Consider the following 42017-nt stretch of genomic DNA (forward strand, 5'->3'; position numbering starts at 1 on the left):
TGCTGGTGCCGGCGTGGACGAGGTCGTAGGTCTTGCCGCCTGCGGTGATGCCGGAGAGCTGGCTGTAGTCGGTCCAGGTCTCGCCGGTGCGGGGGGTGTTGTCGGCTGCGGCGGTTTCGTTGCCGAGGGCACTGTCAACTTTGACAGGGTGTCAGATAATTAACAGGAAATTTTCCCGCAGCACCCTCCCCCAGTCACCATTAATGTCCGCTTTGCGTCACTTGGAAGTGTCAGTTCGGGATGGGAGACCGCAAACTTTCCGGCCGTTTTCCTGACGCTCTGTCAAAGTTGACAATGCCTCATGCCCTTGCGCAGAGTGAGGGTGAGGGTGCGCCGGTCCGCGGAGTACTCGTAGCGCTGCGCCGCGTTCGGCTGGAGCCGGCCGTCGTTGTCGATGTGGAGCAGCGTGTCGTAGAGCGCCCTCCAGATGTACGACGACTGGCCCGCGTCTATGCGGGTCGGCTCGAACGACGTGGGGGCGCCCTGGATGGAGAGCGAGAGCCTGGTGGCCTTCTGCGACGAGTCGGGCGAGTCCGAGTCATCGCCGGAGCAGGCGGCCGTCATGAGTAGTGCCGCCACGGTGACGGACCCGAAGAGCCGCCGCGGTCTCGGTGGTCTGATCGTCATGGGCATGGGAGATTCCTGGGGACGGGGCCCGGAAAGGGGCGTGTGGTGTGAGGCGTCTGCGACCCGCCGGGTGAGCGGATCGGCGGGTCGCAGCGCTGCTTCCAGGTGACCGGTCAGACGGCCGGTTCGACGATCGCGTCGATGCTGGAGGCTCCCGAGTCGGGAACCCTGGGCTGGCGCCACGCCTCGACGGAGAAGGCGACGGTCACCAGCGAGCAGAACAGCCACAGCAGGCGCTTGTCGGGCTCGGAGATGTCCTCCATGGAAATCTTCTCCAGGCGCGCCGTGCCGGACTTCAGCAGCGGGAAGGCGACGTCGTAGAACGCGTCGAGCTCGTCCATCGTGCTGCTGATCCGCTTGGCGTAGCGGGCCTTCTCCGTGGGGACCGCCCAGTCGACGAACGGCTCCAGGGCCTCGAAGCCCTCGGGAAAGACACTGGCCATGATTCGGTTCTCCTCGGGTCAGGACGCGGCCGGGGCGCCGGCGGTGCGGCGCTGGTACTCGCGGACGTACTCCTGGGCGGAGTGGTGCAGGTGGCGCAGGAGCACCTCCTGGTCGTTCAGGGGGAAGCGGTCCACGGTGCCCGACTCGAGCATCGTCTGGGTCGCCTCCAGGGTGTTGCCGTCCTGCAGGCCGTACTCCTTGAACGAGACGGCGGCCAACTCCTGCTGGAGCCGTTCGAAGGCGTTCTTCGGCGGGACGAAGTAGCACGTCCCCTCGAAGATGTGCGTGTTGTACGAGGTCGGCCAGTAGTGGTAGGTGAGGACCCAGTTCGGCCGCCAGATCAGCAGCATGAAGTTGGGGAAGAAGACGAAGGAGTCCATGCCCCAGCGCGGGTCCCGGGTGGGGTTGACGGCAGGCGGCAGGTCCTCGGTGGCCATGCCGATGTCCGGCGCGTCCCACGGGCCGAACAGGCCGCTGCGCAGCGCCGCCTCGATGGGCTTGACCATCTCGCGGTCGTGCGGCGGGGCGATGCCTCCCCAGGACGAGACCATGCTGTGCGGGCCGTCGATGTCGTAGTGGAGCGCCTCGTAACCGTACTTCTGGATCTTCCGGGCCTGTTCGGGCATGTACTGGCCGGAGTGCAGGATCGGCGCGTGGTAGAACTCGGCGAACGCGTCGATGAAGAGCTTCCAGTTGCTGCCGATCTCGGCGCGGTACTTGTGGACCTGGGTCAGTTTGTGGAACGGGTAGCCCTCGATGCCCTTGGCGAGCTCGCCGAGGTACTCCCGCAGCGGTGCGGCGTTCTCGTCGAAGTTGACGAAGACGAACCCCTCCCACACCTCGGCCCTGACCTGCTTGAGCCCGTACTCGGACTTGTCCAGGTCGAAGAACTCGCCCTCCTGCTGGACGAAGGCGAGCTTGCCGTCCAGGTCGTAGCGCCAGGCATGGTACTTGCACGTGAACTGGCGGCAGACGCCGCTGGTCTCCTCGCGCGGGAAGTCGTTCCACACCAGCTTGTTGCCGCGGTGCCGGCACACGTTGTGGAAGGCGCGCACCTCGCCGTCGGTGCCGCGCACGACGACGACGGAGGTGCGGGCGGCGTCCAGCTCCTTGGTGAAGTAGCTGCCCTTCCTGGGGAGCTGCTCGACGCGGCCGACGTTGAGCCACGTCCGCTTGAAGATGGCCTCGCGCTCGAGCTCGTAGTGCTCGGGCGACGTCGAGTCCTCGTAGGAGACCGGCTCCGTGTCGACCTTGAGGTGCTCGGTCCAGCTTCCCTCTTCGGGCTTCTTGAAGTGCGCCATTGGGTCGGATCCTCCAGTTGACGACACCGGGTTGAGGTAACTCGGATCTCTGATTGCGAGAACGGTATTCTCAAAAATGAGCAACCGTCAAGGAGAGGGTGGAGAGCCGACACAAACGGGCACCTGACCGGAGAGCCTTGAAGTGCATTGGCGATAACATGCTTCTCCTCAGTCAAGAGTCGAGCTATCGTCCTCCTGTCCACGGCCACGACCGGCGGCAGGCACCCGGTGCACTCGGCACGGCACGACGAAGGGACGTTCCCATCCCATGCCGGACTACGACGCGATCGACTTCTTCCGGGACGAGGCGCTCGTCGCGGACCCCTACCCCTACTTCGAGCATCTGCGCGCGCAGTGTCCCGTCCAGCGCGAACCCCACCACGGCGTGGTGATGGTGACGGGATACGAGGAAGCGGTGCGGATCTACAACGACCACGACACGTTCTCGTCGTGCACCTCGGTCACCGGCCCCTTTCCCGGGTTCCCCGTCCCCCTCGAGGGGGACGACGTCAGCGAGCTGATCGCACGGCACCGCGACGAACTTCCGATGAGCGACCAACTCCCCACGCTCGACCCGCCCGTGCACACCGCCCACCGGGCCCTGCTGATGCGCCTGATCACCCCCAAGCGCCTGAAGGAGAACGAGGCTGCCATGTGGCACCTCGCCGACGGGCTCCTGGACGCGTACCTGGCGGCGGACGGGGGCGAGTTCATCAGCGGCTTCGCCGGTCCGTTCACCCTGCTCGTCATCGCCGACCTGCTCGGCGTACCCGACGAGGACCGTGCGGAGTTCCGGGCCAGGCTCCACCACCCGGAGGCCGCCGAGCCCGGGATCGGCAGCACCGGCGAGCAGACGATGGAGCACACGCCGCTGGAGTTCCTGTACGGACAGTTCACCCGGTACATCGAGGACCGCCGCCGCCACCCCCGGGGGGACGTGCTGACGGGCCTGGCCACCGCCACCTTCCCCGACGGCTCGACGCCCGAGGTCACCGACGTCGTGCGCGTCGCCGCCAACCTCTTCGCGGCGGGCCAGGAGACGACCGTCCGCCTGCTCGGTTCCGCGCTCCGCACGCTCGCCGAACGTCCGGACCTGCAAAGGCTGTTGCGCGCGGAACGTCAGCGCATCCCCGCGTTCATCGAGGAGTCCCTGCGCACGGAGAGTCCGGTCAAGGGCGACTTCCGACTGTCGAGGACAGCCACGACGGTGGGCGGCGTCGACCTGCCCGCCGGCACCACGGTGATGCTCGTCAACGGCGCCGCGAACCGCGATCCGCGCCAGTTCGCCGATCCGGCCGTCTTCGACCTCGAGCGCCCGAACACGCGGCGCCACGTCGCCTTCGGCCGCGGCGTCCACAGCTGTCCGGGCGCCCCGCTGGCCCGGGCCGAGGCGCGGGTGGCGATCGAGCGGCTGCTGGACCGCACGACGGACATCAGGATCTCCGAGCGGGCGCACGGATCGGCAAACAACCGACGCTACAGCTACGTACCGACGTTCATCCTGCGCGGACTGACCGAGCTGCACCTGGAGTTCGACACTGCAGAGAGCGAGGGCCGATGAAGGTCACCGTCGACGACGACCGCTGCCGCGGACACGGCGTCTGCTGTGGCATCTGTCCGGAGGTGTTCGACCTGAACGACGACGGATATTCCACGGTGCTCCTGCCCGAGATCCCCGCCGAGCACGAGCAGGCGGTGCGCAGGGCCGCCGCCCTGTGCCCCGAACACGCCATCACGACGGCGGGCTGACGCCCGGCCGGACGAAGGAGACGCGATGCCCAAGGGCTACGTCATCATGACCGAGGCCATCAGGGACGAGGCGGGCATGGCCGCCTACGGCAAGGCATCCGCCGCGTCGATGGCCGAGGCGGGCGCCCGCGTCCGGGTCGTCGATCCGAGCCCCCACGTCCTCGAGGGCGAGTGGCACGGCGACCGGACCGTCGTCGTCGAGTTCGCCTCGGTGGAGGCGGCACGTGCCTGGTACGAGTCGGCCGGCTACCAGGAGGCCAAACCGCTGCGGCAGGCCGCGGCGGTCACCAACGCCGTCATCGTCGCCGGCTTCGAGCCGCCGGCGCGGACCACGGGGCAGGAGGGCTCGCGGTGAGGCGCGGACCGGACGGACGAGCGGTGGACGGGCACCGGCATGGCTGACCTCACGCTGTCCTGCGGCCTTCCTCCGGGACCCGATTTCGCCGAACTGGCCGCTCTGGCCGAGCGGCTGGGTTACCACCGGGTGTGGATCTACGACTCGGCACCGTTGTGGGAGGACTGTTTCGTCCATCTCGCCCTGGCCGCGGAACGCACCACGCGGATCGGGCTGGCCACCGCCGTCCTCATTCCCGACCAGCGGTCGGTGATGGCCATGGCGTCCGGGATCGTCACCGTGGCGCGCATCTCGGGCGGCCGGTTCCGGGCCTGCTTCGGAACCGGTTTCACGTCCCGTCTGGCCATGGGGCAACGCCCGATGACATTGGCCGGTCTGGGCCGGTACGTCACCGCCGTACGACGGCTGCTGGCCGGGGACACGGTGGTGGTGGACGGCGCCCCGGCACGGATGTTGCACGCGGACGGCCTGGCGGCACCACGCCCGGTGGAGGTTCCCCTCTGGATCAGCGCGTTCGGCCCGCGGGGCGCCGCCCTGGCGGCCGAGGCGGCCGACGGAATCATCGGCCCGCCCCACCCCACCCTGCCCACAGCGACGATCCTGTCCGGCACCGTGCTCGACGCCGGCGAGGATCCGGCGTCGGACCGCGTCCGCGAGGCGATCGGGCCGTGGCGAGTCGTGGACTGGCACAACGCCTACGCGACGAAGGGCGCGGAAGGCGTCGACGCACTGCCCGGCGGCCGGGTCTGGCGCGAGGAGCTGGAGTCCCTCGCCCCGGAGGGCGAACGGCACTTGCTGGCCTTCGAGGGCCACGTCACTCACCTGCTCCCGCGTGACCGACGGCTCCTCGACCACATTGATGTCAAGCGCATGGTGGGCGGCGCCGACCGGATCGGTGTCCAGCTGGCGCGGCTCTCCTCGTACGGCTTCGGCGAGGCCGTCTACACACCCACGGGTCCCGACGTCCCCCGTGAGCTGCGCGCCTTCGCGAGTGCCGGACGACAGCACCTCGTGACGAGCTGACGACGGCACCCGGGTGCCGCGCCCGGCCTCCCGGATCCCCGGGCTTGCGGCACCCGGGCAGCGACACGGTCACATCCGATCAGGAGAACGGGTACACGGTGAACCTCCTCACGAAGACCGGTACGACGACGACGGCGGCCGCCCTGCTCCTGGCCTCCCTCACCACTTCGGCCCCGGCCCTCGGATCCGGCTCCGGCGGCGTGCCGGGGGGCCGGGCCTGGCACACCGTGTGGGCGCAGTCCCAGCAGGGCCTCGCCACGGCGTCCCTCACCGATCAGACGGTCCGCTCGATCACCCGTCTGAGTCAGGGCGGTGACGCTGTGCGCGTGCGCGTCCAGAACCAGTTCTCCGACACCCCCCTCACCATCGGCCGCGGGGCGGTAGCCGTCAGCGACGACGGCGGACCGGCCATCCGCCCCGGCACCACCCGCGTCCTGACCTTCGGCGGCCACCGCGGCGTGACCGTGCCCGCCCACGGCGAGGTGTGGAGCGACCCGATCCCTCCGGCCACCGCGCCGCAGACGGATCTCGCCGTCAGTCTCCACGTCCCCGGCACCGTGCGGCCCGGAGAGCACAGCGTCTCCTGGCGCCACAACTACCTCACCGCGCCCGGCAGCGGCGACCACGTCGGGGACACCGGCGGGGCGGCCTACACCCAGCGGACCCACGCCACCTACATGGTCAGTGCGGTCGACGTCCGCAACCCCCGCGTCAAGGGCACGATCGTCGCCTACGGTTCCTCCGTCGTGGACGGTGCCGGGAGCGTCGACTGCGGCCCCGGCTGCACACCCTCGAGCCCCGAGAACCGATGGACCGACGTGCTCGCCCGCCGCATCACCCGCGAGCTGCCCGCCGACCGGCAACTGGCCGTCGCCAACGCGGGAGTCAACGGCACGACCGCTTCCGCCGACTGTCCGGACCATCCACCGGAGTTCGCGGGCCTCGACGCCGGCGCCCGGCTCGAGCGCGACGTCCTGGCCCTGCACGGCGTCACGGGCGTGATCCTCTTCTACGGCACGAACGACCTCCAGAGCGGCTGCACGGGTGAACAGGTCGTCACCGCCTACCGGGACGTCCTCGCGCGACTGCGCCGGGTTGGTGTCGAGGTCTACGTCGTTCCCGTCACACCCCGGCCGATCTACACCGATCAGATGAACCGGTACCGCTGGGACGTCGGCACGTACGTGCGCGACCAGGGCGCCTGCGACGGCGAGTGCGACGGCGTCATCGACTTCGACCATGTGATCAAGGACCCGGTCGCGCCCAACAGCATCAACGAGAAGTACGCCGTCGGCGACGGGATCCACGTGAACATCGCCGGCCACCGGGCCGAGGCGGAAACCGTCTCGCTGCCGCTGCTGGCCTCCTCGGCCCGCCGCTGAGGCGGACGGTCGGCGGGGCGGGTGCGGGCGGCCGGTCCGTCCGCACCCGCTACCACCGCCGTCCCTCCCGTCAGGTGTCGAGGCCTCCGCGTTCGACGAGCTGGCGCACGATCACGTTCCGCTGGATCTCGTTGGTGCCCTCTCCGACGATCATCAAGGGGGCGTCGCGGAAGTAGCGTTCCACGTCGAACTCGGTCGAGTAGCCGTATCCGCCGTGGACGCGGACGGCGTTCAGGGCGATCTGCATGGCCGTCTCGGAGGCGAAGAGCTTGGCCATGCCCGCCTCCATGTCGACCCGGCGCCCCGCGTCCGCCTCGCGTGCGGCGTACAGGGTCAACTGGCGCGCCGCGGTCAGTGACGTCGCCATGTCCGCGAGATGGTTGCCGACGGACTGATGCCGCCAGATCGGCTTGCCGAACGAGTGGCGTTCACGGGCGTACCTCAGGGAGTCCTCGAGCGCCGCGCGACCGACGCCGAGCGCGCGGGCGGCGACCTGGAGCCGCCCCGTCTCCAGACCCTTCATCATCTGCGCGAAGCCCTTGCCCTCCTCGCCGCCGAGAACGGCGTCGGCGGGCGCCCGGTGGCCCTCGAAGGACAGCTCACAGCTCTCGACACCCTTGTACCCGAGTTTCGGCAGGTCACGGGAGACGTTGAGGCCGGGACCGTGCTCGACGAGGAGGATGGAGATGCCGCGGTGCGCGGGAGCGGCCTCGGGGTCGGTCTTGCACAGGAGCGCGATCAGCCGTGAGCGACGGGAGTTGGTGATCCACGTCTTGACGCCGTCGATCACGTAGCCCCCGCCGGGCTCCCTGCGGGCCACGGTGCGCAGGGCCTGGAGGTCGGAGCCGCCGCCGGGTTCGGTCAGGGCCATGGTCGCCCTGATCTCCCCCGTGGCCATCTTCGGCAGGTAGCGCCGTTTCTGCTCGGGAGTGCCGAAGTGCAGCAGCAGTTTCGCGACGACCGTGTGGCCGCCCATCGCCCCGGCCAGGCTCATCCAGCCGCGGGCCAGTTCCTCGGTGACCAGGACGTAGCAGGGCGTGGACACGGGGGCGCCGCCGTATTCCTCCGGAACGGCGAGTCCGAAGATGCCGAGGCGTTTCATCCGCTCGATCTGTGCCTCGGGGTAGGTGTCGGTGTGTTCCAGTGCGCGGACGACAGGTCTGACGTCCTTGTCGACGAAGTCGCGCACCGTGCGCACGACGAGTCGCTCGTCCTCGGGCAGAATGTCGAGCGTGCTCATGCGGTGCCCCTCCTTCTCCTGTGGAACGACGCGTCCGGCCCGGCCGGAGACAGTGACGGGACCGGTCAGACGACACCGTCGTCCCGCAGGGCCGCAATCTCGGCGTCGCCGTACCCCAGTTCGCCCAGGATCGGGCCGGTGTGCTCGCCCAGGGCGGGCACGGCGCCCATGCGCGGGCCGACGCCGGAGAGGTCGGCCGGGGGCCTCAGCGCGCGCACCGACTCGCCGCCGGGCAGCGGCAGATGTCTCCAGCGGTCCCTCGCGGCGAGCACCGGGTGGTCCAGGAACTGCCGTACGTCATTGACCGGGGCGTTGGCGATGCCCGCGTCGTCGAGCAGTGCCGCGGCCCGGGCACTGTCCAGGATGCGGAACCGCTCGGCCACGATCGCATCCAGGGCGTCCCGGTGCGCCACGCGGGCGGATCCCGTGGCGAACCGGGGGTCCCCCGCCAGCCCGGGACGCTCGAGGAACGTCTCGCACAGGGCGGCCCATTCGCGCTCGTTCTGCACCGAGAGGAGGACGTCCCTGCCGTCCCGGGCGGTGTAGGCGCCGTACGGGGCGATGGTGGCATGCCGCGTGCCCACCCTCGGCGGCTGGCTCCCGCCGTAGGCGGTGTAATACGCGGGCTGGTGCATCCACTCCGCCAACGCCTCGAACAGCGAGACCTCGACGGCTCGGGCGACGCCGGTGGTGGCGCGGGTGAACAGAGCGGTGAGGATGCCGGAGTAGGCGTACATGCCGGCGGCGATGTCGGCGACGGAGATGCCGACCCGGGCGGGTTCGCCGGCGCTGCCGGTCAGGGAGACCAGACCCGTCTGGCATTGCACGAGCAGGTCGTACGCCTTGCGGTCCGCCCAGGGACCGGTGGAGCCGTAGCCGGAGACGGAGCACGCGATCAGGGAGGGGAACCTTTGTGCGAGGAGATCGGCGCCCAGGCCCAGACGTCCGGCGGCGCCCGGGGCCAGGTTCTGCACGAAGACGTCGGCGCGGGCGAGGAGCCGGTCGACGACCTCCCGGCCACGGCCGGACTTCAGGTCGAGCGCGATCGACTCCTTCGACCGGTTGAGCCACACGAAGTAGCTGGACTCGCCGTACACCGTGGTGTCGTACCGCCGGGCGAAGTCGCCGCCCGGGCGCTCGACCTTGATGACGCGGGCGCCGAGGTCGGCCAGCTGACGCGTGGCGAACGGTGCCGCTACGGCCTGTTCGAGGCTGACGACGGTGATGCCGGACAAGGGCGGTGCGGGGTCGGACGCACCATCCTCGGCGTCCGGTGCTACGGGGTCGGTCGCAGGCATGCGACGGCCTCCTTCACAGGGCTGGCTGCCCGTGGGTCCGGCTGTCATCATCGACGCTCATGACCGCTCACGGGAAATAGCGAATCCTGATGGGGGCATACCCGAAGCGGATGGCGAAGGGGCGGGATGGACATCAAACAGCTCAGGGCCCTCGTCACCGTGGCCGAGGTCGGCAGCGTCACGCGGGCCGCCGCGCTCCTGCACCTGGTGCAGCCCGCGGTCACCCGGCAGATCCGCGCCCTGGAGCACGAGCTCGGGGTCCCGCTGTTCGAGCGGACCCGGCAGGGCATGCGCCCCACCGAGGCCGGCACGATCATGGTGGACAGGGCGCGCCGGGCCCTGGGCGAACTGGAACGGGCACGCGCCGAGGTGCAGCCGGTGCCCGGTGCGGTGACGGGCATCGTCACCGTCGGGCTCCTGGACAGCACGAGCGACCTGCTGGCGGAGCCGCTCGCGTCGGGCGTCGCCCGCGATCACCCCGGGGTGGAACTCCGCCTCGTCACCGCGTACTCGGGCCATCTGCAGCAGTGGCTCGACGACGGCGAACTCGATCTGTCACTGCTCTACGACCTCGACAGCACGCCGTCCCTGAACGCCCGTCCCCTGCTGCGGGAGCGCCTGTGGGCGGTGGCCCCGCCCACGGAACAGCTGTCCGCGGGCACTCCCGTGCCCCTCACCGAGGTCGCCCGGCATCCACTGGTCCTGCCGACTCCCGGGCACGGGCTGCGGTCGCTCATCGACGGGGCGGCGGCGCGGGCCGGGGTCTCCCTGACGGTCGCCGTCCAGAGCAACGCGATGCGGGTGCAGAAGCGGCTCGTCCTGGCCGGGCACGGCTGGACCGTCCTGCCCGGTGTCGGGATCTCCGAGGACGTCGCCGCGGGCGTCGTGAGCGCGGCGCCGCTGTGCGAGCCCGCCGTGTGGCGCCGCATCGTCCTCGCGGCGCCCAGGTCCAGGCGCGAGACACCCGCCGTGAAGGCCGTCGCCCGGGCGTTGGCGGACGTGGTCGACTCGGCCGTGCGGCAGGGACGCTGGCCCTCGGCGCGGGTTCGGCAGGACGGCGTCCCGCAGCCCGGCCACGAGTAGGCGGCGGAGTGCGGCATGCGGTCCCGGCATGCGCCCATCACCGATTCCTATTGGTCACCCCGTTCCCGGGCCTCTCATGATGGGGTGTGCTCCGGCCGGCCGACGCCTCACCTCACCGGCGGCGTGCGCGTACACAGGGAGAGACCGGTCATGCGATCAGCCCCCGTTCCCCTCGTCTCCTATGTGGAGTCGTGGCGTCCCTCGCCCGTCACGGACGTCGATCCGCTGCCGCCGGGGCCCGCCGTGGCCCTGTCCGCGATGCTCGACCTGCCGGAGTCGGCAGCCGGCGCAGGAGACCCGCTGCCGCCCCTGTGGCACTGGCTGTACTTCCTCCACTGGCCGGCACAGCACGAGCTCGGGCCCGACGGGCACGTACGCGACGGCGGGTTCCTGCCTCCGATTCCCGACCGTCGGAGGATGTTCGCCGGAGGACGCCTCCGGGTGACCGCGCCCCTGCGTCTGGGCGTCCCGGCCGAACGCGTCAGCAGCCTGAGCGCGGTCGTGCCGCGGCAGGGCCGCACGGGCCCGCTCCTGTTCGTCACGACGCGGCACGAGTTCCGCCAGTCGGGCACGGTGTGCCTCGTCGAGGAGCAGGACATCGTCTACCGCTCCGGACTGCCCTCCGGCCACACATCCGCACCGCCCAGGGGCACGTCGGCCCTCCCGGAGGCAGGGGCCCCCTGGAGTTTGCGTGTGCAGCCGGACGAACAGCTGCTGTTCCGGTTCAGCGCACTCACGGCCAATACTCACCGCATCCATTACGACGCCCCGTACTGCCGCGACGTGGAAGGCTATCCGGGCCTCGTCGTACACGGTCCGCTCCTCGTCCTGCTGATGCTGGAACTGGTCCGCAGGAACGCGCCCGGGCGTCGGCTGCACTCCCTCTCCTACCGGTTCCGGCAGCCGGTCTTCGCGGGCGAAGAGATCATGGCCTTCGGCGCGGTCGCCGACGGTGCGGCCGGGTTGCGGATCGCGACCCGCGCGGAAGCACAGCACGCGACGGCGGACGCCGCCCTCGGCTGACACCACACGTGCGCCGGAGCGTTTCCTTCGTCCGGCTTCCCACTCATGTGGTGTCACCGGCGACAACCTGGAGCATCTGTCCGCCCCCGGTCCGTCGGCGCGGCATCCGGCGTCCCAGTGCGGCGGCGAGTTCCACCATGACATCGTTCACGAACGTCCCCATGTCGACCGCGATCGTGGTGAGGCGCGGGGTCCACAGCTGACCCACATCCGTCGCGTCGACTCCGACGACCGTCAGGTCATCGGGAACCGTCCGCCGCAGCCTCGCCGCCGCGGCGAGGACGGCCAGCGCCACCTGGTCGTTGTAGGCGGCCACTCCCAGCGGGACGCCGGAGGGCAGCTCGCGCAGGACCTTCACGGCGGGCTCCAGATCCACGGGGACCGGCACGGACAGCGGCGTCGCCAGGCCCCGGCGCTCGCACGCGGCCGCCACCCCGGCGTACCTGGCGGGGCCGTAGGGGTCCGGGCGCCGGTCGGAGACCGACGCGTAGACGATCTGACGGTCGCCCCGCTTCGTCAGCTCCGCGACCTGGAGCTCGGCGATCTCCTTCTGCGGTTCGTGCAGCCGGCCGCGCCGTGCGCCCGTGAGGTCCGGGACGGTGGGCACGCCCTGCGCGGCCAGACGACTGCGGGCGGCCCGGTCGAGGGAGCCGAAGTCGACCACGGCGAGGGGGCGCAGTCCCAGCAGCGCCGTGACGGTCCTCTCCGCGTCCGTGCCGGCGAACCGGAGCACGACGTTGGACCCCATGCCGGCGGCGTCGTCACCGAGGCGCTCGAGCGCGTTCTGCAGGTTCTGGCCGATGGTGGTCTCCGGCATCACGACGACGATCGTGTCGCTCCGCCCGGTGACGAGACCACGGCCGGCCGGGGACGGGCGGTAGTCCAGCGCCTCGGCGGCGGCACGCACCCGCGTCCGCGTCTCCTCGGGGAACCGCTCCTCCCGGCCGTTGAGGATGTGACTAACCGTGGCGCGCGACACCCCGGCGCGCGTCGCCACGTCGGCGGCCGTCGCGGGGCGGGCGGGTCTCGTCATCCGTGTCGATGCCTTTCCGGGCTTGCGGACGGTCGTCCGCCGCGTCGAGTCAAGTGCTCCTGACCCTATCCCGCCTTCAGGTATCGCGTGATACCTCTATCCCATTCCAAGTATCACGTGATACCAATGCGGCGCGCGTCCACTCGCCATCCTCGGCGACGGGCCACGATCAAGGAGCCGCCATGTCCGCAGTGCCTCCCGACCCATTTCCTCCGCCCGCGCCGACGGCGACGGAACCGGTAGCGACCCTGACCACCGTGTCCCCTGCCTCCAAGGCCGCCGAGGGTGACGACCGGCCCAAGGTCGGCGGCCGGTACATCCTGCTGCTGGTCCTCGCCCAGTTCGGTCTGTACGCGGCCATCGTCGCGCCCATGGGATATTCGCTGAGCGTCCGCGTCGACCAGCTGGCGCCCGACAACGAGGGAATCCTGGGCTTCGTCGTGGGCAGCGGGTCACTGGCCCTCGTCCTGTCGGGACCGGTTCTCGGAGTGCTGAGCGACCGGACGCGCTCCCGTCTCGGCCGACGTCGGCCGTGGCTGCCCGTCACCGTGGCCGTCGGCCTCCTGGGATTCGTCTGCGTCGCGCTCGCGCCGTCGGTTCCCGTCCTGGTCCTCGGCTGGGTGGTGGTGCAGCTCGGGTTCGGCAGCGCGCTCGCCCTGCTGAGCAGTTCGATGGCGGACTGCCTGCCCGAGTCCCAGCGCGGCAAGGTGGCGGGCCTCGCCGGTGTCGCGCAGATGGCAGCGTCGATCATCGGCGTGGCGATCGCGAGCATGCTGACGTCGTCGAACCTGCTGCTGTTCCTCGTGCCCGCCGGCCTCGGCGCCGTGGCGGTGCTCCTGTTCTTCCTGCTGATCACCGAGCGGGACAGCCGGGACCTGGCCTTCGACGACAGCGTGACGGCGAAGCTGATGCTTTCGAAGTACGTCTTCCCGGTACGCCGTTACCCCGACTTCGCCTGGAACTGGCTGGGCAGGTTCCTCTTCATGTTCGGGCTCACGCTGGCGACGACGTTCACGACGTTCTTCTTCGCCGACAAGCTCGACAAGTCCGTCACCGATATCGGCGGGCTCGTCGCGACGGTCGGCGCCGTCGGACTCGTCGCGACCATGGGAGGGGCCGGGGTCAGCGGTTTCCTGTCGGACAAGCTGCGCAACCGCCGCGGTTTCGTGTTCGGCGCCGGAATCCTGTTCAGCCTCGGCGCGCTGACGATGGCGGTCGCGCCCGATCTCCCCGTGCTGCTGGTCGGCTCGTTCCTGACCAATCTCGGTCTGGGCGTCTTCTCCGCGGTCGACCAGGCACTGGTCCTGGACGTGCTGCCCGAGCGCGACACGGAGGCGGGGCGTTACAACGCGATCAACCAGTTCTCGACGACGGTCCCGCAAGCGGCGGCACCCTTCGCGGCCCCCCTGGTCCTGGCGCTCGGCGGAGGCGGCAACTACCCCCTGCTCTACATCGTCTCCGGCGCCTTCGCGCTCGTCGGCGGACTCATCATCCTGGCCCGGGTCAAGAGCGTCCGGTGAAAGGGAAAGCGACCATGACACACCACGACTTCAACACCGGCTGGAGTTACCGCCGCAAGGTGACCCCGTTCCAGGAACTCGGCGGCACGGCCGGCTCGTCCTGGACGCCGGTGACGCTGCCGCACGACGCCCTGATCACCGCCGAACGGCGGGCGGACGTCCCCAACGGGCACACCAACGGGTACTTCCCGGGGGGCGCGTTCGAGTACCGCAAGACGTTCGCCGTCTCCGAAGAGGACCGCGGCAAGCTCCTGTACCTGGAGTTCGACGGCGTCTACCGCGACGCCGTCGTGACGGTCAACGGCGCGCTCGCAGGCCGTCACGCGTTCGGTTACTCCCGTTTCCTGGTGCGCATCGACCCGCACCTGCGCTTCGGAGCCGACAACGAGGTACGGGTGGCGTGCCGCACGCACCTGGACAGCCGCTGGTACGCGGGGTGCGGCATCCACCGGGACGTACGCCTCATCGTGAAGAACCCGGCACACCTCGCCGTCGACGGCGTCCGTGTCACGACCCCCGACGTCGACGACGAGGTCGCGATCACCGAGATCGCGGCCCGCGTGGAGAACGCGGGCCCTGACACCCGCACCCTGCGTCTGACGGCCGTCGTGACCGACGAGGAAGGCGTGGAGGTCGCACGAGGGCGCGCGCCGGTCACTCTGCTGCCGGCCGACGCCGAGACCGTGCGACTGCGGCTGCTCATCGACCAGCCGCGTCTGTGGAGCGCCGAGACGCCGACCCGGTACTTCGCCCGCGTGGAGCTCGGCGACGACGACCAGGTGGTGGACGAGGTGTCGGTCCCGTTCGGCATCCGCACCGTCCGGGTCGACGCACGGCGCGGCCTGCGCGTGAACGGCACCGAGGTCAAGCTCCGCGGGGCCTGCCTGCACGGGGACAACGGCCCGCTCGGCGCCGCCGCCATCGGGCGCGCGGAGGAACGCAGGATCGAGCTGCTGAAGGCGGCCGGGTTCAACGCGATCCGCAGCTCCCACCACCCCGCGAGCAGTGCTCTGCTCGACGCGTGCGACCGGCTCGGCATGTACGTCATGGACGAGGCCTTCGACATGTGGACGCAGGGCAAGAGCGACTTCGACCACTCCGCCGACTTCCCCGAGTGGTGGGAGCGCGACCTCGAGTCAATGGTCGCCAAAGACTTCAACCATCCGAGCGTGATCTTCTACAGCATCGGCAACGAGATACCCGAGACGGGCTCTCCGGACGGCGGCCGGTGGAGCAGGAGACTCGCCGAGAAGCTGCGCTCCCTCGACGGCACCCGGCTGGTGACCAACGGCATCAACGGCTTCGTTTCGGTGCTCGACCTCGTCCTGGACGGCATGGCGAAACGACGGGCTGCGGCACAGGCCGCCGACACCTCCGGTGACGAGCAGAGCGCCGGCGGCGTCAACGGCATGATGAACGCGTTCGGCGAGATGATGGGGCAGATCATCGCCTCGCCCATGGTCACCGAGCGCACGGAGGAGTCGTTCGCGGCACTCGACGTCGCCGGCATGAACTACGGCGAGTCCCGCTACGCCCTGGACCAGGATCTTTTCCCCGACCGCGTCATCGTCGGCACCGAGACCTGGCCGGCCGTCATCGACCGCAACTGGGCGCTGGTGCAGCGGCATCCGCACGTCATCGGCGACTTCACCTGGACCGGATTCGACTACCTCGGTGAGACCGGCATAGGCCTCGTCAAGTACGCCGGTCAGCCGGATGAGGGGGCGGGCTTCTCCAGTCCTTACCCGGGGCTGACGGCGTACTGCGGCGACCTGGACATCGTCGGTCACCGCCGGCCGGTGTCGTACTACCGCGAGATCGTGTTCGGGCTGCGTACCGAGCCCTACATCGCCGTACGGCGCCCGGAGCGGCACGGCGTGCCCGTCGCCGTGTCGACCCCGTGGGCGTGGACCGACTCCGTCTCCAGCTGGTCCTGGCCCGGCTTCGAGGGCGCCCCCGTCCACGTCGAGGTGTACGCCGACGCGGACGAGGTGGAGCTGCTTCTCGACGGCGAGCCGATCGGCCGTTCCCCGGTCGGCGCCGAGCGGGCCTTCCGGGCCGACTTCGAGGTGCTCCACCGCCCCGGTGAGCTGACGGCGGTCGCCTACCGGGCCGGCGACGAGACCGGCCGTACGTCTCTCACGTCCGCGACCGGAGCTCTGCGGCTCACGCTCACCGCCGACCGAGACGAGTTGCGTGCCGACACCCGCGACCTCGCGTTCGTCTCACTCGCGCTCACCGACGACTCGGGCGTCGTGCGGAACACCGCCGACCGCGAGGTGCGCGTGACCGTCTCCGGCAGCGGTCTGCTGCAAGCGCTCGGCAGCGGTGCGCCAGTCACCGAGGAGACGTTCCATGGGGGCACCCGGCGGACGTTCGACGGGCGCGCCCTCGCGGTCGTGCGGCCGACCTCGGTCGGCACGATCACCGTCACCGCAGAGGCCGAGGGCTGCGAACCGGTGAGTCTCACGCTCGCCGTCGTCCCGGCGCAGCCCTCGTCCGCCCCTCTTCCCGCCGGACCCGCCAACGACACAGCCTTGGAGATGACCGCATGACCACCTTCGACGCACTCGTCCGCAAGATGGACCTGGACGAGAAGATCGCCCAGTTGCACGGGATGATCCTGCCAGCGCTCTTCTCGGTGCGGCAGGACCCGGGACTCGACCTCACCACGGAGGAGGGCCGCAAGGCGGCGTTCTTCGTCGACACCGACAAGATCGCGGACCTGCGGCCGCACGGTCTCGGGCACCTCTCCCTGGCCTGGATGCTGCCCCTGCCCGCCGACGGACTACGGCGCGTGTTCGCCGACGTCCAGGCAAAAGCGCGCGAGGTGAGCCGCTTCGGCATCGGCGTCCTCATCCACGCGGAGGGGCTCAACGGACTCGTGCACGGCACGGGCATCCAGTTCCCCACGGCTTGGGCGCAGGCGGCCACGTGGATGCCCGACCTCATCAAGCGCAGTACGGCGCTGACCAGCGCGCAGTTCCGCGACTACGGGATCCACCTGTGCTTCTCCCCCGTGCTGGACCTGGCACGCGACCCGCGCTGGGGCCGGGTCCACGAGACGTTCGGCGAGGACCAGGAACTGGCCGCGCAGATGGGCGTCGCCTTCATCCGCGGCATCAACGGGCCCGAGGGCGACACGGGCGTGCTGGCCACGGGCAAGCACTTCCTCGGCTACGGAAGCTCCGACGGCGCCCTCAACCAGGCGCGGACGAGTCTGGGCCGACGGCAGCTCACCGACGAGTTCGCCGTACCGTTCCGGCGAGCGGTCGACGAAGCCGGACTCTCGATCGTCATGAACTCCTACAACGAGATCGACGGCGTGCCGGCCGCGGCGAACCGGTGGCTGCTCACCGACCTGCTGCGTGGACAACTCGGCTTCACCGGCCTGGTGGTGAGCGACTACGACGCCGTCACGATGCTGCACTCGGTGTACCACACCGCCCGCGACCAGCGGGAGGCCGCGGCCCAGGCCCTCAGGGCCGGCCTCGATGTCGAGCTCCCGGCCGACGAGAGCTTCCGCCGGCTCCGTGAGGCCGTGGAGGCCGGCCTGGTGAGCGAGGAGGCGGTCGACACCGCGGTGCGGCGCGTACTGGAGGTCAAGCGCGACCTGGGACTCGTCCCGGACTTCACGCCGCACCGGCCCCTTCGCGCGCCCGAGCCGCTCGACCGGCCGACGGCGGCGGCCGTCGGCCGGGAGATCGCCGAGCACGCGGTGACGCTGCTGCAGAACGACGGCACGCTGCCACTGCGGGCAGGCACCAAGGTGGCCGTCGTCGGCAGCCTCGCCGAGGAACTGCGCATCCACTTCGGTGCCTACACCGACGTCGCCAACGCCGAGGTCCCGCTGGCGATGCAGTTGATTCGGTCGGGGCAGGTACCCGGCATCGACCCGGAGAAGTACATCTTCACCGAGCTGTTCAACACCCGTATCCCAGGGATCGGCCCGCGCTTCGAGACGCTCACCCGCGAGCAGTACCCGGACACCCCGACACTGCTCGGCGCACTCGCCGCGACGCCGGACCTGGAGGTCACGTTCCTCGACGCCGGTTCGCCCGACACGACCGACCCGATCGACGCCGGCGCGGTGCTCGGCGCGGTGCGGGACGCCGACGCCGTCGTCGCGGTCGTCGGCGAACGCACCGGATGGGCGGGCGAGCACACCGCGGGAGAGGGCCAGACCTCGGCAAAGCTGCGGCTGCCCGGCAACCAGCACGAACTCGTTTCGGTCCTCGCGCGGGCCGAGGCGCCGTTGGTGACGGTGCTCATCACGGGACGCCCCCTCGTCGTGCCGGACGTCGCCGAGGCGTCCGCCGCGGTGCTCCTGGCTCCGCTCCTCGGGGCACACGGCCCGTCGACGGTGGCGGACGCGCTCACCGGCGCCGTCGAGCCGGGCGGACGCCTGCCGATGACGTTCCCTCGGCACATCGGACAGATCCCCCTTTTCCACGGCCACCCGTACGGCAGCGGCTACGCGCACCCGACCGGCCGGCGCACCGGCTACAACGACCTGGACGGCGGTCCGCTCTACCCGTTCGGACACGGTCTGGGCTACACCGAACTGGCGGTCGAGCTGCTGGACGCCCGGCTCTCGGACGACGGCACGGCCCTCACCGTGCGCACGCGCACGGCCAACCGCGGCGACCGGGACGGCTCCACGGTTGTCCAGGTCTACGCTCGCGACGAGCACGGGGCGGTCGTACGGCCGGTGCGTCAGCTGATCGCGTTCGCCCGCGTCACCGTACCGGCGGGCGGTACCTCCGAAACCGTGCTCGAAGCCCCCCTCGACCGACTGTTCCACACCATGGTCGACGGCACCCGCGGCATCGAGGCGGGTGACGTGACGGTCCTCGTCGGCACCAGCAGCGAGCAGATCACGGGCAGCCGCACCCTCGACGTCCCGGCCCGACAGGCGGACGCGCGCTGACCGGGACCGCTGCCATGACCTCATCCGCACCCGCGCATCCCCCGCTAGGAGGACCACCCATGCCGCACCCGTGGCAAGCCTCGTTCATCAGCGCCGCCGCCCCTTCCGCCGAGGGCGACCCGGCACCGTACTTCCGGCGGGAGTTCGAGGTGGCCGAGGGGCTTCGGCGCGCCGTACTCCGCGTCACCGCCCTGGGCATCGTCGAGCCGTACGTCAACGGTGTCCGGGTCGGCGACGAGATGCTCGCACCCGGCTGGACGAGCTACCACCACCGTCTGATGGTCTCGGACCACGACGTGACCGGCCTGCTGGCGCCCGGAGCGAACGCGTTCGGCGCCATCGTCGGCGAGGGCTGGGCCGTAGGGTCACTCACCTGGGAGAACCGGCGGCACAACTACGCCGACCGACCGGCTCTGTGCGCCCAGCTGGAACTCCACTTCGACGACCGCGTCGAGGTCGTCGGCACCGACGAGTCCTTCCGTGTCGGCACGGGAGCCGTGCGCGCGAACGGCATCTACGCCGGCGAGACGTACGACGCCCGTCTTGAGCCGGACGGCTGGAACCGGTCCGGCTTCGACGACTCCGGCTGGGCCCGTGCCGTGCCCTTCGACTGGAACCCCGAGACGCTGCAGACGCCGACCGCACCGCCGATCCGGCGCATCGAGGAACTCGCGCCGAAGGCCGTTCTCGAGAGCCCGGACGGACGCACGATCGTCGACTTCGGGCAGAACATCTCCGGATGGGTCCGCATCACCGTCGAAGGGGAGCCGGGACGCACCGTCATCCTGCGCCACGCCGAGGTGCTGACCCCCGCCGGAGAGCTGGAGACCGAGACGAACCGCACGGCCGCGGCGACCGACCGGTACACCCTGCGCGGCGGGGGCGAGGAGACCTGGGAGCCGCGTTTCACCTTCCACGGGTTCCGCTACGCCGAGATCGACGGGTGGCCCGGTGAGGTCTCCCCCGAGTCGGTGCACGCCGTCGTCGTCCACAGCGACATGGTCCGCACCGGCTGGTTCGAGTCCTCCCACCCGTTGGTGAACAAGCTGCACGAGAACACCGTCTGGTCCATGCGGGACAACTTCGTCGGTGTCCCCACCGACTGCCCGCAGCGGGACGAGCGCCTCGGCTGGACCGGGGACCTCAACGCCTTCGCCCCCACCGCCGCCTTCCTCTACGACGTGCGGGACCTCCTCGGCTCCTGGCTGCGGGACCTGGCCGCGGAGCAGGAGGAGACGGGTGACGTCCCCATGGTCGTGCCCGACGTCCTGCGGACCGGATCCACGCCGACCGCCCTGTGGGGCGACGTCGCGATCAGCCTGCCCTGGCTGCTGTACCAGGAGTACGGCGACCCCGGCATCCTGCGCGCCGCCTACGCCTCCATGACCGCGTTCATGCGCAAGGTCGAGCTGATGCTCGACGAGCACGGGCTGTGGAGCAGGGGCTTTCAGTTCGGGGACTGGCTCGATCCGGACGCGCCCGCCGACAACCCCGCCGGTGGCAAGACGGACCCCCATCTCGTCGCCTCCGCCTACCTGTGCAGGACCACCCGCGAACTCGCGCGGGCTGCCGAGGTCCTCGGTGAGACCGAGGACGCCGAGCACTACACCCGGCTCGCCGAGCGCGTGCGCACGGCCTTCCGCCGGGAGTACGTGTCGCAGGCAGGCCGCGTCGTGAACGAGTCCGCGACCGCGTACGCCCTGGCGATCATGTTCGGCATCCTCGACGACGACCAGTTGGCGACCGCGGGCGAGCGCCTCGCCACGCTGGTGCGCAAGTCGGGCTTCACCATCGCGACCGGGTTCGCGGGCACCCCGCTGATCACCGACGCGCTGACCGCCACCGGCCATCTCTCCGAGGCATACGACCTGCTGCTCCAGGAGAAGGCACCGTCGTTCCTCTACCCGGTGACCATGGGAGCGACCACCATCTGGGAGCGCTGGGACTCCGTCCTCCCGGACGGCACGCTCAACTCCACCGGCATGACCTCGCTCAACCACTACGCGCTCGGCGCCGTGGCGGACTGGCTGCACCGGGTCGTGGGCGGGCTGGAACGCGCCGAGCCCGGCTGGCGCCGCATCCGCATCTCCCCGAAGCCGGGCGGCGGTCTCGACTCCGCGTGGGCGGCGCACGACACCGTCCTGGGCCGTGCGGAGGTCGCCTGGCGTCTCGACGCGGGTGAGATGCACGTCGACGTCACCGTGCCGGAGGGCGCCACCGCGACCGTGGAACTGCCCCTGCACCCGGACCGTCTCGTGGAACACGTGGAGGGCGGGGAGTACTCCTGGCACTACCCCGCCTCCGGCGGGAGCGGCCCCGACGACATCACCATGGACACGCCCCTGCGGGAGATCCAGCGCGACGCCGCGGTCTGGGCCGCCGTGCTGGACGTCATGCGCAAGCACTTCCCCGGCGTCCCCATCGAAGCCGCCGGGGACCATCTGGCGGACATGTCGCTCGCGACGGTTGCGGCTCGTCTACCCGAAGGAGCCGACGCGCTCAAGCGCGATCTGAAGGCCGCGCTCGGGCAGTTGTCGGCCACCGACGCGGGGCGGCAGGCGTGAGGGGCAAGGCCGTACGGGCGGTGCGCGCTCTCAGCGAGGGCATCGTTTTCCACGACGACCACGTGCCGGGCCGTCACGGCTCCATCCCGGTCAGGCGTTACGTCGCCGACGGCCCGTCGGCGGGAACGCTGGTATGGCTGCACGGCGGAGGGTTCTCGGCCGGTGGCCTCGACCAGCACGAGTCCCATGCCGTGGGCGCCGCCCTCGCCCGCAACGGGATCGAGGTCGTCGCGGTCGACTACCGCCGGGTGCCCCGATGGAACCCGTTCCGTGATCCGCCCCCGGGCCGGCTGCCGGGCATCCGGTTTCCCGTGCCGCTCGACGACGTCGTCGACGCCTTCGACGCCGTGTCGTCCGGGCGGGGCCCTGTCCTGCTCGGCGGCGCGAGCGCCGGCGCCTGCCTCACGGCGGCCGCCGCGCTCCGCATGCACGCCGAGGAGCACGCGATGCCCGCCGGTCTCGTCCTCGTGTACGGCACCTTCCACGCGGCGCTCCCGCCGCTCCCCGAGGAACTACGGAGCCGGGTGCGAGGCCGACACGGACTCGTCCAGTTCCGTCCGCACGTGGTGCGGCGGATGAACCACAACTACGCGGGGTCCGACGAGGCCATGGCGCTCCCGTTCGCCTTCCCCGGCGGTCACGATCTCCCGCCGCTGCCGCCGACCTTCATGGTCGACGCCGACCGCGACACCCTGCGGGCTTCCGGCGGAGCCTTCGCCCGAGAGCTCTCGGCCGCCGGCACCCGCGTCGACCACCACGTCGTACCGGAGGCCACCCACGGGTTCCTGGACCGTCCGCACCGGCCGTATTTCGGCATGGGCATCACCGTCATCAGCAGGTGGATCACCTCGGCAGCACGAGGGGGTGACGAACCAGGCGAACCCCTGAGCGCGTGACCGGTGAGTCGATGATCAGCCGGAGGGACGGATCGGGCCGGGCGGGACCGCCTGCCGTTCCACCCCTCCGGCAGGGCGTGGAACGTATCATCGACGCACCCGTCGCGAACTGCGGCGGAGGGGCTGCCGCGGCCGGCACCGCGTCATGCCGACCGCTGAAACGGGCTGGAGACGATGACGCACCCTCGGAAGCGGAGCACCAGCGCCGATGTGGCCCGGGTGGCGGGTGTCTCGCGCACCACCGTCAGCTACGTGCTCAACAACCGGCCCGGGGAAGTGATCCCCGAGGAGACGCGTCGGCGTGTCCTGGAAGCCGCCGAGCGCCTCCAGTACCGTGCGAACTCCTCGGCCCGTACGCTGGCGGCGGGCCGAAGCGACATCGTCCTGCTGTCCATCCCCGATCTGCCCATCGGTCCCAGCATCAGCCGCTTCGTGGAAGAGCTGACCTCCTCTCTCGCCGAGCACGGTCTGACGCTGGTCACCCACCTGATGGCGGGGCAGAGCCGAAGCCTGCCCGACGTGTGCGCCGCTGTGGGCGCTTCCGCCGTCCTCGGTTTCGAGGCGTTCGACGACGACATCGTCCAGGCGATGCAACGGCTCGGAGTCACCGTCGTGTCGCCCACTGCCGAGAGCGTCTTCCCCTCGATGGCTCCGCTGGGGCGTCTCCAGGCCGAGCACGTGATCACCCGCGGGCATCGTCGGATCGGTTACCTCCTGCCGGCACAGGTCAGGTTCCGGAGCATGGCCGAGGACCGGCTGCAGGGTGTGATCTCCGCCTGTGCGGACGCAGGCGTGGCACAGCCCGTCGCCCTGGCCGCCGATCTGGAGATCGACGATCTCGTCCGGCCGCTGAGGCGCTGGCGCGACGCATCGGTCACGGCGGTCTGCGCCTTCAACGACGAACACGCCATAGCGCTCCTTGCGGCCATGCGCCACATCGGGCTGAGCGCTCCCGAGGACCTCGCCGTCATCGGGGCCGACGACATTCCGATGGCGCGCTTCGCGGCACCCGCCCTGTCCACGGTGTACTTCGACCTGCAGGAAGCGGGGCGGTACCGGGCCGAAGCGGTGCTGGCCGGCCTTCGCGGAGGACGTCAGGATTCCCCCTCCCCCGCCGCCGGCCTGCGGCTGGTGCATCGATCCTCTACATAGCCACCCGGCATCCCTCATCCCGTTATCCAGCCGTTACCAGTAGACGTCTTGCTGGCACCACGCCACTGCTGTTTGCTACTGACGCGCGCCACTGACGCGCGTCAGCACCCAACGCAGCAGATGCCGCACCGCTTCTCGCGGACCAGCACCGCATTCCCCGCGACCGCCTGCAACCACCCCGAGGCCTACCCCCGCCCAACTCCTTCAGCGCATGCATTGAATCGTTTCAACACGACATCCCGTGCACCCTCCCCGTACGGAAAGGCGAACCATGTCCTCCACCGAAATCGTCTCGGATACGAGACCCGAGGAGAGCGGCTTCTCCACCCGTCACGCACTCGCTCTCGTTGCGTTGCTGTGGACCGTGGCGCTCAACCCGATCACGGGTCTGCTCGCCGGCAACGCGCAGGCGGAGGTGGCGATCCACTTCCGCACCACGCAGATCGCGTGGTTCACCCTGGGCGCCGCTCTGATCGGCACCTTCCTGACGCCTTTCGCCATGAAGGCCGCGGCCATGTACGGCAAGAAGCGGGTGCTGGTCACCATCACCGTCCTCGGACTCGTAGGTGACGTCATCGCGGCACTGGCGACCAACTACGAGACGCTGCTGGTCGGACGCGTCTTCGCCGGCGTCTACGGTCCCTCGGCGTTCATCGCCTACGCCATGGCGCGTGATGTGTTCCCCAAGCGCCTGGTCGGTACGGCCAGTGGCGTGCTCGCGGCCAGTGTGGGTCTGGTCGGGCTGGGCGGCCCCTTCCTGTCGGCCTGGCTGCTCGACAGCAATGGATTCCGCGCCGCCTTGTGGTTCATCGCCTGCTCGGCCGCCGCGTGCTTGCTGCTGCAGCTCTTCTGCATCCCCGAGAGTCCGGTACGGGAGTCGGACCACCGTATGGACTGGATCGGCGGCCTGCTACTGGGGGGCGGCCTGACCGCTGTCGTCTACGCCATCGGCGAGGGTTCACACTGGGGCTGGACCAATGGCAAGACTCTCACCTGGATCGGGCTGGGTGTGCTGGCGGTGCTCGTCTTCATCCCCTACGAGGCGAAGGTGGCCCATCCGCTCGTCCCGCTCTCGCTGGTCAGGAGGCGTCGTGTGTGGACCGTCTTCCTGGCCACCTCGGTCGCGGCGGGTGCGACCTACGCGGTGGGCACGGTCACCATGATCCTCACCCTCATGCCCGAAATCCCCGGTGTGTCCGACGGGTTGGGCTGGTCGGTCACCAAGAGCGCCGTGGTCAGCGCTCCGATCAGTGTCCTGGTCATCGTGATCGCCGTTCTGGCGGGCAAGCTCGCCCGCCGGTTCGACACCAGGATCCTGCTGGCGATCGGCGGCGCGCTCGTCACGGCCGGTTACGCTGTCGGATCCCAACTGCACCACAACGAGTGGCAGTTCATTGTGATGGGCCTGATCAGCGGCCCCGGTATGGGTCTGGTCGTTTCCATCATGCCGATCATGGTGATCCAGTCGGTGGCTCCCGAGGAGCAGGCCCTCGCCAACGGCTCGCAGTGGCTCGTGCAGGGCGTGATGCAGGTGGTCATCACCCAGCTCGTCTTCACGACGATGGCCCGGGACGGTGCCGTCGCGCACGGCACGCAGTTCTATCTCGACGCCGGCTTCACCAACGCGTTCCTGCTGGTGGCCGGCGCCTGTGCGGTCGGAACGCTTCTGGTGGCGGCCATTCCCAAGGCTCGCCCGGTCGACGCCGTCGAGGCGGGGCAGGCGGCCTGACACCCGTTCCCGGACCGGCTTCCGGGAAGCCAATCCGGTTCCCCGGTGGTGTGTACAGAGCCGGTCGGTCGGTACACACCACCGGGAGCCCACGGCCCGGGTCCGGTGGCCCCGGTGCCGCGGCGTCTCACCCCAGCTGAGTCGAGTAGGACACTTCCTCGACCACGACCTGGCCGTGGACCGGTTCGACGCCGAGCATCCGGCCGGTGAATCCTCCGGCCACCTCCGTGGAGAGGTAGCGCCCGTCGAGGGTGGCCAGGACGTCACAGGTACCGTCGTCACCCACCACCGCGAGTTCCACGAGGTCGGGCTCGTCGGGTGCGCCGAACTGCGCGGGGCGGTCGGAGTCCCGGACCGTGATGCGCAGGGTGACGTTCCTCCCGGCGCAGCGGGACCTCCGTGCGACCGGGCTGACGGCGGGTCCGATGGCGGCCGTCGCCTCGACGCCGTCCGCGTCGGCGGTCAGCCCGTACCAGTGGTCGCCGTCGATCCGGAGCAGGAAACGGCCGGTTCCGCCGGACGTGTCCAGTCGTGCCTGTGCGGTCCACCGGGTGTCCCTGGCACGCGTCAGAAGCAGCGCCGGCGACTCCTGCTGCGACGGCCGTTCGAGCACCAGGCGGCCTCGGTCCTCCCAGCGGGCGAAGGTGGCGGGAGCGGTGCCGGGCGCGACCCAGCGCGGATCCAGTTCGGACGTCTCGAACCGGTCGGTGAAGGCGTGGTCCCGTGGTCGCGCGGCGAACCGCTGCTCGTCCACGACCGGCCAGCCGTCCACCCAGTCCACGCCGGCAAGGAAGGTTTCGCGCCCGTTGACATGGAATTTGGGGGTCCTTCCGCGCGGTCGCACGCCCAGGTACACCATGGCCCAGGATCCGTCGGCCAGTTCCACGAGGTCGCCGTGCCCGGTGTTCTGCACCGGGTGGTCCGTGCTGCGGTGGGTGAGGATCGGGTTGTGGGGAGCCGCCTCGAAGGGGCCGTCAAGGGTACGGGCGCGGGCGACGGTGACGGCGTGGCCTCGCTCGGTGCCGCCTTCGGCGAGCAGGAGGTACCACCACTCCCCCACGCGGTAGAGATGCGGTCCTTCCGGGGCGGCGAGACCGGTGCCGTTCCACAGCAGGCGCGGCTCCGCAAGCATCGCGCCGGCCGTGGGATCGATCGGCACGCTCGCGATGCCGTGCAGGCAGGGCTGGAAGGAAGCCCAGGTGAGGTGGCATACGCCTGTCTCGTCCCAGGTCAGATCGGGGTCGATGCCGATCGTGCCCGCCACGTGCACCGGATCCGTCCACGGCCCTTCCGGCCGCTCGGCCGACACGATCAGGTGTCCCCGGCGTATCTCGGAGATGTTCGTCGTCACCAGCCAGAACCTGCCGTCGTGGTGACGGAGTGTCGGCGCGTAGATGCCCGAACTGGCGGTTCCTGCGTGCGGCGTGAGCTGACTCGGACGGGTCAGCGCGTTGCCGATGTGCGTCCAGGTGAGCAGATCGGTGCTGTGGTGGATCGGAACGCCCGGTACGTACTCGAAGCTGGAGTTGGCGAGGTAGTACGCGTCGCCGACGCGGCAGACCGAGGGGTCGGGGTGGAATCCCGCGATGACGGGTGTCGTCATGATGTCTGTCTCCTCAAGGTGCGGGCCGTCGGGCGTCGGCCCGGTCGAGCGGGGCATGAGGGGCGCCGGGGTCGAAACCGCCGGAACGCCGCGAGGACCGGCGGGTCGATCCTCGCGCGCGGGGAGGTGCTGTCGATGGCGGCATCGGTCACGCAAGGCGGATCGCCGTGTGGACGCAAGATGTCGGTCCAGCCACAGGGACGGGCAGTGGCGCGGTTCAGGCGGCAGACCGGCCGTCGGCGGGCGGGAACACCACCCCGTTGACGAAGGAGGCTGCGTCGGAGGCAGGAAGGTGAGGGCGGGCCGCGCGTCCGATGTACGGTGCCGCACCGGTCACCACGACGCTGTGTCCTACTGGATCGGTACTCATCCAGATCTCCCTGTTTCGGCCCTGCAGGTGGGTTGAGTCGGGCGGAATTGGCACTACTGACGCGTGTCAGTAGCCAAGACGAAGTCGGAGGTCGTTCACAAGGGGCCGCTTCATCAAGATCGGGTAACGGCCGGTACCGCTGGGGAAGGGGCGAGAACCGAAGAACAGCACAGTTCACGGGGAGACGACCGTGACTCTCGGCGGACAGCTGTGGTCGGCGATCCGCCGTACCGCCTCCACCGTCGGCACGGCGGGCGGGGCAGCGAGACCACGGGAGGAGTACCGGGCGAGCAGCAGTATCCCTCGGGCGGTCAGCACGGCGCCCGTGATGGCCAGTACTGTCCCCAGGGCCCCGCCCGAGAACCGTTCGCCGAGAAGCGCCACGCCGATGACGGCCGCCCAGAGCGGGTTGGCGAGGGTGAGAATCGCCAGGGAAGTTCCGAGTCCGCCCGTGTACGCGGACTGCGACAGCAGCACGCCCACCACCGCGAGGCCGATCGCCGCCAGCGCCATCACGAACGTCTGCCACGTGAGCAGCCGGCCGGTGTGCAGCACGGTCTGGGTGAGGGCGGAACCGGTGCCGGAGACGATCCCGGAGGCGGTGGCGAACACGGGCGCGCGCAGACCCGGATGACGGACGGACACGGCAAGGGCGGCGACGAGCAGGGCGATCGCCGCGACGGCGAGGGATCCCGTGGTGGCGAGAGTGCCGCCCGCCCCGGTGGTCGACATGAGCGGGAGCAGCAGGGCGAAACCGGCGGCGGTCAGGCAGACGCCCTTCCACTCCGCGGGGCCGACGCCCCGGCCGGCGGCGCGGGCACCGATCGGGACCGCGACGACGATGGTGAGGGCGCCGAGACACTGCACCAGACTCAGCGGTCCGTAGGCGAGGGCGGCGACGTGCAGGACTGCGCCGAGACCGTTGGCGCAGACCGACACCCACCAGACGCCGTCGGTCAGCATGGCTCGCAGACCGGCCCCGGCGGCTCTCTCGGCCACCCGGTGCTGCACCGCGGCCGCGGTCGCGTAGGCGACGACGGACGCGAGGGCGAGGGCTACGGCAGCCGGGATGTTCGTCACGACAACTCTCCAGTCACGAGGTCTGCGGTCTCGCACACGCCGGTGATGCGATGTGACGAGAGAAGGGGCCGCCCCAGCCGGAACACGTGCCGTCCGGGTGAGGAAGTGGGAGGACGCCCCGGTCTCCAGACTTCCGTCGCGGGAGCACCATGACGAGGCGGTGCGCCCCCGGGTCCGAGGTGTAGAGGGCTACACCCGGCCACCGCCGCTCCGCACCGGGGGATTCGTCCCGGCATGCCGCCGAGGAAGCCGAGCAGTGTCGCCGGAGCCGCCGGAACGGCTCGGGCCCGGCGGCGAGCGGAAGATTCGCTCGGCCGCCGGGCCCGGTCCCCGCCGTTCCCCGTCCCCACGGTCACGGCGGATGTGGGGCCGCCACCGCTGGAGCGGCCCCGGTCAGTCGATGGGTGCGCAGAAGGCCTCCCACCGGGTCGTGGTTCTCTATCCGCGGTATGCGGGCTCGTTCTCGTACTGGTGGGACGGTGTGTGCGCCGTGGTGCGGGTGAGGGCTTCACCTTCGATGTCGATGTCGGGCAGGAGACGGTCCAGCCGGCGCGGCAGGCGCCAGGCGCGGTCGCCCAGCAGGGCGAGAACGGCGGGAACGACGGCCATGCGGACCACGAAGGCGTCGAAGAGGACCGCGACGGCCAGGCCGAAGCCGATCATCTTGATCATGGACTCGGCGGAGCCGATGAAGCCGGAGAACACCGCGATCATGATCAGCGCGGCGGCCACCACGACCCGGGAGCTGGAGCGGAAGCCGGAGACGATGGCCTGAGCGGGCCGCTCACCGTGGACGTAGGCCTCGCGGATGCGGGAGACGAGGAAGACCTCGTAGTCCATGGCGAGTCCGAAGACGATGCCCACCAGGAAGATCGGCATCATGCTCATGATCGGACCGGTCTGTTCCACGCCGAGCAGTTCGGCGCCGTATCCGTGCTGGAAGACCAGGACCACCGCGCCGAGGGCGGCCAGTACGGAGAGCAGATAGCCGAGGGCGGCCTTGAGGGGCACCAGGAGGGAGCGGAAGACCACCATCAGCAGCACGATGGCCAGGCCGACCACGACGATCAGGTAGGGCACGAGCGCGGACTGGAACTTCTGGGCGAAGTCGATGTTCGCCGCGGTGCTGCCGGTGATCTCGTAGGTGGCGCCGACCTGCTGCTCCACGGCCGGACGGTCGCTGCGGATGGCCTTGACGAGGTCGATCGTCTCGGCGTCGGTGGGAGCGGTGGAGGGGGTGGCGGAGAGGATGGCCGCGTCGCGGGCCTGGTTGAACTGGGCCGGGGAAACGGACACGATGCCGTCGGTGGCGGCTATCTCCTCGGAGATGGTCGCGACGGCCGCCTCGGGGTCATCGCTGTTCTTGGTGTCGACGACGACGGTCAACGGGCCGTTGAAGCCGGGGCCGAAGCCCTCGGCGAGGGCGTCGTAGGCGCGCCGTTCGGTGGTGGTGGTGGGCTTGGCCTCGTCGCCGGGCATGCCCAGCTGCAGGCCGGTCGCCGGGATGGCCAGCGCGCCCAGGCCGATCACACCGAGCAGCAGCACGAGCACCGGGCGGCGCACCACGAGGCTGGCCCAGCGGCTGCCCATGTTGTCGGCGGTCTGGCTGCGGCCGGAGGTGGTGATCTCGCCGCCCCGCTTGGCCGCCTTGCGGTCGCGGCGGGCGAGGACGGCCTTGGGCCAGAAGCCGAGCAGGGCCGGCACGAGGGTGAGGCAGATCAGGACGGCGATGACAACCGCGCCGGCGGCACTCAGGCCCATCTTGGTCAACATCGGGATGCCCACCACCGACAGCCCGGCCAGGGCGATGACGACGGTCAGGCCGGCGAAGACCACGGCCGATCCGGCGGTGCCCACGGCGAGCCCGGCCGCCTCCCGCGGGTCACGGCCCTTGGCGCGCTCTTCGCGGTAGCGGGAGACGACGAACAGGGCATAGTCGATGCCGCACGCCAGGCCGAGCATGGAGGCGAGCGTGCCGGTGGTCAGGGAGAGACCGAAGGTGCTGCCCAGGGCGATGATGCCGGTCATGCTGATGCCGACGCCGATGATCGCGGTCAGCAGCGGCAGTCCGGCAGCGGCCATGGAGCCGAAGGTGATCACCAGGACCACCGCGGCCACCAGCAGGCCCATCGCCTCGGCCGATCCGCCGGCCGCGGGCTGCGTCGCCAGGGCGTCGCCGCCGACCTCGACGGTCAGGCCGGTGTCCCTGGCCTGGTCGACGGCCTTCTGAAGGTGTTCCTTGCTCGCGTCGGTGAGATCCGCCGCCTTCACCTCGAAGGTGACGGTGGAGTACGCGATGGAGGCGTCCTCGCTGACCGCCTTCGCCTGGAACGGGTCGACCGCCCGGACCACCTGCGAACCCTCGCCGGCCTCGCCGACCAGTTCCTCGATGGCCGCCTTGTTCTCCGTGGCGGTGACCTTCTCCCCGTCGGGGGCGACGAACACGAGCCGGGCGCTCGCACCCTCGGCGCCCGAATCCGGGAAGCGCTCGTCCATCAGGTCGAACGCCTTCTGCGACTCAAGGCCCGGCATGGCGAACCCGTCGTCGGGGGCGGCGGGTGCCTTGGCCGCGGCGAAGCCCACGGCGGCCAGCACGCCCACCCACAGGAACGTGACAAGCCAGCGCCGTCGGAAGGCCATACGACCGACGTTGTACAGAAAAGTTGCCATGGCGGGGAGAACGCCTCCACATCAGCGGTACGGAGCAAGAGACAGGGCCGGCACTCGCGTCCGCCGCGGCGGACGCCGAGGCGGCGTGCCCTGTGTGCTCTCCACGATCCCGTCCGGCGGGCGCCGCGACGAGGGAGTGATCTCCCGAACCGATGGTGTAGCCCGCTACACCATCGGGCGAGGGCGTCAAACGGCCGAGCGCGGGTCCTTCAGATACGTGAGGACGGCCAGCACCCTGCGGTGCCCGCTGTCGCTGGGCGGCAGACCGAGTTTGAGGAAGACGTTGCCGATGTGCTTGCTCACCGAGCGTTCCGTCACGACCAGGGTTTTGGCGATGGTGGTGTTGTCGTGCCCCTCCGCCATCAGCTTCAGCACCTCGCGTTCACGAGGGGTCAGCGAGTCCAGCGGTGAGTCGCGGCGGCGGGTGAGCAGCTCGGTGACGACCTCGGGGTCCAGGGCCGTGCCTCCGGCGGCGACCCGTTCCAGGGCGTCGAGGAACTCGTCCACTCTTCCCACTCGGTCCTTGAGCAGGTACCCGACTCCGCTGCTGCCGCCGCTCAGCAGCTCGGCGGCGTAGGACTCCTCGACGTACTGCGAGAGCACCAGTACCGGCAGGCCCGGGATCCGCTCACGGGCGGCGAGGGCCGCGCGCAGCCCCTCGTCCCGGAATCCGGGCGGCATGCGCACATCGAGCACGGCGACGTCCGGGCGGTGTTCCAGCAGGGCCGGCAAGACTTCCGGCCCCGTTCCGGCGACGGCCACCACCTCGTGTCCGGACGAGGTGAGCAGGAGGACCAGACCTTCACGCAGAAGCGCGTTGTCTTCGGCGATCACCACACGCAAGGGAGCTCCACGGCAACGACTGTCGGTCCTCCTTCGGGACTGATCACCGTCACCGTACCGTCCAGCGCGGCCACCCGGCGACGGATGCCGATCAGCCCTGAGCCACCGGTCTCGTCCGCGCCGCCCGTGCCTTCGTCCCGCACGGTCACCCGCAGACCGGTGCGCAGCCGTTCGAGCCGGACGGTGGCGCGTGGGGAGCCACTGTACTTGGCGGCGTTGGTCAGGGCCTCCGCCACGGCGAAGTACGCTGCCGCCTCGACCGCCGCGGGGGGCCGGGGACCGTCGTCGGCCAGACCGTCGGTGGCGACGGCCACGTCCAGTCCGCTGCCGGCCGCCAAGGCTCGCACCGCTCCGGCCAGGCCCCGGTCCGAGAGGATCGGGGGGTGGATGTTCCGTACGACCTGGCGCAGTTCGGTCAGGGCCTGCTCCGCCTGTTCCTGCGCGTCGTCGAGGAGCTTGCGCGCGGTCTCGGGCTGATGGTCGTAGGCACGCCGGGCGAGCCCGAGCCGCATGGACAGGGACACCAGATGTGCCTGTGCGCCGTCGTGCAGGTCGCGTTCGATGCGGCGCAGTTCCGCGCCGTGTGCGGCGATGGCGTCTGCCCTGGTCTCGGTCAGTTCGTCGACCCGGGCCGCCAGCACCGCCTGCGGGGAGGGCCTGAGCAGGGCGGCCGACCAGCCGGCCTCCAGGTCCGCCAGGCGGCTGATCAGCGGCAGTACGACCGGTCGGCGCCGCAGCAGCCCGCTCCACACTCCGTCGACGACCAGACCGAGCAGCCACAGGGGGACCGTGAGCAGCCCTATCCAGCCGTAGACGTAGAAGGCCGCCATCCACAGCAGGTCGGAGCGGGTGCCGGGGTCTCGCACCGAGGTACGCAGACGTTCCCGCAGGCGGCCGGTGATCGGCTGGTACGCCTGCGGGATCTCGCTGCCCGTCCACGAAGCGACCAGATGCCGTTTGGCACCGGCGATCCGGCGAATCAGCAACACCGTTTCCGGGAACAGCCAGGCGCCGATCACGATCAGCGTGCCGGCGGCTGCGATCAGGAGCACGCAGACAAACAGGCACATCCCGAAGACCATCACGACCGATCTGCCCAGTTGAAGGGTCGCCCGAGCGGCCTGGCCCATCGTTTTCCACATATCGCTCACATTAGGCGGACCGGCGACCGCGAGCGGGAGAGCACAGCACCCCACGGTGGTGTAGCGGGCTACACCACCGCTCCTCCCTCCGCGCCCAACGGGCGCAAGGTGCCGGTCGAAGAACAGCCGACAACGGTCGTCCACAGGATCCGCACCGAACCGGTTCCACCTGTGAGGGCTCAGTCCTTGGACATCGCGAGTGCCGCCTCCGCCTTCTTGCGGTAGTTCGCCAGCTTCTCCGTCGGGGCGACGGCCGCCTGCTTGCTGCGGGGCTTCACGGACACGTCGTGGCCCTCGGCGGCCCTGCGGAGCGCGCCCACCGTGGCCTGCTCGCGCGGGATGTGCGCGAAGGGGTCGAAGGAGTACCAGCGCATCGCGTTCTCGTGGGTCATCTTGTGGATCTCGTCGTCCGGCACGTCGTTCGCCGTGAGCACCCGGTGCAGTTCCTCCGGTGCGTCGGGCCACATGGAATCGCTGTGCGGATAGTCCGCCTCCCAGCAGATGTTGTCGACGCCGATGTCGTGGCGCAGCTTCACGCCGACGGGGTCGGAGATGAAACAGGTGAGGAAGTGCTCGCGGAAGACCTCGGACGGCAGCTTGCCGCCGAAGTCCTGGAGGGTCCAGGTGGCGTGCATCTCGAAGGTGCGGTCGATGCGGTCCAGGAAGTACGGGATCCAGCCGGTGCCGCCCTCGGACAGAGCGATCTTGATGTGGGGGTACTCCTTGAGCACGCGCGACCAGACCAGGTCGGCAGCGGCCTGGACCAGGTTGATCGGCTGGAGGGTGATCATCACGTCCGGCGGGGCGTCGGGGGCCGTGATGGCGAGGCGACCCGAGGATCCGATGTGCAGGTTCATCACCGTGCCGCAGTCGGTCAGTGCCCGCCATACCGGGTCCCAGTACTCGGAGTGGAAGCTCGGGTAGCCGAGCGGCACCGGGTTCTCGGGGAAGGTCAGCGAGTGGCAGCCCTTCTCGGCGACCCGCCGGATCTCCTGGGCGCACAACTCGGCGTCCCAGATCGCCGGGAGCGCCATCGGGATGAACCTGCCGGGGTGGGCGCCGCACCACTCGTCGATGTGCCAGTCGTTGTAGGCGCGCACCAGGGCCAGGGAGAAGTCGGAGTCCTCGGTGGCGAACAGCCGGGCGGAGAAGCCCGGGAAGGAGGGGAAGTTCATCTGGGCCAAAACACCGCCGGCGTTCATGTCGGCGACCCGTTCGTCGACGTCGTAGCAGCCGGGCCTGATCTCGTCCAGGCCCTGCGGCTCCATGCCGTACTCCTCCTTGGGACGCCCGGCGACCGCGTTGAGCGCGACGTTGCCGACCGAGTTGTCCCGGAACTGCCAGACGTCGGTGCCGTCCTCTCGGCGGACCAGACGGGGGGCGTCCTTCTTGTAGCGGTCCGGCAGGTGGTTCACGAAGATGTCGGGCGGCTCGATGATGTGGTCGTCGACGCTGATGAGAATCATGTCGTCGCGGTCCATGGGGTTCCTCCTCGGGGCTCGGTCTCGGATCAGTCGGAGGCGGGCAGCGCTTTGGGCGCCTTGATGGTCAGCGGTTCGCCTGCGTAGGCGAGATGGCCGGAGCCGGAGGCGGTGCAGAGGAGTTCGAGGGTGTCGGCGGCGTCGACGTACCGCTTGCCGATGAGGGTGCCCGGCGTACCGTCGACCTGCGACGGGGCGGGGGCCTCGGCGGCGGGGACCATCGGGCTGCCGCCGCACTCGATCGGGCCCGCCGCCTGCTGCGGGGCCCTGATGACGATCACCCGTGTGGTGTCGGTGGCCGAGGCGAGCTGGTCACCGGGGCGCGGGGTCGGTGCGGGGGACGCCATTGCGCGGATCTCCTTCCGGGAGCGATGTCGTGGGGGGCGTGGTGGTGAGCCGCTCACCCAGCAGCTCCAGGTCGTAGGACTGGCGGGCCAGCCAGAAGCGCAGGAAGCCGGTGAGCGAGTAGCGCAGGAAGAGCGCCGCGCCCACCACCGCGGCGGCAATCCCGCCGAGGCCGACGGCGAGGGCGTCGCCCTGGGCCAGTGAGTTGTCGGTGCCGTGGGCGAGGGGGAAGGCCACCGCGCCGAGGACGAGTCCCACGGCCATCAGGACTCCGCCCAGGCGGAGCCACAGGGCGGCGCGTGCGACGGCGGGGTCCGGGATCTTCAGCTCGGCGAGTTCGCGGACGAAGCGTTCCGCGCGTGGCTCCGGGGCGGGGCTGGACGTCATGGGGCGCTCCCCAGGTAGTAGGAGGAGAGTTCTGCGTGCAGGGAACCATCGGGGTGTCCCTGCCACGGGATCCGGCCGCGGACGAGGACGGCGGCACGGTCGGCGATCTTCAGGACGGCGGCGGCGAACTGCTCGACGACCAGGACCGCGACCCCCTCCCGGGCGATGTCCGCGACCCGCTCGTACAGGTCCGCCACGACCAGCGGGGCCAGCCCCATGGAGAGTTCGTCGAGCAGCAGGACGGCGGGATCGGTGGTGAGTCCGCGGGCGAGGGCGAGCATCTGCTGTTCTCCGCCGGAGAGGGTGCCGGCGGCCTGTGCGCGCCGGTCGCCGAGCACGGGGAAGCGGGCGTAGGCGGCGTCCTCGACCTCCTCCCGGGTGCGGCCGGTGAAGGTCATCATCCAGAGGTTGTCCCGCACCGAGAGGTTGGGGAAGACCCCACGGCCCTCGGGGATGAGGCAGACGCCGGCCCGGGCCAGCTCCCCGGCACGGGCCCCGCAGACGTCCCGGCCGCCGAGGAGGAGCCGGCCGCCGCTGATCGGGTGGACTCCCGCGGCGGCCTTCAGGGTCGTGGTCTTGCCCGCTCCGTTGGGGCCCAGGAGTGCCACGACCTGACCGGCGCCGACCTCGAGGTCCACGCCGTGCAGGACGGTGATCCCGTCGTACGCGGCGCGCACGCCGCTCAGTTCGAGGAGCGGGCCCCCGGTGGCTCCCATGGTCATTCCTCCCCCAGGTAGGCCGCGAGCACCGTCTTGTCGTGGCGGATCCGCGCGGGCGGTCCGCTGGCGACGACGGTGCCGAGGTCGAGGACGTGGACCTCGTCGCAGACGGTCATGACCAGGCTCATGTCGTGCTCGACGAGGAGTACGGCGGTGCCCTCACCGGCGAGGGAGCGGAGCAGATCGGCGAACCGCCCGGTCTCCTCGGCGTCCTGTCCCGCGGCGGGTTCGTCGAGGAGCAGGACCTTCGGTTCCAGGACGAGCGCGCGGGCGACCTCGACGAGCCGGGCCACGCCGGTGGGCAGGGCGTCGGCGGGCGCGTCGCCCCGGTCCGTCAGACCCAGGCGGGCCAGCACCCGGTCCGCGGCATGGGCCGCGTGCCGTCGCCCGGGGCCGAGCTCGGCGGCGACCAGGAGGTTGTCGCGCACGGTGAGGCGGCCGAACAGCTCCAGGTGCTGGAAGGTGCGGGAGAGTCCGCGTCGGGCCCGGCGGGCCGGGTCCTCCCGGGTGACGTCGTGTCCGTCGAGCAGGACCCGGCCGGTCAGCGGCCGGCGCAGTCCGGAGACGACGTCGAACAGGGTGCTCTTGCCCGCTCCGTTCGGTCCGATGAGCCCGGTGACGCGGCCGGCCTCCGCGGTCAGGGACACCGTGTCCAGGGCGCGGCGGCCCCCGAAGGAGACGCTCACCTCCTCAACTCGCAGCAGTGGCACGACTCAGCACCTCCCCGTCCTCGGGTCCGAAGGGGCGGCGGACGCCCCACCACTCCACCGGCACGTCGTGGTCCGTGGCCCGGCGCGCGGACGCGCGGGCGTTGAGCGCCAGAGCGGCCACGAGGGCCGCGACGAGCAGCAGGCCGCCGTGCACCGCGCCGGTGGCGGCGAGCAGCCAGCACAGGGCGAGCACACCGAGCAGTACGGGGAACAGGGTCCGGTCGCGGGCGAGTCTCGCCCATTCGGCGTGCATCCGGGGGACGACTCCGGCGGGACTGTGGGCGAGGCCCATCCCGGCGAGTGCGATGAGCAGCGCGGTCAGGTCGTGCGCCCAGGAGCCGAGGTCCGCGAGCAGCTGGGTCGGGACGACGAAGGCGATCCCCGCGAACAGGCCGGTTCCCACGGCTCCGAGCCCTCCGACGACCGCGATGAGGAAGATCGGCAGACCGGCGACGAGGTTGAACTGCTCGGCGGTGACGGTCTGCAGCTGCATCCCGTAGAGGGCGCCGCCGAGGCCCGCGAGGCCGGCCGACAGGGCGAAGACCGCGACCTTGGCGCCGAGCAGGCGTCCCCCGAGGGTGACGAAGGCGGCCTCGCTGTCGCGCAGGGCGATCAGCCGGCGGCCGAAGCGGCCACGGCGCAGCGCGGCCACGGCGAGCGACGCGAGCGCGAGGAACACGGCGGCGAGGAGCAGCAGTTGGGTTGGTGAGGTGAGGTGACGGCCGAACAGGTCGGGACCGGTGACCGGCACGGACCCCTGATCGAACAGGGCGATGCGCACACCGAACACGTCGACCGCCGGGAGGGTGAAGATCCAGCGGTCGAGGATCACGGCGAAGGCGGCGGTTCCGAGCGCCAGGTAGACGCCGGACAGGCGCAGCGCGGGCAGGGCGACGACCGCTCCTACGGCCGCCGCGACCAGCACGGCGACGGGCAGCGCCCACAACTCGCCCCGCGCACCGAGGTGGCCCCACACCACCGCGCCGATCCCGGCGATGGACAGCTGGCACAGCGAGATCTGCCCGGTGAACCCTGCGAGCGGCACGTAGGACAGGGCGATGATGCCCAGGGAGAAGACCGTGCCGTAGGAGACGACCGCCTCGTCGGTCAGTACGGTGGCCAGGACCAGTGCGAGGAGCAGGACGCTGCCGGCGAAGACGAGGCTGCCGCGTGCGGTGGGCAGCGGTACGCGGACCAGACGGCGGTCGCGGCCGAGGAGCCTGCGGTGCGGGAAGACGAGCAGCGCCAGGAGGAGCAGCAGGGCGGGTGCGGCCAGCCGCAGGCCGGGCAGGTAGTCGTTCTGCGGCAGGTAGCCGGCGAGGTAGGCCTCCAGCAGGCCGACGACGACCGCGCCCAGGAAGGTGAGCGGCAGGCTGCGCAGTCGGCCGAAGACGGCGGCGGTGTAGGCGCTGACGATGAGCAGGGAGAGCTGCTGGGCGTCGAGCGCGACGGCGGGCGCGATGAGGATGCCGCCGACGGCGGCGAGCTGGATGCCGAGCATCCAGGCGAGACGGCCGGCCCGCAGCGGGTCGGCGCCGGTCAGCCCGGCGAGGGTGCGGTCGTCGACCGAGGCGCGCATCTCCGTGCCGGCCCGGGTGCGGTGGAGCAGGAACCACAGTGCCGCGGCGACGGCGACCGCGACGGCCATGGTGACGGCCTGGTGCCAGGTGACGGAGGCCGGGCCGAGGCGGATCGCGGGCCGGTCGGCGAGGAACGGGGCAAGTGGCCGGGGGCTGTTGGGATCCCAGACCCAGCGGGCGAGCGCGATGCACCCGGTGAGCAGGGCCACTGTCATGACGAGTCGTTCGGCCTCGCCGAGGGCCTGGACCGGGCGCATCAGCACGCGTTCCACGAACAGGCCGAAGGCGGGCGCGAGGACGAGCAGCACGGTGGCGAGGGCGAGCGGTACCGGCCACCCCCAGCCGACGGCGAGCTGCCAGTAGGAGAAGGCTGCGAGCATGCCGGCCGCGCCGTGGGCGAAGTTGAAGACGCCCGCCGTGGTGTGGGTGAGTACCAGGCCGCTGCCGATCACGGCGTAGATCGCGGCGGTGCTCAGGCCCACCACCGTGAAGGCCAGGAATTGATCCATGGCTTGGAAACTAGCTTCTCTCTATTGGAGAATCAACCATTCGTACATGATACTCATCAGCGAGAATCTCATTCTCTTCCCGTGTGGACAACGAGAGAGGCAGCCCCTTGAGCCCTACCGACGACCTGGTGGAGATCGAACAACTCCTCGCCCGCTACGCGGTCGCCATGACCCGCGGCGACGTGGACAGGGTGCTCGGCGTGTTCACCGCGGACGGCAGCTACAGCGCGTTCGGCGACACCTACCCGCTCGACGAGTTCCCCGCGTTGATCGCCGCGGCGCCCAAGGGCCTGTTCCTCGTGGGCACGCCGGTGATCGAGCTGGACGGCGACACCGCCACCGGCACCCAGCCCCTGTGCTTCGTCGAGCACTCCGAGCACGCGATGCGCATCGGCTACTACAACGACACCTACGTACGGACGGCCGGGGGATGGCGGCTGCGCACCCGCGCGATGACCTTCATCCGGCGCAGCGGCGACCACGACTCCGGCCGCCCGCACGCCTTCGAGCGCACCCGCTCATGAGAACCGCGGAATTCAGGCGGGAGCTGCGGGCCTGGCTCGACGGCCACGATCTGGCTCCGGGCGACGACCACGGCCTCGATGCCCAGGTGGCACAACTCGCCCGAGTCCGCCGGGCGTTGTGGGAAGCGGACTGGATGCGGTACGGCTGGCCCCGCGAGGTCGGGGGACTCGGCGGGCCCGGCGTCCTGCGGGCGGTGCTCGGCGAGGAGGTCGCCTCACGCGACCTGGCCGAGCCCGGCATCTGGTCGATGGTCGAGGTCCTGGTCCCCACCCTGATCGACTACGCGCCGCCCGCGCTGGCCGCCGAGATGGTGCCCCGGCTGTTGAGCGGCCGCGAACAGTGGTGCCAGGGCTTCTCCGAGCCGGGCTCGGGCAGTGACCTGGCCTCGTTGTCCACGCGGGCGGTGCGCGACAACGGGGGAGACTGGGTGGTGTCCGGGCAGAAGGTGTGGACGAGCCTCGCCCAGTACGCCGCCCGCTGCGTCCTGCTGGCCCGCACCGGCGGGCCGGGCCACGACGGCATCAGTGCCTTCTTCGTGGACATGGACTCCCCCGGCATCACCGTACGGCCGCTGCGCACGATGCACGGCGTCGACGAGTTCGCCGAGGTCTTCCTCGACGAGGTACGCGTCCCCGGCGAGCGCCTGCTCGGCGCACCGGGCGACGGCTGGAAGCTGGCCATGGACCTGCTGCCGCACGAGCGCTCCACCTGCTTCTGGCACCGGATCGCCCACCTGCACAGCCGCCTGGACCGGCTGCTGGCGGACGGCTGCGAGCCGGACGCCGGTGCCCTCGGCGCGGCCTGGCTCGATCTGCACACCGCGCGCTGCCGCTCGGCGCTCACCCAGCGGGCGCTGGCCGAGGGCGGCCGGCTGGGGCCGGAGACGTCCGTGGACAAGATCCTCCTCGCCACCGCCGAGCAACGGCTCTTCGACACCGCGCGCGACCTGCTGCCCGGCACCGTCGAACTGACGGACGAGGGGGCATGGCGCACGGAGTACCTCTACTCGCGTGCGGCGACCATCTACGGCGGCACCGCGGAGATCCAGCGCAACATCGCCGCCCGCCGTCTGCTGGATCTCGGGAAGGAGTGACCGCTCGTGGACGCCGAAGAGCGCGAGCTGCTGGAACAGACCCTGCGCAAGACGATGTCGGGCGCCTCGGGCCCTGTCCTCGACGCCTCGCTCGCCGACCTCGGCTGGGCCGAGATGCTGGCCGAGGAGCCCGGCACGGCGATCCCGCTGGTGTTCCGCCTGCTCGGCGAGACGGGGGCGCACGCGTCCGTCCTCAACGACATCGTCCTGCGCGAGACCGGAGGCCCGCCGGGGCGGACACCGGCGCTGCCGTACACGGGCGGTCTCTGGGTGGAGTGGGCCCGGGACGGCAGCGCGGACGACTGTCCGCTGGACCCCTCGCTCCCGCTGCGGCGCGTCGCCGCGGGCGGTGCCGTGCCGTTGGCCGAAGGACGCCGGGCGCTGGGCTGGTGGCTGCTCGGGACCGGGCGGGCGATGCTCGCGCTGGCCCGCCGGCACGTCCTGGACCGGCACCAGTTCGGGCGTCCGCTGGCCTCCTTCCAGGCACTGCGGCACCGCCTGGCCGAGGCGTACGTGGGTCTGGAGGGCGCCGAAGCGGTCCTGACGGCCACCGGAGACGACGACACCTGTGCCCTCCTCGCCAAGGCGGCGGCCGGCCGGGCCGCCCTCACCGCCGCCCGGCACTGCCAGCAGGCACTCGGCGGTATCGGCTTCACCGCCGAACACGATCTGCACCGACACGTCAAACGCGCCCTCGTCCTCGACGGACTGCTCGGCTCCGCCCGCGACCTCACACGCGAGGCGGGGTCGCTGCTCCTGCGCGAGGGCCGTACTCCACGTCTCGTCGACCTGTGAGGAGAGCCGCGTGACCACCGACCTCTGGCCCGACCTGCTCGGCTGCCTCGATCTGACGGCCGTGGACGAGCACACCTACGAGGGCCGCTCCCAGCGGCTGGAGTACCGCCGGCTGTTCGGCGGGCAACTGCTGGCCCAGTTCGCACGTGCGGCGTCCCGGTCCGTGACCGGCAGGGAACTCAAGTCCCTGCACACCCAGTTCCTGCGCGAGGGCCGCACCGGCGAACCGGTGGTCTACGAGACCGACGTACCACAGCAGGGCCGCACGTTCGCGACCGTGCGGCTCGTCGCACGGCAGCGGCACGGGGTGATCGCGGTGGCCAACGCGAGCCTCCACGGCTGGGAGGAGGGGCCGGAGCGCCAGACGACCGACCCGCCCGCGGCACTTCCCGGCCCGGAGCACCGGGTGGATCTCGGCCTGCTGCCGTGGGAGTCGCGGGCGGCGGCCGACCTCGACACCGAGAAGGCCGAGCCCCCCGTCCACGAGCTGTGGACCCGCATCCCCGAGGCGCCCCGCGCCGCCGCGCCCGCTCTCCTCGCGTACGCCACCGACCTCACGCCGATCGGCACCGCGCTGCGGCCGGTGCCGAGGGTGACGCAGGCGGACTCCGGCACGGTCTTCGTCTCGGCCGTCACCTCGCACACCGTGTGGTTCCACCGGCCGTTCGGCACCGGGCAGTGGCTGCTGCTGCGCCAGCACAGTCCGCTGGCCGCGCACGGACGGTGCTTCGGACGCGGCGACGTACTGACGGAGGAGGGGGTGCTGCTCGCGTCCTTCGCGCAGGAGGCGTTGCTGCGGTTCGTCTGACCGCGCAC

At 70.8% G+C, this 42017-nt stretch carries 35 protein-coding genes; 18 read left to right on the forward strand and 17 right to left on the reverse strand.

Annotated features, from left to right (window positions below):
* Positions 1 to 282: 282 nt before the first annotated feature.
* The 3 genes from RIM90_RS12065 to RIM90_RS12075 form a co-directional block, all read right to left on the reverse strand.
* On the reverse strand, positions 283 to 579 hold the full coding sequence (locus tag RIM90_RS12065) for a hypothetical protein (RefSeq protein ID WP_309060648.1): 297 nt from the start codon (positions 577 to 579) through the stop codon (positions 283 to 285).
* 161 nt (positions 580 to 740) lie between these two features.
* A complete protein-coding gene (locus RIM90_RS12070) occupies positions 741 to 1070 on the reverse strand; it encodes a hypothetical protein (RefSeq protein WP_309060649.1) in 330 nt (109 codons plus the stop codon).
* A gap of 18 nt (positions 1071 to 1088) precedes the next feature.
* Positions 1089 to 2372 carry an aromatic ring-hydroxylating dioxygenase subunit alpha gene (locus tag RIM90_RS12075; RefSeq protein WP_309060650.1) on the reverse strand — a complete coding sequence of 428 codons (1284 nt, stop codon included), beginning with the start codon at positions 2370 to 2372 and terminating at the stop codon, positions 1089 to 1091.
* 268 nt (positions 2373 to 2640) lie between these two features.
* On the opposite strand from RIM90_RS12075, the gene RIM90_RS12080 reads away from it, so the two are divergent.
* The 5 genes from RIM90_RS12080 to RIM90_RS12100 all read left to right on the forward strand — a co-directional run bounded on the left by RIM90_RS12080 (position 2641) and on the right by RIM90_RS12100 (position 6881).
* Positions 2641 to 3933, forward strand: a complete 1293-nt coding sequence (locus RIM90_RS12080; protein ID WP_309060651.1) for a cytochrome P450 — start codon at positions 2641 to 2643, stop codon at positions 3931 to 3933.
* Positions 3930 to 4121 (forward strand): ferredoxin, encoded by a 192-nt coding sequence (locus RIM90_RS12085; RefSeq protein ID WP_309060652.1) that lies wholly within the window; start codon positions 3930 to 3932, stop codon positions 4119 to 4121. Before RIM90_RS12080 ends, RIM90_RS12085 begins: the two co-directional genes overlap by 4 nt.
* Positions 4122 to 4146: 25 nt before the next feature.
* Positions 4147 to 4476, forward strand: coding sequence for a DUF1330 domain-containing protein (locus RIM90_RS12090; RefSeq protein ID WP_309060653.1), 330 nt, complete (start codon positions 4147 to 4149; stop codon positions 4474 to 4476).
* A 39-nt stretch (positions 4477 to 4515) separates the two neighbouring features.
* Positions 4516 to 5499, forward strand: a complete 984-nt coding sequence (locus tag RIM90_RS12095; protein ID WP_309060654.1) for an LLM class flavin-dependent oxidoreductase — start codon at positions 4516 to 4518, stop codon at positions 5497 to 5499.
* A 98-nt stretch (positions 5500 to 5597) separates the two neighbouring features.
* Positions 5598 to 6881 (forward strand): GDSL-type esterase/lipase family protein, encoded by a 1284-nt coding sequence (locus RIM90_RS12100; RefSeq protein WP_309060655.1) that lies wholly within the window; start codon positions 5598 to 5600, stop codon positions 6879 to 6881.
* 70 nt (positions 6882 to 6951) lie between these two features.
* Here RIM90_RS12100 and RIM90_RS12105 read toward each other — a convergent pair whose 3' ends face one another.
* Positions 6952 to 8121 (reverse strand): acyl-CoA dehydrogenase family protein, encoded by a 1170-nt coding sequence (locus tag RIM90_RS12105; protein ID WP_309060656.1) that lies wholly within the window; start codon positions 8119 to 8121, stop codon positions 6952 to 6954.
* 65 nt (positions 8122 to 8186) lie between these two features.
* Positions 8187 to 9419, reverse strand: a complete 1233-nt coding sequence (locus RIM90_RS12110; RefSeq protein WP_309060657.1) for a CaiB/BaiF CoA-transferase family protein — start codon at positions 9417 to 9419, stop codon at positions 8187 to 8189.
* 126 nt (positions 9420 to 9545) lie between these two features.
* Between RIM90_RS12110 and RIM90_RS12115 the strand changes: the two genes are divergently transcribed.
* Positions 9546 to 10502, forward strand: coding sequence for a LysR family transcriptional regulator (locus RIM90_RS12115; protein ID WP_309060658.1), 957 nt, complete (start codon positions 9546 to 9548; stop codon positions 10500 to 10502).
* 150 nt (positions 10503 to 10652) lie between these two features.
* Positions 10653 to 11525 carry a hypothetical protein gene (locus RIM90_RS12120; protein WP_309060659.1) on the forward strand — a complete coding sequence of 291 codons (873 nt, stop codon included), beginning with the start codon at positions 10653 to 10655 and terminating at the stop codon, positions 11523 to 11525.
* Positions 11526 to 11568: 43 nt separating this feature from the next.
* On the opposite strand, the gene RIM90_RS12125 is transcribed toward RIM90_RS12120, so the two are convergent.
* Entirely contained in the window at positions 11569 to 12558 is a 990-nt protein-coding gene (locus RIM90_RS12125) for a LacI family DNA-binding transcriptional regulator (RefSeq protein WP_309060660.1), read from the reverse strand.
* Between the two features lie 257 nt (positions 12559 to 12815).
* Between RIM90_RS12125 and RIM90_RS12130 the strand changes: the two genes are divergently transcribed.
* The 7 genes from RIM90_RS12130 to RIM90_RS12160 all read left to right on the forward strand — a co-directional run bounded on the left by RIM90_RS12130 (position 12816) and on the right by RIM90_RS12160 (position 25349).
* Positions 12816 to 14078, forward strand: coding sequence for an MFS transporter (locus RIM90_RS12130; protein WP_309060661.1), 1263 nt, complete (start codon positions 12816 to 12818; stop codon positions 14076 to 14078).
* Positions 14079 to 14092: 14 nt separating this feature from the next.
* A complete protein-coding gene (locus tag RIM90_RS12135; protein WP_309060662.1) occupies positions 14093 to 16633 on the forward strand; it encodes a glycoside hydrolase family 2 TIM barrel-domain containing protein in 2541 nt (846 codons plus the stop codon).
* Positions 16630 to 19008, forward strand: a complete 2379-nt coding sequence (locus tag RIM90_RS12140; protein WP_309060663.1) for a glycoside hydrolase family 3 N-terminal domain-containing protein — start codon at positions 16630 to 16632, stop codon at positions 19006 to 19008. Before RIM90_RS12135 ends, RIM90_RS12140 begins: the two co-directional genes overlap by 4 nt.
* A 59-nt stretch (positions 19009 to 19067) precedes the next feature.
* Complete coding sequence (locus RIM90_RS12145; protein ID WP_309060664.1) at positions 19068 to 21572, forward strand: glycoside hydrolase family 78 protein; 2505 nt, start codon at positions 19068 to 19070, stop codon at positions 21570 to 21572.
* A complete protein-coding gene (locus RIM90_RS12150; protein ID WP_309060665.1) occupies positions 21569 to 22468 on the forward strand; it encodes an alpha/beta hydrolase fold domain-containing protein in 900 nt (299 codons plus the stop codon). Before RIM90_RS12145 ends, RIM90_RS12150 begins: the two co-directional genes overlap by 4 nt.
* A 210-nt stretch (positions 22469 to 22678) precedes the next feature.
* Positions 22679 to 23620: a LacI family DNA-binding transcriptional regulator gene (locus tag RIM90_RS12155; protein ID WP_309060666.1), complete on the forward strand. Its 942-nt coding sequence runs from the start codon at positions 22679 to 22681 to the stop codon at positions 23618 to 23620.
* Between the two features lie 271 nt (positions 23621 to 23891).
* Entirely contained in the window at positions 23892 to 25349 is a 1458-nt protein-coding gene (locus tag RIM90_RS12160) for an MFS transporter (protein ID WP_309060667.1), read from the forward strand.
* A gap of 127 nt (positions 25350 to 25476) precedes the next feature.
* On the opposite strand, the gene RIM90_RS12165 is transcribed toward RIM90_RS12160, so the two are convergent.
* From RIM90_RS12165 to RIM90_RS12215, 11 genes are all read right to left on the reverse strand, one after another.
* Positions 25477 to 26952 (reverse strand): family 43 glycosylhydrolase, encoded by a 1476-nt coding sequence (locus RIM90_RS12165; protein ID WP_309060668.1) that lies wholly within the window; start codon positions 26950 to 26952, stop codon positions 25477 to 25479.
* A 544-nt stretch (positions 26953 to 27496) separates the two neighbouring features.
* Positions 27497 to 28402 carry a DMT family transporter gene (locus RIM90_RS12170; RefSeq protein ID WP_309060669.1) on the reverse strand — a complete coding sequence of 302 codons (906 nt, stop codon included), beginning with the start codon at positions 28400 to 28402 and terminating at the stop codon, positions 27497 to 27499.
* Between the two features lie 438 nt (positions 28403 to 28840).
* Entirely contained in the window at positions 28841 to 31072 is a 2232-nt protein-coding gene (locus tag RIM90_RS12175; protein WP_309060670.1) for an MMPL family transporter, read from the reverse strand.
* 186 nt (positions 31073 to 31258) lie between these two features.
* Positions 31259 to 31915: a response regulator transcription factor gene (locus RIM90_RS12180; RefSeq protein ID WP_309060671.1), complete on the reverse strand. Its 657-nt coding sequence runs from the start codon at positions 31913 to 31915 to the stop codon at positions 31259 to 31261.
* Positions 31903 to 33057, reverse strand: coding sequence for a histidine kinase (locus RIM90_RS12185; protein WP_309060672.1), 1155 nt, complete (start codon positions 33055 to 33057; stop codon positions 31903 to 31905). Before RIM90_RS12185 ends, RIM90_RS12180 begins: the two co-directional genes overlap by 13 nt.
* 179 nt (positions 33058 to 33236) lie before the next feature.
* Positions 33237 to 34538 (reverse strand): amidohydrolase family protein, encoded by a 1302-nt coding sequence (locus RIM90_RS12190; protein WP_309060673.1) that lies wholly within the window; start codon positions 34536 to 34538, stop codon positions 33237 to 33239.
* A gap of 29 nt (positions 34539 to 34567) precedes the next feature.
* Positions 34568 to 34885, reverse strand: a complete 318-nt coding sequence (locus tag RIM90_RS12195; RefSeq protein WP_309060674.1) for a hypothetical protein — start codon at positions 34883 to 34885, stop codon at positions 34568 to 34570.
* Positions 34851 to 35270 (reverse strand): hypothetical protein, encoded by a 420-nt coding sequence (locus RIM90_RS12200; protein ID WP_309060675.1) that lies wholly within the window; start codon positions 35268 to 35270, stop codon positions 34851 to 34853. The genes RIM90_RS12195 and RIM90_RS12200 overlap by 35 nt, the downstream gene beginning before the upstream one ends.
* The gene (locus tag RIM90_RS12205; protein ID WP_309060676.1) at positions 35267 to 35986 is read right to left on the reverse strand and encodes an ABC transporter ATP-binding protein; all 720 of its coding nucleotides are present in this window, start codon (positions 35984 to 35986) and stop codon (positions 35267 to 35269) included. Before RIM90_RS12205 ends, RIM90_RS12200 begins: the two co-directional genes overlap by 4 nt.
* Positions 35987 to 35988: 2 nt before the next feature.
* Positions 35989 to 36699, reverse strand: coding sequence for an ABC transporter ATP-binding protein (locus RIM90_RS12210; RefSeq protein ID WP_309060677.1), 711 nt, complete (start codon positions 36697 to 36699; stop codon positions 35989 to 35991).
* A complete protein-coding gene (locus tag RIM90_RS12215; RefSeq protein WP_309060678.1) occupies positions 36680 to 38788 on the reverse strand; it encodes an ABC transporter permease in 2109 nt (702 codons plus the stop codon). Before RIM90_RS12215 ends, RIM90_RS12210 begins: the two co-directional genes overlap by 20 nt.
* 107 nt (positions 38789 to 38895) lie before the next feature.
* Here RIM90_RS12215 and RIM90_RS12220 point away from each other — a divergent pair, with 107 nt between their 5' ends.
* Genes RIM90_RS12220 through RIM90_RS12235 form a run of 4 tightly spaced genes read left to right on the forward strand, consistent with a single transcriptional unit; the run spans position 38896 to position 42009 of the window.
* Positions 38896 to 39312, forward strand: coding sequence for a nuclear transport factor 2 family protein (locus RIM90_RS12220; protein WP_309060679.1), 417 nt, complete (start codon positions 38896 to 38898; stop codon positions 39310 to 39312).
* Positions 39309 to 40406: an acyl-CoA dehydrogenase family protein gene (locus RIM90_RS12225; protein ID WP_309060680.1), complete on the forward strand. Its 1098-nt coding sequence runs from the start codon at positions 39309 to 39311 to the stop codon at positions 40404 to 40406. Before RIM90_RS12220 ends, RIM90_RS12225 begins: the two co-directional genes overlap by 4 nt.
* A gap of 6 nt (positions 40407 to 40412) precedes the next feature.
* A complete protein-coding gene (locus RIM90_RS12230) occupies positions 40413 to 41201 on the forward strand; it encodes an acyl-CoA dehydrogenase family protein (RefSeq protein WP_309060681.1) in 789 nt (262 codons plus the stop codon).
* A gap of 10 nt (positions 41202 to 41211) precedes the next feature.
* A complete protein-coding gene (locus RIM90_RS12235; protein WP_309060682.1) occupies positions 41212 to 42009 on the forward strand; it encodes an acyl-CoA thioesterase domain-containing protein in 798 nt (265 codons plus the stop codon).
* The last annotated feature ends 8 nt before the right edge of the window (positions 42010 to 42017 follow it).

The organism is Streptomyces sp. (assembly GCF_031181555.1).
In the GTDB taxonomy this organism is placed as follows: Bacteria; Actinomycetota; Actinomycetes; order Streptomycetales; family Streptomycetaceae; genus Streptomyces; species Streptomyces fimbriatus.

Excerpts from the sequence above, each read along its gene's own strand:
- RIM90_RS12070 (WP_309060649.1), bottom strand. The coding sequence starts at position 1,070 with ATGGCCAGTGTCTTTCCCGAGGGCTTCGAGGCCCTGGAGCCGTTCGTC.
- RIM90_RS12075 (WP_309060650.1), bottom strand. The coding sequence starts at position 2,372 with ATGGCGCACTTCAAGAAGCCCGAAGAGGGAAGCTGGACCGAGCACCTC.
- RIM90_RS12080 (WP_309060651.1), top strand. The coding sequence starts at position 2,641 with ATGCCGGACTACGACGCGATCGACTTCTTCCGGGACGAGGCGCTCGTC.
- RIM90_RS12085 (WP_309060652.1), top strand. The coding sequence starts at position 3,930 with ATGAAGGTCACCGTCGACGACGACCGCTGCCGCGGACACGGCGTCTGC.
- RIM90_RS12090 (WP_309060653.1), top strand. The coding sequence starts at position 4,147 with ATGCCCAAGGGCTACGTCATCATGACCGAGGCCATCAGGGACGAGGCG.
- RIM90_RS12095 (WP_309060654.1), top strand. The coding sequence starts at position 4,516 with ATGGCTGACCTCACGCTGTCCTGCGGCCTTCCTCCGGGACCCGATTTC.
- RIM90_RS12105 (WP_309060656.1), bottom strand. The coding sequence starts at position 8,121 with ATGAGCACGCTCGACATTCTGCCCGAGGACGAGCGACTCGTCGTGCGC.
- RIM90_RS12110 (WP_309060657.1), bottom strand. The coding sequence starts at position 9,419 with ATGCCTGCGACCGACCCCGTAGCACCGGACGCCGAGGATGGTGCGTCC.
- RIM90_RS12115 (WP_309060658.1), top strand. The coding sequence starts at position 9,546 with ATGGACATCAAACAGCTCAGGGCCCTCGTCACCGTGGCCGAGGTCGGC.
- RIM90_RS12120 (WP_309060659.1), top strand. The coding sequence starts at position 10,653 with ATGCGATCAGCCCCCGTTCCCCTCGTCTCCTATGTGGAGTCGTGGCGT.
- RIM90_RS12125 (WP_309060660.1), bottom strand. The coding sequence starts at position 12,558 with ATGACGAGACCCGCCCGCCCCGCGACGGCCGCCGACGTGGCGACGCGC.
- RIM90_RS12135 (WP_309060662.1), top strand. The coding sequence starts at position 14,093 with ATGACACACCACGACTTCAACACCGGCTGGAGTTACCGCCGCAAGGTG.
- RIM90_RS12140 (WP_309060663.1), top strand. The coding sequence starts at position 16,630 with ATGACCACCTTCGACGCACTCGTCCGCAAGATGGACCTGGACGAGAAG.
- RIM90_RS12145 (WP_309060664.1), top strand. The coding sequence starts at position 19,068 with ATGCCGCACCCGTGGCAAGCCTCGTTCATCAGCGCCGCCGCCCCTTCC.
- RIM90_RS12160 (WP_309060667.1), top strand. The coding sequence starts at position 23,892 with ATGTCCTCCACCGAAATCGTCTCGGATACGAGACCCGAGGAGAGCGGC.
- RIM90_RS12165 (WP_309060668.1), bottom strand. The coding sequence starts at position 26,952 with ATGACGACACCCGTCATCGCGGGATTCCACCCCGACCCCTCGGTCTGC.
- RIM90_RS12175 (WP_309060670.1), bottom strand. The coding sequence starts at position 31,072 with ATGGCAACTTTTCTGTACAACGTCGGTCGTATGGCCTTCCGACGGCGC.
- RIM90_RS12185 (WP_309060672.1), bottom strand. The coding sequence starts at position 33,057 with ATGTGGAAAACGATGGGCCAGGCCGCTCGGGCGACCCTTCAACTGGGC.
- RIM90_RS12190 (WP_309060673.1), bottom strand. The coding sequence starts at position 34,538 with ATGGACCGCGACGACATGATTCTCATCAGCGTCGACGACCACATCATC.
- RIM90_RS12195 (WP_309060674.1), bottom strand. The coding sequence starts at position 34,885 with ATGGCGTCCCCCGCACCGACCCCGCGCCCCGGTGACCAGCTCGCCTCG.
- RIM90_RS12200 (WP_309060675.1), bottom strand. The coding sequence starts at position 35,270 with ATGACGTCCAGCCCCGCCCCGGAGCCACGCGCGGAACGCTTCGTCCGC.
- RIM90_RS12205 (WP_309060676.1), bottom strand. The coding sequence starts at position 35,986 with ATGGGAGCCACCGGGGGCCCGCTCCTCGAACTGAGCGGCGTGCGCGCC.
- RIM90_RS12215 (WP_309060678.1), bottom strand. The coding sequence starts at position 38,788 with ATGGATCAATTCCTGGCCTTCACGGTGGTGGGCCTGAGCACCGCCGCG.
- RIM90_RS12225 (WP_309060680.1), top strand. The coding sequence starts at position 39,309 with ATGAGAACCGCGGAATTCAGGCGGGAGCTGCGGGCCTGGCTCGACGGC.